The sequence below is a fragment of the Lentibacillus sediminis genome (genome assembly GCF_002763455.1).
In the GTDB taxonomy this organism is placed as follows: Bacteria; Bacillota; Bacilli; order Bacillales; family Amphibacillaceae; genus Lentibacillus_D; species Lentibacillus_D sediminis_A.
Genome location: NZ_NIXK01000006.1, coordinates 230686 through 288356, shown reverse-complemented (window position 1 = coordinate 288356; position 57671 = coordinate 230686). Strand labels below are relative to the sequence as shown.

Annotated in this window: 58 protein-coding genes and 1 other annotated feature (2 of these 59 only partly in view); of the genes, 38 read left to right on the top strand and 20 right to left on the bottom strand. The window is 43.9% G+C overall.

Features of this window, described 5'->3' with window-relative positions; translation table 11 throughout:
* The 4 genes from CEG13_RS12195 to motS all read left to right on the top strand — a co-directional run.
* Positions 1–973, top strand: partial view of a bifunctional 3-deoxy-7-phosphoheptulonate synthase/chorismate mutase gene (locus tag CEG13_RS12195; RefSeq protein WP_100012160.1) — the 3' portion only. It extends 104 nt beyond the left edge of the window; only the last 973 of its 1077 coding nucleotides appear in the window; its start codon lies beyond the left edge, outside the window; it ends in the stop codon at positions 971–973.
* Between the two features lie 560 nt (positions 974–1533).
* Entirely contained in the window at positions 1534–2532 is a 999-nt protein-coding gene (ccpA, locus tag CEG13_RS12190) for a catabolite control protein A (RefSeq protein ID WP_100012159.1), read from the top strand.
* Between the two features lie 105 nt (positions 2533–2637).
* The gene (gene motP, locus CEG13_RS12185; RefSeq protein ID WP_100012158.1) at positions 2638–3471 is read left to right on the top strand and encodes a flagellar motor protein MotP; all 834 of its coding nucleotides are present in this window, start codon (positions 2638–2640) and stop codon (positions 3469–3471) included.
* A complete protein-coding gene (motS, locus tag CEG13_RS12180; protein WP_100012157.1) occupies positions 3461–4255 on the top strand; it encodes a flagellar motor protein MotS in 795 nt (264 codons plus the stop codon). Before motP ends, motS begins: the two co-directional genes overlap by 11 nt.
* Positions 4256–4265: 10 nt before the next feature.
* Here motS and CEG13_RS12175 read toward each other — a convergent pair whose 3' ends face one another.
* The 4 genes from CEG13_RS12175 to CEG13_RS12160 form a co-directional block, all read right to left on the bottom strand.
* A complete protein-coding gene (locus tag CEG13_RS12175; protein ID WP_100012156.1) occupies positions 4266–5438 on the bottom strand; it encodes an acetoin utilization protein AcuC in 1173 nt (390 codons plus the stop codon).
* Positions 5435–6085 carry an acetoin utilization AcuB family protein gene (locus tag CEG13_RS12170; RefSeq protein WP_100012155.1) on the bottom strand — a complete coding sequence of 217 codons (651 nt, stop codon included), beginning with the start codon at positions 6083–6085 and terminating at the stop codon, positions 5435–5437. The genes CEG13_RS12175 and CEG13_RS12170 overlap by 4 nt, the downstream gene beginning before the upstream one ends.
* A complete protein-coding gene (locus CEG13_RS12165; protein WP_100012154.1) occupies positions 6085–6741 on the bottom strand; it encodes a GNAT family N-acetyltransferase in 657 nt (218 codons plus the stop codon). The genes CEG13_RS12170 and CEG13_RS12165 overlap by 1 nt, the downstream gene beginning before the upstream one ends.
* Positions 6742–6902: 161 nt before the next feature.
* Complete coding sequence (locus CEG13_RS12160; RefSeq protein ID WP_100012153.1) at positions 6903–9992, bottom strand: transglycosylase domain-containing protein; 3090 nt, start codon at positions 9990–9992, stop codon at positions 6903–6905.
* Between the two features lie 121 nt (positions 9993–10113).
* Positions 10114–10346 (top strand) — a binding site (T-box leader).
* Positions 10347–10432: 86 nt separating this feature from the next.
* On the opposite strand from CEG13_RS12160, the gene tyrS reads away from it, so the two are divergent.
* Positions 10433–11704: a tyrosine--tRNA ligase gene (tyrS, locus tag CEG13_RS12155; protein ID WP_100012152.1), complete on the top strand. Its 1272-nt coding sequence runs from the start codon at positions 10433–10435 to the stop codon at positions 11702–11704.
* Positions 11705–11761: 57 nt separating this feature from the next.
* Here the strand turns inward: tyrS and CEG13_RS12150 are convergent, their stop codons facing one another.
* From CEG13_RS12150 to CEG13_RS12140, 3 genes are all read right to left on the bottom strand, one after another.
* A complete protein-coding gene (locus tag CEG13_RS12150) occupies positions 11762–12130 on the bottom strand; it encodes a hypothetical protein (protein WP_100012151.1) in 369 nt (122 codons plus the stop codon).
* A 267-nt stretch (positions 12131–12397) separates the two neighbouring features.
* On the bottom strand, positions 12398–12859 hold the full coding sequence (locus CEG13_RS12145) for a tetratricopeptide repeat protein (RefSeq protein ID WP_100012150.1): 462 nt from the start codon (positions 12857–12859) through the stop codon (positions 12398–12400).
* Entirely contained in the window at positions 12850–13263 is a 414-nt protein-coding gene (locus CEG13_RS12140) for a helix-turn-helix domain-containing protein (protein ID WP_100012149.1), read from the bottom strand. The genes CEG13_RS12145 and CEG13_RS12140 overlap by 10 nt, the downstream gene beginning before the upstream one ends.
* Positions 13264–13384: 121 nt before the next feature.
* Between CEG13_RS12140 and CEG13_RS12135 the strand changes: the two genes are divergently transcribed.
* From CEG13_RS12135 to CEG13_RS12085, 10 genes are all read left to right on the top strand, one after another.
* Positions 13385–13612, top strand: a complete 228-nt coding sequence (locus tag CEG13_RS12135; RefSeq protein WP_100012148.1) for a hypothetical protein — start codon at positions 13385–13387, stop codon at positions 13610–13612.
* Positions 13613–13624: 12 nt separating this feature from the next.
* Positions 13625–14878, top strand: coding sequence for an MFS transporter (locus CEG13_RS12130; RefSeq protein WP_158234679.1), 1254 nt, complete (start codon positions 13625–13627; stop codon positions 14876–14878).
* Between the two features lie 70 nt (positions 14879–14948).
* Complete coding sequence (locus tag CEG13_RS12125; protein WP_100012146.1) at positions 14949–16976, top strand: ABC transporter permease; 2028 nt, start codon at positions 14949–14951, stop codon at positions 16974–16976.
* Positions 16973–17839, top strand: a complete 867-nt coding sequence (locus tag CEG13_RS12120) for an ABC transporter ATP-binding protein (protein WP_100012145.1) — start codon at positions 16973–16975, stop codon at positions 17837–17839. The genes CEG13_RS12125 and CEG13_RS12120 overlap by 4 nt, the downstream gene beginning before the upstream one ends.
* Positions 17836–18495 carry a hypothetical protein gene (locus tag CEG13_RS12115; RefSeq protein ID WP_100012144.1) on the top strand — a complete coding sequence of 220 codons (660 nt, stop codon included), beginning with the start codon at positions 17836–17838 and terminating at the stop codon, positions 18493–18495. The genes CEG13_RS12120 and CEG13_RS12115 overlap by 4 nt, the downstream gene beginning before the upstream one ends.
* 545 nt (positions 18496–19040) lie before the next feature.
* Positions 19041–19403: a hypothetical protein gene (locus CEG13_RS12110; RefSeq protein WP_100012143.1), complete on the top strand. Its 363-nt coding sequence runs from the start codon at positions 19041–19043 to the stop codon at positions 19401–19403.
* An 841-nt stretch (positions 19404–20244) separates the two neighbouring features.
* Entirely contained in the window at positions 20245–21144 is a 900-nt protein-coding gene (locus CEG13_RS12105) for an ABC transporter ATP-binding protein (protein ID WP_100012142.1), read from the top strand.
* Entirely contained in the window at positions 21125–23641 is a 2517-nt protein-coding gene (locus CEG13_RS12100) for an ABC transporter permease subunit (protein WP_158234678.1), read from the top strand. The genes CEG13_RS12105 and CEG13_RS12100 overlap by 20 nt, the downstream gene beginning before the upstream one ends.
* A gap of 452 nt (positions 23642–24093) precedes the next feature.
* Positions 24094–24819: a hypothetical protein gene (locus CEG13_RS12095; RefSeq protein WP_100012140.1), complete on the top strand. Its 726-nt coding sequence runs from the start codon at positions 24094–24096 to the stop codon at positions 24817–24819.
* Positions 24820–25394: 575 nt separating this feature from the next.
* The gene (locus tag CEG13_RS12085; RefSeq protein ID WP_100012138.1) at positions 25395–25925 is read left to right on the top strand and encodes a DUF6241 domain-containing protein; all 531 of its coding nucleotides are present in this window, start codon (positions 25395–25397) and stop codon (positions 25923–25925) included.
* A 478-nt stretch (positions 25926–26403) separates the two neighbouring features.
* On the opposite strand, the gene CEG13_RS19260 is transcribed toward CEG13_RS12085, so the two are convergent.
* The 4 genes from CEG13_RS19260 to CEG13_RS12070 all read right to left on the bottom strand — a co-directional run bounded on the left by CEG13_RS19260 (position 26404) and on the right by CEG13_RS12070 (position 28864).
* Entirely contained in the window at positions 26404–26538 is a 135-nt protein-coding gene (locus CEG13_RS19260) for a hypothetical protein (protein WP_275661806.1), read from the bottom strand.
* 21 nt (positions 26539–26559) lie between these two features.
* Positions 26560–26856 (bottom strand): hypothetical protein, encoded by a 297-nt coding sequence (locus tag CEG13_RS12080; protein ID WP_100012137.1) that lies wholly within the window; start codon positions 26854–26856, stop codon positions 26560–26562.
* 451 nt (positions 26857–27307) lie between these two features.
* Positions 27308–27910, bottom strand: a complete 603-nt coding sequence (gene rpsD, locus CEG13_RS12075; protein ID WP_100012136.1) for a 30S ribosomal protein S4 — start codon at positions 27908–27910, stop codon at positions 27308–27310.
* A gap of 471 nt (positions 27911–28381) precedes the next feature.
* The gene (locus CEG13_RS12070) at positions 28382–28864 is read right to left on the bottom strand and encodes a GAF domain-containing protein (protein ID WP_100012135.1); all 483 of its coding nucleotides are present in this window, start codon (positions 28862–28864) and stop codon (positions 28382–28384) included.
* 129 nt (positions 28865–28993) lie between these two features.
* On the opposite strand from CEG13_RS12070, the gene refZ reads away from it, so the two are divergent.
* The 5 genes from refZ to CEG13_RS12045 all read left to right on the top strand — a co-directional run bounded on the left by refZ (position 28994) and on the right by CEG13_RS12045 (position 34633).
* Complete coding sequence (gene refZ, locus CEG13_RS12065) at positions 28994–29644, top strand: forespore capture DNA-binding protein RefZ (protein WP_338033010.1); 651 nt, start codon at positions 28994–28996, stop codon at positions 29642–29644.
* Between the two features lie 453 nt (positions 29645–30097).
* Positions 30098–31792 (top strand): septation ring formation regulator EzrA, encoded by a 1695-nt coding sequence (ezrA, locus tag CEG13_RS12060; protein ID WP_100012133.1) that lies wholly within the window; start codon positions 30098–30100, stop codon positions 31790–31792.
* 143 nt (positions 31793–31935) lie between these two features.
* Positions 31936–33075, top strand: coding sequence for a cysteine desulfurase family protein (locus CEG13_RS12055; protein WP_100012132.1), 1140 nt, complete (start codon positions 31936–31938; stop codon positions 33073–33075).
* 6 nt (positions 33076–33081) lie between these two features.
* Entirely contained in the window at positions 33082–34287 is a 1206-nt protein-coding gene (gene thiI, locus CEG13_RS12050; RefSeq protein WP_100012131.1) for a tRNA uracil 4-sulfurtransferase ThiI, read from the top strand.
* 145 nt (positions 34288–34432) lie between these two features.
* Positions 34433–34633: an alpha/beta-type small acid-soluble spore protein gene (locus CEG13_RS12045; RefSeq protein WP_100012130.1), complete on the top strand. Its 201-nt coding sequence runs from the start codon at positions 34433–34435 to the stop codon at positions 34631–34633.
* A 65-nt stretch (positions 34634–34698) separates the two neighbouring features.
* On the opposite strand, the gene CEG13_RS12040 is transcribed toward CEG13_RS12045, so the two are convergent.
* Positions 34699–35493: an NAD kinase gene (locus CEG13_RS12040; RefSeq protein ID WP_100012129.1), complete on the bottom strand. Its 795-nt coding sequence runs from the start codon at positions 35491–35493 to the stop codon at positions 34699–34701.
* A 477-nt stretch (positions 35494–35970) separates the two neighbouring features.
* Here CEG13_RS12040 and CEG13_RS12035 point away from each other — a divergent pair, with 477 nt between their 5' ends.
* From CEG13_RS12035 to CEG13_RS11980, 12 genes are all read left to right on the top strand, one after another.
* Positions 35971–36549 (top strand): DUF2953 domain-containing protein, encoded by a 579-nt coding sequence (locus tag CEG13_RS12035; protein WP_100012128.1) that lies wholly within the window; start codon positions 35971–35973, stop codon positions 36547–36549.
* Positions 36550–36613: 64 nt separating this feature from the next.
* Positions 36614–37150 (top strand): GerW family sporulation protein, encoded by a 537-nt coding sequence (gene ytfJ / locus CEG13_RS12030; RefSeq protein WP_100012127.1) that lies wholly within the window; start codon positions 36614–36616, stop codon positions 37148–37150.
* Positions 37151–37423: 273 nt separating this feature from the next.
* A complete protein-coding gene (locus tag CEG13_RS12025) occupies positions 37424–38422 on the top strand; it encodes a class I SAM-dependent methyltransferase (RefSeq protein ID WP_100012126.1) in 999 nt (332 codons plus the stop codon).
* A gap of 22 nt (positions 38423–38444) precedes the next feature.
* Entirely contained in the window at positions 38445–39629 is a 1185-nt protein-coding gene (locus CEG13_RS12020) for an acetate kinase (protein WP_100012125.1), read from the top strand.
* A gap of 582 nt (positions 39630–40211) precedes the next feature.
* Complete coding sequence (locus CEG13_RS12015) at positions 40212–41369, top strand: betaine/proline/choline family ABC transporter ATP-binding protein (RefSeq protein ID WP_100012124.1); 1158 nt, start codon at positions 40212–40214, stop codon at positions 41367–41369.
* A gap of 16 nt (positions 41370–41385) precedes the next feature.
* Positions 41386–42027, top strand: coding sequence for an ABC transporter permease (locus CEG13_RS12010; RefSeq protein ID WP_239984636.1), 642 nt, complete (start codon positions 41386–41388; stop codon positions 42025–42027).
* A gap of 16 nt (positions 42028–42043) precedes the next feature.
* Positions 42044–42973, top strand: coding sequence for an osmoprotectant ABC transporter substrate-binding protein (locus CEG13_RS12005; protein WP_100012122.1), 930 nt, complete (start codon positions 42044–42046; stop codon positions 42971–42973).
* A gap of 1 nt (position 42974) precedes the next feature.
* Entirely contained in the window at positions 42975–43622 is a 648-nt protein-coding gene (locus CEG13_RS12000; protein ID WP_100012121.1) for an ABC transporter permease, read from the top strand.
* An 84-nt stretch (positions 43623–43706) separates the two neighbouring features.
* Positions 43707–44237 (top strand): GbsR/MarR family transcriptional regulator, encoded by a 531-nt coding sequence (locus tag CEG13_RS11995; RefSeq protein ID WP_100012120.1) that lies wholly within the window; start codon positions 43707–43709, stop codon positions 44235–44237.
* A gap of 74 nt (positions 44238–44311) precedes the next feature.
* On the top strand, positions 44312–45205 hold the full coding sequence (locus CEG13_RS11990; protein ID WP_100012119.1) for a beta-keto acid cleavage family enzyme: 894 nt from the start codon (positions 44312–44314) through the stop codon (positions 45203–45205).
* A gap of 1 nt (position 45206) precedes the next feature.
* Positions 45207–46178 (top strand): 3-hydroxyacyl-CoA dehydrogenase NAD-binding domain-containing protein, encoded by a 972-nt coding sequence (locus CEG13_RS11985; RefSeq protein ID WP_100012118.1) that lies wholly within the window; start codon positions 45207–45209, stop codon positions 46176–46178.
* Between the two features lie 69 nt (positions 46179–46247).
* Positions 46248–46724 carry a thioesterase family protein gene (locus tag CEG13_RS11980; protein ID WP_100012117.1) on the top strand — a complete coding sequence of 159 codons (477 nt, stop codon included), beginning with the start codon at positions 46248–46250 and terminating at the stop codon, positions 46722–46724.
* A gap of 321 nt (positions 46725–47045) precedes the next feature.
* On the opposite strand, the gene CEG13_RS11975 is transcribed toward CEG13_RS11980, so the two are convergent.
* Positions 47046–47474, bottom strand: coding sequence for a universal stress protein (locus CEG13_RS11975; protein WP_100012116.1), 429 nt, complete (start codon positions 47472–47474; stop codon positions 47046–47048).
* 114 nt (positions 47475–47588) lie between these two features.
* On the opposite strand from CEG13_RS11975, the gene CEG13_RS18920 reads away from it, so the two are divergent.
* Together CEG13_RS18920 and ald are read left to right on the top strand one after the other, a co-directional pair.
* Positions 47589–47750 (top strand): hypothetical protein, encoded by a 162-nt coding sequence (locus CEG13_RS18920; RefSeq protein WP_192869545.1) that lies wholly within the window; start codon positions 47589–47591, stop codon positions 47748–47750.
* A 158-nt stretch (positions 47751–47908) separates the two neighbouring features.
* On the top strand, positions 47909–49027 hold the full coding sequence (gene ald / locus CEG13_RS11970; RefSeq protein ID WP_100012115.1) for an alanine dehydrogenase: 1119 nt from the start codon (positions 47909–47911) through the stop codon (positions 49025–49027).
* A gap of 57 nt (positions 49028–49084) precedes the next feature.
* Here ald and CEG13_RS11965 read toward each other — a convergent pair whose 3' ends face one another.
* From CEG13_RS11965 to CEG13_RS11940, 6 genes are all read right to left on the bottom strand, one after another.
* Entirely contained in the window at positions 49085–49333 is a 249-nt protein-coding gene (locus CEG13_RS11965; RefSeq protein WP_100012114.1) for a hypothetical protein, read from the bottom strand.
* A gap of 216 nt (positions 49334–49549) precedes the next feature.
* Positions 49550–50017, bottom strand: coding sequence for a GNAT family N-acetyltransferase (locus tag CEG13_RS11960; RefSeq protein WP_100012113.1), 468 nt, complete (start codon positions 50015–50017; stop codon positions 49550–49552).
* 244 nt (positions 50018–50261) lie between these two features.
* Positions 50262–50732, bottom strand: a complete 471-nt coding sequence (locus CEG13_RS11955; RefSeq protein WP_100012112.1) for an NUDIX hydrolase — start codon at positions 50730–50732, stop codon at positions 50262–50264.
* A gap of 42 nt (positions 50733–50774) precedes the next feature.
* Positions 50775–51425: a uridine kinase family protein gene (locus tag CEG13_RS11950; protein WP_100012111.1), complete on the bottom strand. Its 651-nt coding sequence runs from the start codon at positions 51423–51425 to the stop codon at positions 50775–50777.
* Between the two features lie 40 nt (positions 51426–51465).
* A complete protein-coding gene (locus CEG13_RS11945; protein ID WP_100012110.1) occupies positions 51466–52026 on the bottom strand; it encodes a hypothetical protein in 561 nt (186 codons plus the stop codon).
* A gap of 171 nt (positions 52027–52197) precedes the next feature.
* Positions 52198–53295, bottom strand: coding sequence for a M24 family metallopeptidase (locus CEG13_RS11940; protein WP_100012109.1), 1098 nt, complete (start codon positions 53293–53295; stop codon positions 52198–52200).
* Positions 53296–53455: 160 nt separating this feature from the next.
* On the opposite strand from CEG13_RS11940, the gene CEG13_RS11935 reads away from it, so the two are divergent.
* Positions 53456–54136 carry a metal-dependent hydrolase gene (locus tag CEG13_RS11935; RefSeq protein ID WP_100012108.1) on the top strand — a complete coding sequence of 227 codons (681 nt, stop codon included), beginning with the start codon at positions 53456–53458 and terminating at the stop codon, positions 54134–54136.
* Positions 54137–54171: 35 nt separating this feature from the next.
* On the opposite strand, the gene CEG13_RS11930 is transcribed toward CEG13_RS11935, so the two are convergent.
* Entirely contained in the window at positions 54172–55383 is a 1212-nt protein-coding gene (locus CEG13_RS11930) for a PulJ/GspJ family protein (protein ID WP_100012107.1), read from the bottom strand.
* Between the two features lie 140 nt (positions 55384–55523).
* Here CEG13_RS11930 and CEG13_RS11925 point away from each other — a divergent pair, with 140 nt between their 5' ends.
* The 3 genes in view from CEG13_RS11925 to CEG13_RS11915 are tightly spaced (each overlapping or abutting the next) and all read left to right on the top strand, a layout consistent with a single transcriptional unit that may run on beyond the window.
* Positions 55524–55976 carry a type II secretion system protein gene (locus CEG13_RS11925; RefSeq protein WP_158234677.1) on the top strand — a complete coding sequence of 151 codons (453 nt, stop codon included), beginning with the start codon at positions 55524–55526 and terminating at the stop codon, positions 55974–55976.
* Positions 55960–56394, top strand: coding sequence for a hypothetical protein (locus CEG13_RS11920; RefSeq protein ID WP_100012105.1), 435 nt, complete (start codon positions 55960–55962; stop codon positions 56392–56394). Before CEG13_RS11925 ends, CEG13_RS11920 begins: the two co-directional genes overlap by 17 nt.
* Positions 56391–57671 carry the 5' portion of a GspE/PulE family protein gene (locus tag CEG13_RS11915; RefSeq protein WP_100012104.1) on the top strand. 345 nt of this gene lie beyond the right edge of the window, so 1281 of the gene's 1626 nt are visible here — the first part of the coding sequence; the start codon lies at positions 56391–56393; the stop codon falls past the right edge of the window. The genes CEG13_RS11920 and CEG13_RS11915 overlap by 4 nt, the downstream gene beginning before the upstream one ends.

The following is a 57671-nucleotide window of genomic DNA, read 5'->3' as shown; positions in this document are numbered from 1 at the left end:
TGACATCAAAACAAGACAAGGTATCGAGCGGTTTGATCCTGTTCGGGAGCGGGATATGTTAAATCAGGTTACCGCCCAAAATGACGGCCCGTTTGAAAACTCAACGGTTGAGCATATTTTTAAAGAAATTTTCAAAGCAAGCCTGGAATTGCAATTCGATGACAATCGGAAAGCGCTGCTTGTGTCCCGCAAGAAGAAGCCTGATGACACCGTGATTGATATTAAGGGAGTCAAAATAGGCAATGGCACACCACAATTTGTAATGGGGCCATGTTCCGTCGAGAGCTATGAGCAGGTTTCTCAAGTTGCTGAAGCGGTGAAAAACAATGGTGTCACGCTATTCCGTGGGGGAGCGTTCAAGCCAAGAACATCTCCATATGATTTCCAGGGGCTTGGTGTGGAAGGTCTGGAAATACTGAAAAAGGCAGCAGACGAACAGAATCTGGCAGTCGTCAGTGAAATCATTAACCCGGCACACATTGAAGAAGCCCTTGATTATGTCGATGTCATTCAGATCGGTGCAAGAAACATGCAGAACTTTGAATTACTGAAAGCGGCCGGCGAGGTGGATAAACCAGTATTGCTCAAACGCGGGCTGTCTGCGACTATCTCAGAATTTATTAATGCTGCAGAATACATTATTTCCCGCGGAAATGGAAATATTATTCTATGTGAGCGCGGCATCCGGACGTACGAGAAAGCGACAAGAAACACACTGGATATTTCGGCAGTGCCGATTTTGAAACAGGAAACCCATCTTCCGGTGATGGTCGATGTGACCCATTCCACCGGCAGACGCGATCTTCTGCTGCCGGCGGCCAAAGCGGCACTGGCAATTGGAGCAGATGGAATCATGGCAGAAGTTCACCCGGATCCTGCTGTGGCCTTGTCCGATTCTGCACAGCAAATGGATATCCCGACCTTTAATACGTTTATGGATGAATTGACTCGGATGGCAGATCGACTGAAATAGATGACTGCTTTAATAGGCCGGCCCCCCTCATGGCGGGCCGGTCTTTCTGATTTTTATTAAAATCTTTTTATAAAATGCCTCCTCTTTGTAGTTATAATCGATTATAGTTATGAAAAGGTGGTATTTGTGGCAGATGATTTTGCTGGAAAATTGGTCTACTGGACTTTTCTTGGCATCTCGTGAGTCCAGCTGTGCATATTTGATGTAAAGAGGCGTTCTATCGATCGTTTTGTGAGTCCAGCCGTGCACTTTTGATGTAGAGAGGCGTTCTATCGATCATTTCAGGAGTCCAGCCGTGCACTTTTGAAGTTGAAAGACGTTCTATCCATCATTTCGGGCCTCCAGTCGCGCTTTTTTTTATATTGAGAAACGCCCTACTGGAATTTCGGCTGCTCCAAAGTGAAATTATATCCAGCAACACCCGCCGGAACCAAAAATAATTCGACAAATTGGTGAAACAATACCTTCAAGCCCACTCTGGCCTTGGTTTTCTTTGTAATTTTATTTCTGGTAGAGTATGATATAGGAAATGAAGATCGATTTTTCAGGAGGTAAGCAAGATGACGATAACAATATATGATGTTGCAAGAGAGGCGAATGTGTCGATGGCGACCGTTTCCAGGGTGGTCAACGGCAATCCGAATGTGAAACCAACTACAAGAAGAAAAGTACTGGATACCATTGAAAATCTGGGATACCGTCCGAACGCCGTGGCAAGAGGGCTGGCCAGCAAGAAAACGACAACCGTGGGTGCAGTGATTCCGGATATTTCCAGTATCTTTTTTGCGGAACTGGCGAGGGGAATTGAAGATATTGCCACCATGTATAAATACAATATGATCTTGAGCAACTCCGATCAAAATAAAGACAAGGAGCTGCAGCTGATCAACACAATGCTGGAGAAACAGGTGGATGGGATTGTATTCATGGGAGGCAATATTACCGAAGAACATGTGCAGCAATTCACCAGCTCGTCTGTACCGGTGGTGCTGGCGGCAACATATGAGGAGAGCGGCCAAATTCCGTCTGTGAATATCGACTATGAAGCAGCAGCCTATGAAGCGACCACTTTTCTGCTTGAGAAAGGGCATGCCCAACCGGCGTTTGTTTCCGGTGATGAGGATTCCAATATTAACAAACAGAAATATGAAGGCTACAAGCGGGCATTAGCGAATGCGGATATCACCCTGAATGAGGACTACATTGTGACCTCCAGTGAGTATTCTTATGATTTCGGCAAACAGGCGGCAGAGCAGCTGCATGAGCTGACAGAGAAACCGACAGCAGTTTTTGCTGCTTCGGATGAAATGGCACTTGGAGTGATTCATGGGACGCAGGACAAGGGATATCAGGTTCCGGAAGATTTGGAAGTCGTCGGTTTTGATAATACTCGGCTTTCGACAATGGTCCGTCCGACATTGACCACTGTGGTTCAGCCAATGTACGATATTGGAGCAGTTGCCATGCGTTTGCTTACAAAATACATGAACAAAGAAGAAGTGGAAGAGAAAAAAGTTGTTTTGCCGCATCGAATTGAAAAAAGAAGCTCAACGAAATAAAAAATATGCCGATATAAAGAGTGAAGCAAATGTGCTTTAACCGGATGTCTCACGTGAGACATCCAGTTGGCACATTTTTCACTTAAGAAATTGGGGAGAGGGCATATGAGAAAACGGGATATATTAACTCCTATCGGCATAACACTTGGATTTATTATGATCATGCTGGCAATTTTATCAAATGGCGGTACAGAAGGGGTCACATCCTTCTTGGATATTGCCTCGATCTTTATTGTAATCGGCGGACTTGTGGCTTCCATGCTGATCAGTTTCAATACCGGGCAGATTAGAATGGCAAACAGAGTGATACGGGAAGCATTCAACCAGAGTGAGCAGCGGCTGCCTGACTTGATTCGGCTGTTTATCCGCTTGTCGGAGCGCGCCCGGAGAGAAGGACTTTTGGCTTTGGAAAATGAGCTGGAGGATGTTAAAGACCCTTTCATTGAAAAAGGCATCCTGCTTGCGGTTGATGGAATTGAACCTGACGTTATTAACGACATTATGAATGCGGAAATTACCGCGATGGAAGAACGCCATTATAAAGGCCGTTCGCTTATTGAAAAGGCGGGAGAGTATGCGCCTGCATGGGGTATGATTGGAACGCTTGTGGGGCTGGTGCTGATGCTCAACAGTCTGGAGGATCCGGCGACACTCGGGCCAAACATGGCTGTTGCTTTACTTACCACCTTGTACGGGACCGTGCTTGCCAATCTGGTTTTTACCCCGATGGCAAGTAAACTGGCTGCAAAAACCGAAGAAGAGATTTTTATCAAACAAATTATCATCGAAGGAATTATTGGCGTGCAGTCCGGACAGAATCCGAGAATTCTGGAAGAAAAGCTGGGTGCCTTCCTGTCCAATGAGACAAAAATGAAGCAGCAGCAGGAAGCGGAAAAAGAAGAAGAAGGTTTCGTGGAGGAGACCGTCCATGAGGCGTAGAGTGATGAAAAAGGCACAGGACAAAGGTGCACCCAAATGGATGGTTACATATTCGGATATGGTGACACTGATCCTCGTTTTTTTCATTCTGCTGTTTTCGATGTCGCAGATTGATGAAGTGAAGTTTGAGGCAGTGTCCGAGTCCTTCCGCAACCGGATGATATTTGATTTTTACCCGTCTCCGGTGCCAATGGAGAATCCGACAGAAAACACGAGCCATGAGGAAAGCGGGGAGACATCCAATCAGTTTGAGACACCGACCGATTTGCCGGAACGAAACGACAGGGATGAGACGGCAGAAGAGGAGGATACACTCGGGGCGCTGATGAGCAATGTGGAACAATATTTGAATGAAAATAATTTAAACAATGTGGTCTCAGCATCCAGAACAGAACAGGGTGTGGTGCTGGTGCTGCAGGATAGTATTCTATTTAATTCCGGTGAAGCGGTAATTTTACCATCCGCGGAGGAATTCTTAAACAGGATCGGCACGCTTTTGGGGGACATTCCAAATGATGTGCGGGTGGAAGGACATACAGACAGCCGGCCGATGTCGAGTTTCCGCTATCCTTCCAATTGGGAGCTGTCCGGCGCCAGGGCAGGCAGTGTGGTACGTTACCTGATTGAAGAAAATGAATTGCCTGAGCAGCGCTTTCGCATTGTCGGCTATGGGGAAACAGAACCGCTGGAGTCCAATACAAGTGCGGAAAATATGAGCAGGAACCGGCGAGTGGAGATTGTGATTATGGAAGATATCTCTAAAAGCCCAGAAGAAAGGAGTTGACAGCTGAATGTCAACTCCTTTTGTCACTGTTCGGCAGTTTTGTATATTTCAGCAGCTGTTCCAGCATCAAGGCATTTTTTTCAGTAATATCCTGTTTCCGCGGAATGTCCGGCACGATATCCGAACCGTCCTGCCACTGAGCAGGCAAGGGACGCGGAGCTTCTTGCTGCCATTTCTCCAGCCAGGATGCCGGCAGCTCACCAGTTAAAGCCTCGCCGGTCTTCATTACATTCCATACTTGCGCCCATGCCCGTGGCACGACACGCCAAATATCATACCCACCGCCGCCAAGGGCAATCCATTTGCCGTCACAATATTGATGGGCAAGCGTATGTGCCAACTTCGGAATTTTTTCATAGATAATGGTCGTGGCGCATAAATGGGTGAGCGGATCATAACAGTGTGCATCTGCGCCATTTTGTGTGACGATCACATCCGGCTGGAAATACGCAGCGATCTCCCGGAAAGCCGATTCATACAATTGGAGAAACGACTCGTCCTCCGTAAAAGCGTCAATTGGAAGATTAAAGGCATAACCATGTCCGTCTTTAATCCCGCGTTCCGAGACATTGCCGGTGCCGGGGAACAGATATCTTCCGGTTTCGTGAATAGAAAAGGTGCAGACATTCGGATCGTCATAGAACGCCCACTGCACGCCATCACCATGGTGCGCATCAGTATCCACATAGAGAACTCTGGCATTATATTTTTCTCTGATGTATTTAATTGCGACTGCGCCATCATTGTAAATGCAAAATCCCGCTGCTTTTCGTTTGAGCCCGTGATGCAGCCCGCCGCCCGAATTGAATGCATGCTTCACTTTTCCCTGGAGAACAGCATCCACAGCTGTCAGACTTGCCCCCGTTAAAGCGGCTGCCGCTTCATGCATCCCCGGAAAAATAGGTGTATCCTCTGTGCCTATTCCAAATTCCAGTCCTTTGTTTTCACTAAGAAGGCCATTGCTCGCTTTTTTCAATGCTTCCATATAGGCTGTGTCATGAAACAATGCCAGCTCCCGGTCTGTGGCCACGCGGGGAGTGATCAGGTCATCTTCATTCAGCTGTCCCGCCGCCTCCAGCAATTCCTTGGTCAAAAGCACCCGTTTTTGATTAAAAGGATGATCCGGGTGAAAGTGATAGTTTAATAGCTCATCAGAATAGACAAATGCAGCTTTTCCAGTCATTGGTTGCCCTCCGGAAGTGTATTTGGCCACATCAGCTCATACCCTGCTTCCCGCAAATCTTCCAGGAGGGGGAGCGGGTTCATTGTCTGAATCCGGAAAACGAGTATTTTAAAATTCGGATCATCCTTAAACGGGTAAATCAATACGGAAACGATATTGACGTTGCGCTTTCCAAACAAAGAGGCAACCTCTGGCAGAATCCCCGGGCGGTGGGGGACTTTTACCTCTATATGCGAGCTTTGTACATTGGTACCGGTTAACTGGATCAGCGTGTGAAGCATGTCCTTTTCGGTGACGATGCCAACTAGCTGGTTGTTTTGCACGACAGGAAGTGCCGCGAATTCCTGTTCATAGAAAATCCGGGCAATTTCTTCGACGAAATCTAGTGGGTGTACGGTGACGACCGGCTGGGACATGATTGAATCAAGCGGATGATTCAGCTCATGCTCGCTATCTTCCAAATTGAAAACAGAAGGGCTGGCATCACGCAGATCTCTGTCGGAAACAATGCCGGTGACTGCCAGTGACTCATCGACAATCGGAATGTGTCTGATATGATGTCTCTCCAGTAGTTGCAATGCTTCTGCAATGGTAGCATCTGCCTGTAAATGGATCACTTCCCGCTTCATTATTTCTTCTACCAGCATTAAAATCCCTCCCTCATGCTGCGGTATTCATGACGCTGCAGGAACCTGAGTTTATCAAATTGCTGAATGGACGCTTCACTTACCTTCGACCCAATCCGCACCATCAAACAATTGGCCGGGTGGGAGATGATTTCCGGGTCATCGGTTGGAGCAGGGGTGAGACCGCCCGCGACCATCATTTTCTCCATGACTTTGCGGTAATCCCAAATACTCAGTCTAGTTTCGTCAAGATCCCAATGCCAGTAATACTCCGTGGAAATTGTAATATAGTTTTCCATATAATCATCCATCATGGAAACCTTCAGCAGACCGGATGCAATCCCGCTGCCGCGATAGTCAGGAATCACTTCAATCGCACCAAGCTCCATAAGTTCCTCCATGTTGAAGGTGGACCATCTTTCCAGCGGGTCGGGATGCAGGTACGTGACATAGCCAATAATCGTATCTGCCGTTCTCGCAACAATAATCCTGCCTTCCGGAAAGTCAGCAGCAATACCAATGATCGCCTCAAACTGCTTCTTCGCCGGGCGGAATGCTGTCAGCTGCTCGTGAAACTCATAATTTTTCAGGGTTTCGGCATCCAGCGGACCCTCAATGGTTATTTCACCATGTGCCGTCTCCCGCGTTTGCGAATAATGCGTTTTCGTGTGCTTCACTCTTTCACCACCTGTCTGAAAGTTGTGCCTTTCTTTTATTATACAGGAAAAGGCATGAGATTTTTAGTAATTCAATGTTCGGCGGGAAAATAAAAAAGGGATCTCTGGCTCCTTTGCAGGAGAGAGGTCCCTTTTTTGGTATTGGTGTTTAAATGGTATGCTTATTGGTCGTCTGATTCGGTGTTCTCATCGCCGTCTTCACCAGCTTCACCATTGCTGTTAGATCCGTCGCCGTCGGATCCGTTGCCATCGCCACTGCTGCCACTGGAGCCACCTTCTCCGTTGCTACCACCGTCGGATCCGTTATTAGCATCACCTTCACTACCACTGGAGTCATCGCCGCCAGTTCCTTCACTGTCTCCACCAGATTCGCTATCACTACCACTATCTTCGCCCTCATCGTTACTGTTGCCGCCGTCACCGTCTCCATCACCGGAATCTCCATCCGATCCCGAATCAGAATTATCTCCGCCGCCTCCAGAAGACGGTGAACCAACAACCGCTTCATTGGAGGCACCAGATTCCATTCCGAAATAATCAACGGCCCGGACGTGGTAAACGCCGTCGCCTCCAATTGAGTAACTGGTCGAGGTTGTGCTGCCAACCTGGCTGAAGCTTCCTCCCGGAGAAGAGGCACGGTAAATCCGGTAGCCAACCACATCATTGCTGCCGGAAGCGCTCCAGTTCAATGTCCCGCCGGAGCTGCTGACACCACCAGGGGCACTCGGCGCGCTGCCGTCATTCTCGACACTTCCGCTGCTGCTGCCGCTCGGTGCACCGATCTGCTCCCAGGCTGCCCGGTTGGTGCTTGGGTACAGTTCAGTAATACTTCCCAATGCACCAAATCCGTTTTCCTCGATAAATTCAGGACTGAAGGTGAGTCCATCCCCCTGGATAAATTCTCCAGGCGTATTCGGTCCCGCCATCACAGACCGTCCGTTCACCGTAACATAGCTGCCGCCGCGGACCAGGCTGTCGTCCTCTTCCGTCGGTACAAATTCCGCGTTAAACAGATCGGATTGAATCAGTCCTGCTTCTGCACAAAGGTCAGATGGCAATTTTCCGGAAATCGCACAATAGCTTCGTTCCACAATACCATCCGGTCGCTCGAAATTCTCCTGTGGGGCCATTAATTCCGGATTCAGGTCTGTTGCCGCGTTTACCAACTCCGCCCACATTCCCTGCACACTTTGGCTGTGCCACTGCGGAGAGGATTCAACGTATAAGGATTCCTGAATCTCATAGCCCATCCATGTCCCAAGTGTCACATTTGGGTTAGTACCCACAAACCAGACATCTTCCCAGTTCTCTGAGGTACCCGATTTGCCGGCCCAATCCACCCCGCTGTGTGCTAATCGGGAAGCGGCATAGGTACCTGTTCCTTCAGTCATCACATCACGCATCATATCAATCGTTAAGTAATTCGTTTGCGGTGAAAATACATCATTCGTTTCCGCTTCATGCTCGTAAATTACTTCACCGTCATTATTGGTTATTTTAGCGACCATGTAGGCATCAGCAAATTTACCATTATTACCCAATGTGCTGAAGGCATTGGTATTTTCCTCAACAGTCACCCCGCGGTGTGTTGCCCCTATGCCCAGGGAAAGATACGCGTGTTCCTCATCTCGGAGTGTCGTGATTCCCATTCTTTCCAAATAGTTCTTCGCTGGGTTGCCGTCAATGATTTTGTTGTAAAGTCGCACTGTAGAGTTATTGTACGAATACTTCAATGCTGTTCGTGCCGGAACAAGTCCGTAAAACCGCCCGCTGTAGTTGTTTAATTCATCATAATTCCCGATTGGCAGGTCCACATCCGCTATAGGCGTTCCTGGCTGAGCAACTCCTTCTTCCATAGCAGGAGCATACACAAGAAGAGGTTTTATCGTACTCCCCGGCGAACGAGGCGAAGTAACGTAATTCACCTGATCTCCTTCATTGAAATTACGTCCGCCGACAAAGCTGATGATCCTGCCACTGGAGTTTTCAATCAGAATACTACCGGTTTGCGCCTGCATTCTCTCGACGATTTCCCCATTGGGTCTTTCTATACTCCCTGTCCAGTCGGGCAAATAATTCTCATAGTTCTGCGTCACATCACGCATACGGTCATAAATCTCTTTATTAATTGTCGAATGGATTTGATAGCCCTTATTGCGCAAATCGCGCTCGGCAAGGGTCCAGTATTCCGCATACAGTTCCTCATCGGCCTCCAGATCTTCCATCGTGTAGCCGTCTTCTTCAGCGATAATTTCCATTAGAATTTCGGTTGCCCGGTCCTGCAGTTCATAGGTCAGATGCGGGTAGGTTTCTATCGGTGATTCAAAATCCTCGGTAAAATCACTGACAATATCATAATTCATTGCCTGATCGTATTCTTCCTGCGTAATATACTCGGAATCGAGCATCCGCTCCAATACCTGCTCCATCCGGTTCAATCCCGGCTGCAGTCCCTCTTCTTCTTTTAACCCGCCGGAGTTGGCAAATGGAGTGTAGGCAGATGGGCTCTGCGGCAGTCCCGCCAGATAAGCGGCCTGCGGGAGATTGACTTCCGAAGCATCAATGCCAAAAATCCCTTGTGCCGCTGTCTGAATACCGGCTATGTTGCGGCCGGAAGCATCCCGTCCATATGGCACAATGTTTAAATATGCTTCCAGAATCTCGTCTTTCTCAAAGAACCGCTCAAGACGAAGGGCAATCAGCATCTCCTTGGCTTTCCGCTCAAACGACACTTCATTGGTCAAAATCTGGTTTTTGACCAGCTGCTGGGTCAGCGTGCTCCCGCCGGTCTGAATCGGTGCATTGGTTACTTCCTGCACCAGCGCACGGAAAATCGCTTTAGGAACAATCCCTTCATGCACTTCAAAATATTCATCTTCTGTAGCGATCACTGCATTGATCAGCGTATCGGAAACATTTTCGAGTGACGTCTCTTCCCTGTAAAGGTCGGAGCGCACATCGCCAAAATATTCTTCTCCCGCAAAATACAAGCTCGATGTCTCGCTGTAATTGTAAATATCCTCCTGCATCTCCGCGTGGCTGCGAATCGGCTGGTCCTGAACAAGGGAGGCAAAATACCCCGCGCCGAGTCCACCGACAAACAACGTGCCGATAAAGCCGACCACCAGGAAAAACAGAATCACATTCCAGGTGACATCATAGGTGATTCGGGAGGAACGCTGAATCTTCCCGGTCGACCAAATCTCTTTGAATTTTTGCATATATTTATGTAGCTTTTCTTTAAAATCCATCTATAAACCTCCTAATATAGCAATCTAAGTATACCATAATCGCTTGTCAATTTGTAGGAAGGATTGGAACAGGCTGTTGCTTTTTTGCTTCAGATATGTTAAGTATAAGTAATAATAAAAAAATGATGCGAAGATGGAAGCAAGTAGCAGTGCAAATCACTTTGACAGAGAGCTGGCGGCAGGTGCGAGGCAGCATATATTTGCAGGCGAATTACAAGTCCGGAGTATGTTCTATTCAGATTGGCTCAAGAATGCCGTCTGAAAAGAAACGGTGGAGACATCGTTAACAATCCCAAGTGGCATCCAGCGGGTGCAACAAGGGTGGTACCGCGTGCTTAAGAACTCGTCCCTTTTTTCAGAGGGGCGGGTTTTTTTGTTGTTTCAGACGGATTGCTGACATTCTTCGAGTTAGAATAATATTAGGATGGAGTGAGGAAAACATGGATATTTTACAGGATTTGGAAAAACGTGGCTTGATTCATCAAACGACGGATCGGGAGGGGCTGGAGAAACATCTGACAGAAAATCAGGTGACACTGTATGCTGGCTTCGACCCGACGGCGGACAGTCTGCATATCGGACATCTGGTTCCGATCACGATGCTAAAAAGATTCCAGAAAGCCGGGCATAAACCGATTGCCTTGGTCGGCGGCGGTACCGGTATGATTGGTGATCCGAGTGGCCGCACGAGCGAGCGGTCGCTGAATGAAGAAAAAGTCGTTCAGGAATACAGCGAGAAAATCAGAAAGCAAATTGGCCGGCTGCTTGATTTTGACAAAGGAGAAAATCCCGTACAGTCGCGCAACAATCATGACTGGCTGGCGAAGATGACGATCATTGACTTTCTCCGTGATGCCGGCAAGCATTTCGGCATCAATTACATGCTTGCTAAAGAGTCGGTGTCGGCACGAATCGAGCAGGGCATCACGTTCACAGAATTCAGCTACATGATTTTGCAGTCACTCGACTACTTGAAATTGTATGAAGAAGAAAACTGTACCCTGCAGATCGGTGGAAGTGACCAATGGGGCAACATCACCGCTGGGATGGAACTGATCCGCCGCTCCAGAGAGCACGAGGACCAGGAAATAAATGTCTTTGGCTTAACCGTACCACTGATCACCAAAGCAGATGGCACCAAATTTGGAAAAACAGCCGGAGGCGCGATCTGGCTCGATCCGGAGAAAACATCGCCATACGAATTTTACCAGTTCTGGATCAATACCGACGACCGCGATGTGATCAAATTCCTCCACTACTTCACCTTCCTGTCTGAGGAGGAAATGGAGCAGCTGGAAGAGGAAGTGCGCACCCAGCCGGAAAAACGTGTAGCGCAAAAACGTCTGGCAGAAGAGATGACCAAGGAAATTCACAGCCAGGAAGCACTTGAGCAGGCGCAGAGAATCACCTCCTCCTTGTTCAGCGGGGACCTGAAGAGTCTGAATGCGGAAGAGGTAAAGCAGGGATTCAAAGACGTACCAACCTTCCATGCGGAAAAAACGGAGTTGGGGCTGATTGATCTGCTTGTCGATGCAGATATTTCGTCCTCCAAGCGACAGGCACGGGAAGACATTAAAAACGGAGCGATTTACATTAATGGCGAACGCACGCAGGAGCTGGATTATGCAGTTGGGGTTGCGGACCGGATTGAGGATCAATTCACGGTGATTCGTCGCGGGAAGAAGAAGTATTTTTTGGTTAGTTATAAGTAGGAGGGAGCGGATGCAGCCTTGTGGGGCACATCCGCTTTTACATTCCTTGAGCTTAGTTTAATTAAGTTCTGGCTCAGGATGCTCTTTCAAATAGTTAATCAATTTTTCATAATCATAGGTTTTGTGAACGAGTCCGTTGATATCAAACAAAAGATACGCTGGAGATTCTTCCAGTTCCAAACGAGGATATTCCTGATTGACTGTCTCAATTGAAGACCTATAGCTAATTTCAGCAATGTCAATATCCTCTTCCTGCAATTGTTCCCGTGTAATTTCATTACCAACGGCATATAATCGATATTCCGTCGCTGCATTTGGCAGCAGGTCAGGGTAGTAACGTGCAAAATCATCTTCCTCACTTTTACTACAGGCAGTTAGAGAGAAAAACATCAATACTAACAGGCTGGAAATAATAATTTTTTGCATAATATCCCCCTATTATGGTCTATATATTTATTATAACTTTCAAATAAGGCAAAACAAAAGCCTCTGGAAAATGGTTTTTCCCAATTACTTAGATCATATTACAAATTTCTAAATTTATAAATATGCATCTTAGCATAGTCGTGGCAAGAAGGAAGGATTGAGGATCAGTTCACTGCCATTCGGCGCGAGAAGAAGGAGTATTTTTGGTTAGTTATGAATAGGGTTAAAAAACGGATGCAGCCCTTGGGGTTCATCCGTTTTGCTTTGTTAATCCATTTCCGAACGAATTCTATTTAGGTCTTTTTCCGCTTTTTCAAGGTACTCTTTGTTCTTTTTAAGTGAAAATATAGAGATTGCTTTTTCCATGTATTGTTTCGCCAGTTTGAGATTGCCAGTTGTTTTATAAGTCATAGCAAGTATATGACAGGAACGACCTCCCATGTAGGATAGATGGTTTGTTTGACTAAAAGCTTCCACTTTTTTCATTACATCTATTACCCGTTGATATTCCTTATTATAAAACAAGCAATAAGCATAGTTATAGCAAGTACGGACAAATAAAGTTTGATCGTTTAGTGTCCTGATTGAATTTACTGCTTCAAATGCCTGATGAAAGGTTTTCAAAGCGCGGTTTTGCTCTTCTAGCGTATCGTAAATTAGACCCAAAGAGTTCGCCATTGCTATTTCTGTTTCGAGCACCAGTGCGGCAGGAAGTGACTTTAAAAGCAAATCCTTGGCTGCTTATTATGTTTAAGAAGGATGGCTTCATGCCAAGTGATAAATAAACGGTGATAATAATAGTCGGATTCGGTTTCCTCTACTAAGGAATTTAGAATGTTGAGGTTGTGTTTAAGTTTGTTATATGCTTTATCATAAACATTCATTCGACACTTTTGTTTTATAGAATCTATGGATTGCTGTTTCTCGTTTTTGGACTCATTAAATAACATAGGCATGGGGATGGCAAGTTTTTGGCATAACTGCTCAATAATAAACATGTTCGGGGTTTTATTTCCTAATCCCTTCTCGATGCGAAACAAGGTGGATTCATTACAAATGCCTTCTACCAGGTCACTTCTCGTAAACCCGCGTTTTTTCCGGTAATAAAGTATTTTCCCCCCAACTGTTTCCAATTTAATACCCCCTTAAATTATGTCAAGATGCATATTTAAAAATTGAGATATGTTTGTTATTATTAAAGCGCATGTAAGAATTATACAACAATTTTATTGTTCGTGAAAGTGGGGCTCCAATTTGAAAAAATTCATCATAGGAATTGCTGCTTCTTTGACGAGTATCATCTTGTTTGGCATGACGTTTATCGGATCTGCAATTTACTCTACAACCTTGACAAGCTGGCGTACAGATGCGGGAAAATTTGGCACGGCACTGATAGATATTGGGATGATTCCAATTATCATAAGTGTCATTCTGATTGGTAGCGGAATTTATTTCATCGTGACAGAGATGAAGGGGGAGTAAGTCTAATAAATTTTGCCATGCTCATCAGGAAGAGGGGATATTATCGCAAATAAACCCAAAACATTAAATGTCTTGCATAACAAACCCTTTGCGCTGTTGTGGTCAGGGCAAAGCATATCTTTCTTTGGGTTGGCAATCTACTACACCTGTCTTCCTTTTTTGATTTTCCACGTTGGAGGAGGGGCCGTAGAACTGGGGTTAGCCCATTCATTCTTTATTATTCCGCAGATTATTTTCTTGCTGATCAGCGGAGTATATGTTGATCGCTGGTCGAAACGGAAAGTTCTAATCATTTGTGATGTTATTCGCGGAGCAGCCGTACTTGGAATCACTTTGCTTTTACTCAGTGATATGCTGGTATTGCCTCATATTTACATATTAACAGGTCTAATGGGGTTGCTTAGTACGTTTTACCGCCCGGCGGTTCGTGGAATTATTCCTCGAATAGTAAGGAAAAATCAGCTTATATCTGCTAATTCGCTGCGATCCATTTCACAGGAAGTGAGCGAAATGGTTGGTCCTGTTATCGGTGGAACCCTGGTAGCCTCTATTGGGTTATACGCTGCCTATAGCATCAATACGGTTACATTTCTGCTGTCTGCATTATTTGTTTCATTCATCACGCTGCAATCAGAAAAAAGGATAAGTGAGCAAAACACTCCGACGTCTTTCTGGAAAGATTTCAAAAACGGCTGGAATGCGATTCGGGAGCGCGCCTGGCTTGGTGCAAGTATATTACTCGGTTCATTATCCAATATCGGGATTGCTTCCTTTGACGTCATCATTTTGCCTGTGTTTGCAGAGATGTCCTTTAGCGGGGTGGAGACTTACGGTTGGTTTCTGGCCGCTTTGGCGATTGGTGCCTTGTCATGTGCCGCACTAATCGGGCGCCTGGAACGAATCTCGCACCGCGGCATCTTGTATTACGCATTTATGGCTTTATCGGGAGTTTGTGTGCTGCTTTTGTCGTTAACTCCATTTTTGACCCTGGCCCTGCTTTTGCTGGCGATTATTGGATTTAGCTTAACGGCATTTGTCATCATTTGGGATAGCGCGGTGCAGGAACTATTGGATGAAAAAGTGCTTGGGCGGATAACGAGTTTCCAGATGTTTGGCGGGTTAGCTTTACTGCCGGTTGGCTACAGTCTGTTTGGATATTTAATTGAAAATCTAGGGACGACATTATCTATGAGCTTAGCAGGACTGATTATAATAATCGTTTCATTGCTTGGTTTGACGAATAAAAAGATTAGACAGCTTGATTAATGCTTTCTTGTAATAATGAAATATAGATCGGAAAAATTCATATATTGTAAAAAAGAGTGGGGGTGTTCTTATGTTTTCTGATATTTTTTTATTTTATTTCAGACAAATGCTTAAAAGCCCATTTTATGTGGGGTCTATGCTATTCATGATTATTATGCTTATAATCAGGTTTTTAATCAATATAAACGAAGAATTCGATTATATGAATTATGGGAGTTTCACAGGAGAAATGATGCTGATTGTCCAGGCAATGATGTTATTATTTATGATTTTCTTTTATAAGCTGTTTTCCGATGAATTCAGATTTGGTGTGGGCAATTTATTTGTCGGCACCTTTCGTGTTACGCTCTTAAAAATAGCAGCTATTTTATGTAATCATCTATTATTTCTCTTTGTTTTTATCAGCGTGCAGCTTGTCTTCATTTATATGTATTTTTTCTTTTCCGGTATACCACTTTCCAGCTTTTATATTCAAACAGCTTCCTATGTTTTTGTGTATTGGTACCTCCCTTTTGTATTTGCACTATTATTAGGGACACTTACTGCATTGGTATTCGGAAAAAATAAAACCAGTTTTGTATTTATTTTAATTTGCTGGTTTGCAATCGGACCCGTGAATACAGAGTTATTCTCCCAATACTTTCGGCAAATTCCTCCATCAGATGCGAGGGTAATCTTTTATATCAGTCCATTAATTAATTACAAGGAACTCGTTGGGTATGATTTATCCATATCTTCTTATCTCAAGATAATTTTTTGGATCTTTTTGTCTCTCGCTTTAATTTTTCTTGTACTCATAAAATCGACACGAACAATAAGAGAAAAAAGTATGATATTCATTGGGGTAGTATGTTTAATTTCCATCAATGCGTTGCTGCTTCCTCAAATTACCAAGTATACGGAGCCGATTTTTAGCTATGCTGCTATGAATAAAGAAGACAGCTATTATGAAGATTATGAGCAGGAAGTTCTTGTGGGTAATTTGCAGTATTCAATAGAACAATATGATATCCAATTAAAAAATACAGACCAGACACATGCGAAAACAACCGTGACGTTAAGCAATGTTCAAAGTAATCAACTCACCTTTACCCTTTATCACCAGTTTGCAGTGGAAAAGATAACGAGTAAAGAAAACGGACCGCTTAAATTTACACAAGAAGGTGATTTTGTCTTGGTAGAATGGGCCTCAGGGGCTGAGCAAGCTGAGTTAACTTTTGAATATATCATGCAGGATTCTGCAAAAATTCCGGTTTCTGAAGACTATTTATTTCTCCCTAACTACCTAAGCTGGGTGCCAGTGAAATCCAGCCACCCGCAATATAAACACTATGACATTTTTGGTGGGGACATCTTTACCTTATCCACGCAAACGAAGAAAGATATCGAATACAATTTGATTTATGAAGGCGGTTTACCTATCTATACGAATGTTGAACAGATAGGTGAAAATTCATACAGTGAACAGGTATCGGGAGGAATATCGGTAATTGGGGGAATGACAGCCAGAAAGAATTTTGATGATCGCGTTGTTGTTTATCCGAATTCCTGGTCTGATATCTCCGATGATTGGCCGGCATATGAGAGCGTACTAATTGATGTTCATAATGTATTAGTAGATATGTTCGATATTACGGATGTGGAACTGCCCAATGAAATTATACTACTTTCACCAAACTTAGGGAGCAATGCTTACATAAGCAGTGACCATCTGCTTATTAATCACGGAACAATGTTAAATATAAGCTCAGCTGTGGGAGATATTCCGGAGATCTATTTACAGGCATTACTTTGGAATTATGATAACCGTGAAATTGATGAATACGAGCAAATTATGGCTTTCAATAGATTACTAGCGGCATATATTAAGGCCTACTTGGATTTCGATGCCCCTGGTTATGCACCATTTGCAGAAACACGGCCAGCTTTTTTGCCAAATGAAGAATCAATCAATACATTCTATGAAGAATATCACCGGTTGGAGAATGAACGGCAAAGAGATTTTTTGATTTTATGGTATAAAGAAATGCACCATGTTTCAGATAGCTGGCAAAAGGCATTGGAATTACTTTATGACTTCAGGGGGGAAGAATCATGATACAGCTTTCTAACATCAATAAACAAATGAAAAAGCACCCCATATTAACAGACGTTTCCTTAAATATGGAAGGCATATATGGTTTAATTGGGCCAAATGGAGCCGGAAAAACTACGCTGATGAAAATTATTTCAAGCCTTATTTCTCTTGACAGCGGTGGTCTTACAATTTATGGAGAGGATTATGTGAAGGGGAAATATGTTAAGCAAAATAAACGAATTGGTTATCTGCCACAGGACTTTATGGTTTATCCCAATATTTCCGCAGAAGAGGCATTAGATCATATTGCTATGCTTAAGGGGGTTATGGATAAAAGGGAGAGAAGAGACACTGTAAATCAAGTAATCAATGAAGTCAATCTTCAAGGACATCAAAATAAGAAAATGATCGAGTTATCAGGCGGGATGCGAAAAAGGGTTGGGATTGCCCAATTATTAATCGGAAAGCCATCTATATTGGTTTTTGATGAACCCACGGCTGGCTTAGACATAGAAGAACGAATCCGGTTTCGCAACTTACTAAAGAATTTAGGCGCTAATCATACGATTATCATTTCGTCCCATATTGTTGAGGATATTGAGTTTCTAAGTACCAAGGTAGGTGTTTTGAAAAAGGGCAAGGTACTCTTTGAAGGTACACCAGCTGAACTGAAAGCTCAAGCTGCAGGATATGTTTGGGAATATGATGCCACGGTTGAAGAACTTGATGAGATTATGAACCATAAAGAAGTCGTCCAAATAACCGAAGAAGAAACAAAAATCAGTGTGCGTGTGTTTTCCAATCATGAAGAAAAAGAGGCTAAATCAGTGCCTCCGAGATTAATTGATGGCTATCTGGCGGTGGTCAAGGGGGAAGATGAATGAAACATTTTATCGAAAACATCTTCCTTTCATTTCGTTTCGATATGAAGACAATGGGTGTCATCTTTTTTGTGCCGGTAGTTATGTTTGCTTTTTCTCTGTCTATCATTGTCCTAGCGCCGGGAATAGTAGATGATAGATACAATAACATCGTTGTCATACAGGGATTGTTCATCCCGTTTTCATGCTGGTGGATACTTTACCGATTAAGTGAAATGTATGAAGAGGGTGCCCAAGAAACGCTGGTACCCTATTATTCCAAAAGATTTCCGGTTGATTTTTTCAGATACTTCTTTTTGCATGTAATAGGGTTAGCTGTGTTATGCAGCATATTAATTATCAAATATGATGCATCCATACTTACAGGGATAAATGTATTGCACTTTATTATTCTGACTTTATTCTATATGCTTCTGGGTACTTCGCTGATCGTTCTCATTAAAAATGTTGAAATTTCTTTAACGATTATTATGATCTATACCGTTTTAGAAGTAATAACACAGGGAGATTATATGCCTTGGCCACATGTCTTTTTATTTGATCCACCGATAAATGGACCTTTTCTGCCAATTAAGTTGTCTGTGTTAGGTGTAGCCGTTATTGTGTTAATGGTTGTTACTTTGATTTTTATTAGGAGAGCTGATAAGAAGCCGAAATGATGAATAAATAAACACATGAGATAGTGCAACTTGTGACATAATTTTGGGCCAACGTTACTATAGAGTGGACAAGTATGTTTTAGCCTTGATTCAGCAGTATTTTCGCATTAAAAGCATAACATGAGCGATTACTTAGTGGTTCCCTCGACTCATTCAAGCTACCACTAAGAAGTGGTCTCATAGAAAATTGACATTGGAGGCTCAGTTTGGTGACAATTAGGAGTTTTCCATACTGAAAAATGATTTTTACAATATAAATGCTTTTCCAGATTTTTTAGGCAAAGATGCATATTTAAAAACTTAGATGAGGTTGTTATAGTTAAGGTGCAATTAAGATATTACAATTGAAAGGGGTTGAAATATATAAGATCATCCAATTCTCTTTTTAAAAGCTGTAGAAGGTAGTTAAAATATATACAATATACAATAAGAGTTAAAAAATAATGATATTATAATTGATAAAGAGTATTATGTACAAAAACAAGAAATGCTTTTAACCGGAATTACTTTTGTGAATGGATTATCGAAATCGGAGGAGCGGTGGTATGACTTTTACATTTATATTTGGAGTAGTTGTAGGGATGATTGCACTTTTAATATTAGTTATTCCAAGCTACTTTATTATTAAAAAAAATGATAAGAGACCAACCCCCCATAAAATATCATATGGCATTCTAGGATTATTGGCATTGAATTGGTTACTTTTCCTCACAGGTGCTTATTCGTTATTACCTGTGAACGTTGCAGATTTAATATTTGTCCCTGTATGGTGGGTTTTGTGCTTGATTGGGGTATTTGCGGCAGTTAATGAATTTAGAAATAACAAAGCTTTTGCAATGCCTATTGCTGGGTTAACAACAATAAGTTTCTTATTCAGTTTACTTGCAAGTGGTATTTCACAAATGTAGAAATGTTAATGTGGTAACGACCTTACAGAAAACGATCGCGATTGTTAAGCAATGTCAATTTAAGCAATTTAATTGTTCATACTTTGTGAAGAAGTCGACCGATTCAATTGTAGAAAAAGGGATAGTGGGTTACCTTGCCGCGAATAAGCTCCGAAAAAGAGCACAGGGACGATATTTGATCTTCTAGCTGATCCCATCAATCCATAAAAGTTCAGTGTTAAAATGGTCCGCAATTTGATTAAATTCCTGCGCTAAATGGAAGGGAACGGATGCAGTCTTGTGCTGCAACTGCTTTTACATTACAAAATAAAAAATTACTTAGACTTCTGCTTCTTTGTATTCCCGAAGTTTAGCTAAGTCATTTTCCGCTTTTTTAAAATACCCCCATTTACCTTTAAGTGAAAAAAATATCGTTATGGCATTCTCCATATATCTTTCTGATAAAGGAAGGTCATCTGTCTTTTATAAGTTGTTGCAAGTATGTTATGGTCCTCCCTTTCATGTAAAACAAATGATATTTTTCAGAATCACTTCGACCTCTTTCATAATTTTGATGACTTGCTGATAATCCAACAGATAAAAAAACGGGAGGAAGGGTTATATCCAAAACGTAGAAGTAACGTCATCTAAAACCTTGATAAATTTTAAGGCATGGAATGCCTCTTTAAAACATTTTAAGGTTCAGCAAACTATTCATTCCCTAAAGCATCCTCTTTATATTATGCCGAGATGCATATTTAAAATTTGAAGTAAGTGTAATATGATCATAATAGAGTGAACTAAGAATTTAGCATTCTTAGTTCCATTGAATTATGCCCTGTCTATGAAAGGTGGTTAAGAAGTGATATTGAAAGTAGAAGACATCCAAAAATCCTACAAAAAAGAACGCGTATTAGAAACTATATCCTTTGAGATACATAAACCACAAATCCTAGCCCTTATAGGTCCAAACGGCTCAGGAAAATCCACGTTATTGAATATCATCACCAACCTGCTTCATGCCGATCACGGGGGGGTTACCATTTTAGGCAAGAACAACACAGATCCAACTATTTTTAAAGAGATATCATTTATGCAGGACACCTCGGTATTATATGATTACTTAACCGGCTATGACCATCTGCAATTTATTGCGGATGCACAAGCACTGCCGAAGACAAGAATTGAAGAGACAGCGCAACGAATTGGAAACGCTCCCTATTTGAATAAACGTGTGAAGAATTATTCTTTGGGTATGAAACAGCACCTGCTGCTGGCTATGGCGGTGATTAATCGCCCAAAATTGCTGATTTTGGATGAGCCACTAAACGGTTTGGATCCAACAAGTGCTATCCGAATTCGTGAGCTTTTATTACAGCTGGAAAAAGAGGGAACTGCCATTCTATTATCTTCCCATAATCTGGGGGAGATTGATCGTGTAACTTCGAATATCTTATTTTTAAAGAATGGCCGTCTTATAAAAGAAGAACTCTCATTATTTGAACTGGTTCACTATTTTATCACGGTTGATCAGCCATCATTGGCAATGAAGACATTAGAAAAACATCAAATGCCTATCACCATCGAGAATCACCAATTAAAATTTCCGGATAAAGACCGTCTATTACATAACGTATTAGAGATTCTGCAGGCGCATGATATTGAAATACTTGGGATTGAACAGAGGAAGACAGGATCCGAACAACGCTATCGAAAGATCTTTGCCGATAAGGATGACCCACATGCAGCTTTTCAAGTTTGAATTTAAAAAGAATTGGAGAAAAAAACAGTTTGTCATCCTCTCCTTACTGGTTTTGCTGTTTGTAAGCGGGATGTTTTTTCGGAATGTCTGGATGCAGAGCGAGATAGGCAATAATGCGGAACAGTTCATGGTCACTCCTCACGCTCAACATGTGTTGTCTCTGGAAAATGAACTTCGTGAGCAAGCAAATGATAATCCGGATGATGAAATCCTTCAAGCGCAATTTGCCAATGTACAGGAAATGAGTGCTTCTTTTCATGATTTGCAGAATGCCTTGCAAAACGATCAGTGGGGTCGGGTTCCCAAATTGGAGTATCAGTTTTTGGATACAGTCCAAACCCATTTGGAATCAGGCGGCGATTTTCCATCGTTTGAGGGCGAGGAACTGTCCCAGCGCTTAGAGAAAAATGCGATTCTGATTATGCAGCAATTACCTTATGAGGACGCAAATTATTCGCTTCAATCTGCTAACTTTATGAAGATCGCTGCCAGTGCGCTGATGAGTTTTAACGGTGTGCTTCTGCTTGTTTTTCTACTAGGCGGCACATTGAGTGAGGAATTTGATCAACGCACAATTAGCACCCTGTATACCCAGCCATTTAAGAAATGGTCTGTAGTACTAGGTAAATATGCAAGTATGATGGCTTCCACATTGTTTTTCCTTAGTATTTTTCTGACAGCTAGTTTTGTTCTTCCGCTGGCTTATGGGGAGGATATTGGAAGTTTTGCCTACCCACAATTGGTTATCTTGGAAGACGGATTTGAATTTATCACCATCCTGGAATATATAGGGAAACTGCTCTTTCTCTTCATCGGGAGTGCCAGTTTTGCGTTCAGTCTTGCACTGCTCATTAGCCTGCTTTTTAGAAACAGATTCAGTACCTTGATCTTGACATTGCTTGTGCTTCTCTGCGGAAATTTACTAACTGGTCAAATAGGAAATCTGCAGGCGGTATGGAATCCTTTTTATTATTTCTCCTTTACGGAGCGGATTGAACAACCGGAGGGACATTTTGTATTTGCGGGGCTGCTTTTTGTCTATACATTCCTTATACTTATTTTATGTTATTGGATTCAGAAAAAGCAGATCTCTCTCCAAATGGAAGCGCACAAAGTGTCTCCATATCATAAAGGAAAGACAATCAAGCAGCCTACTCCTTTAAAGGCGATGCTGTTATTTGAATGGCGGAAATTATGGCGGCAGGGGTTGGTGAAACAGTTGCTTGTGATATTTGTGCTGATGGTTGTTGGCGGGTATGTTCTTATTTTTTTCCAAAGTAATGAGAGAGAACAGGAATTTTTACAACGAATCAATGGAACGATAAATGTTCATGAAGATACCATAATCCCTACGGATGAGGAAAGATTACAAGAAGCAAAAAAAGTGATTCAACAGCTGGAGAAGAAGCAAACGCTTGATCGAATGGAAGAAATGCAGTTAGAGAGGGCTCAAACGACGGCGCCTGCGGTCGAACAGAGCCTTAAGTACAGCCATTCATATCTCATGCGAACGAAAGAAATGTTAGCTGCCTATCACGAGGAGAATTGGAAGACGTATTACGATTATTGGATTTATCAAAATCGGTTGTGGAAGGGAGAAATCCAATTTGAAGATCAGATCTTTCAACCCTCGGTGACCACCTTCACTTTTAATACGAGCATTGCAGAAAAAGAAATCCTGGCAGAGAGGAATCTGGAGCCTGTTCTGCCGTCTGAGTATATGTATACCATTTATGAGTCATTTCCCAACCGGCTTGATGAAATGGAATGGAAGCGGGAGACCCAGAAGATCGATACCACCGGGCTATTCTATCTATATACCTTTTTTGACCTGTTTATTTACCTTGTTCCTTTGGGTCTGCTTGTGTTTCTCTTTGGGTTTGGGTTTGCTGCGGAGACAGGCAAAAAGCGTACCCTTGATTTCCTGAAAACCCAGCCGATTTCCAAAGGCCGCATGTTTACAGGAAAAGCTGCTGTCTCGATCACGGCGGCACTGGGAATCACAATTGGTCTGATGGCATGTATGGTGTTACTCGGAACGGCAGGTGACCGGTTTGGCGATTGGGCATTTCCAGTATTGCATTATGATGCGACGGAAATTGCGGAGGTGGACAATTATGACGGGCTGACCAGTCTGGAAGGCGGATTTCATTTTATAACGATGGGCAGCTATCTGGTCGAGACAGGGCTTTTGGTGTTAGCCTCTCTCCTGTTCTTGTTGGTGCTCTCCCTGGTCTTTTCTCTTTTTACACGGAATACGGTGACCACTTTTATTCTGACTGTTTTTGTTGCAGCAGGAGGGTATTTCCTGGCGACAAGTGTTGGAGAGATTGCCCACTATCTTCCATTTACGTATTTGAATGCTGGCAAAATAGCGAATGGTGAATTAGCGACGGTTTTGAATAATAGCGACATTCAGCCTTGGCTGGGGATGAGTGTGCTTGCTGTAAGCTCGATTCTTTTGCTTGGTGGTGGTTTGGCTTGGTTTAGGAAATAGGGGACGAAGCCGAGACAAGGAGTACATGCAAATGAGCGATCAGCAGCTGATGTGTAAGCTTATAGGTTGAATAAAAACATCGAAAGGAAATTACATGAAACTTTATAAATTATTATTGTATTTTAATATTGCATTGTTTGTGGCTTATCTACTGGTTTTTGGACCAAAAGTAATTAAGGGGGAGATGGAATTTTTATTGATCCTTATTATTTTTATCTTAGGATTAATAAGTACTTCAGTCTATTATTATAAAAAACTAAACAAGTGAGGTTAAAATTATGCTTAATTTGTGAGGGATTTTATATACAATACTAATCAGCAGTATTCCGTTTTAATAGTAGAATATGATGGGATAGTAAAAAAATCTAAAATTTATGGGTGAATAAATATCGGAAAGACGATGATTATAACATCTTATTAATAAAACAAGTCCAACGCAGGGGAGAGGTTAATTGAACAGCGACATTGCACTGCTTACTATCATTCATGATAAAGATGGACTGATCCGGCAGCCATTAAAGAAGTCAGTTTCTATCCTCAGAAATTATTACAAACATAAGTATGTTGCCATCAGTGACCAGACTCCAGCTGATATCGGGGAATTACTGAAGCAGGCAGGATTTTCTGTGTTTACTGTCGGGAAGAACGGGGCAGCGAACGCAAGAAGAAATATCTTACGTCTGGTTCAACCATACAAATACGCTTTTTACCATTATTGTGATTTAGACCGATTAATCACCTGGGCGTTACATCACCCTGAAGAATTTCCACAGATTCAAAAACAAATCATGGCAAACGATTATTTGATTATCGGAAGGACAGAAAAGGCATTTTCCACTCATCCTCTGGAGTGGAGAGAAACAGAACGCATGACAAATAGGATGTTTTCTGAAGAATTCGGGGAGGAAGTGGATATTGCTGCAGGCTCTTGCGGCGTGAGTCGGCGAGCATTGGATCTAATAGTGAAGAAATCTGCGGCAAAAATGACGGATGCCGAATGGCCGCTGATTGTCAGAGAGGCGTGGGGGAAGGAGAGCATCGGGTTTACGAAGGCGGATGGCTTGCTTTATTTGCCTCATAATAAATCAAATGATGCAAGCGAGCTGGACTCCTGGCTGAGCAGGATACGTCTTTCTTATATTATTGGGGATTCGATTAGAGGGTTTCGTAGGCGGTAGACTGACAATAAGGAGCCGCATTACTTAATAAGAGGTATTTAGAATGTTTTACGCCATTGGGGGAGTTCAAAAGTGATTTTAAAACACCAATTTCCCTTTTATTTCTTTTACTTTTAGTCGGCTGCTCTGATAATTACGGCGGAAAGCTGACAAGAGATCAAGTTCTGGATCTTAATCCTGATGCAGACCTGATAGAACTGGCTGATGAAACAGTTATATACATGGAGTTGAGTGGATAGAGGAGAAAACATTTACAAAAAACAGAAACTGGAAACCATTAAAAAAGGGATGGCCACAAAATTGCCAGAGGGAGCAATTATATATAGTACGAATGAGCAGTAACCTGTTTTGATTGGAGAGTTCGATGGCATCACCAAAAAATATCTTTTATCTACGGGAGAATAATAATCGATTCATTGTAAAGGTTTTTGGCAAGTCTGATCAAATAAATGAGATTTTTAGAGACGAGGTATGGCCAGAAGAGAATTTGCACAGCCATCCCATCATTGATATTTTTAAAATCAATTGTTAAAATGTTAGATGATTTAAAAATATAAAAAAAGAGGATGGCCAAAATGAGAAGAATTATATGGATTATAGCTTCAATTACAGTAGTGGCAATTGGCCTTTATATATATACTGCTGGTTCAGATACACAGGGGGACGAGGATGAAACTGTGGAAGCAGCAAGAGAAAATAGCGGTGGAACGGTTACTGAGGAAGATTTAGAAGAATTTGCTGAACAGGGGTTGAATCCATTCGGTCTAAGTAAATCCCAGGAGGAATTAACAGACATTGATTATCGGGAATATATCCATGGCATGAGTCATCAAAAAGTGGATGCAAGTGAAAAATGGGGATTCTATGAGATTACGGATAGCCGTATTCAATGGCTGTTAGACGGGTTGGGACTGGAAGATAATAAGAGAGAACTAACTGATTTAGATGTTTACAAGGATATTTTAGAACGCTGGAAGGCTGGCGATTTTTCAAGAGTAGACGAAGATCATAACGTTATATGGGAGATGCAGGGTGGCACGGTTGGCCGAGCAACAGGAATTTTAAGTCCGGAAGAAGAACAGGAATATTTGCAAAGCCGAGAATAAAAAAGGCTAAGAGGAGGTGTGAGGGATTATTCCAAATTAGGCGTAACAATCACTGGATTAGTCGTAGTTCTTTTCACTGTATTTGGTCCAAGCAGATGGTACAGAAGACACTTAATAATATAAACGTAAGCTAGAAGAATCCGGAAAACTAATTTATTTAAGGTGAAGATCAGATACGGAAGCTATTTGAAGATGATACAGACTTCAATCAACTTATGAGCATCCCTCAGACAACCGGAACAATTACAGTGTCTGAACATGATAATGCTTTTCTTGATTACACATAAAAACCCTCAAACCCTTGATTGCCAAAGATTGGAGGGGTTCTATTTTCAATGTATGAAACTTAAGGTGGGGAGGACTCAATCATTCAGTGATTCTTAAATTATGGCATCCTGATTATGATAATTCCCGTCGCGCATGTATTTTTAATTAGTGTGGTTTCAAATTCTGCCTGGTGAGTTGTTTTTCTTTATTATTACAATGTTTGCTGTGGTTGACTTGGATCCTGAATAACGTTTCCACCAGCAACAGTTCCGAATATAAGCAAAGCAATTAGTACAACAAATACAACTCCATGATTAAAAGTTAATCCATCAAATTCCCCTAACATTTAAAACCTCTCCTTCCTTGCTTATTCATTTAAACGCTGATTAATCGCTCCTATAATGTCATCAACTGTCATATTGCCGTTTTCTTTTAGAAATTTAGCCATTTGATCCATATTTTTGTTTTTAGAATTCGGTTGCAGAAATGCTCCCGTAAGGAGTACATCAATCGCTGGCTCATCCCGATAAATCGAAACATAATCGATTCTAAGTTTCCCGGTAACAAGTAATGCAGCAGCGATGATTTCTAAATTACGATCGCTTAATAAATCAGCTGTCGTGTATGAGTTAACATTAGATTTTCGTTTGTTTTGATTAGGCATATAGGATACCTCCTATCACATCATATGTACTGTCATGACAAATGATAAAGAAACCTCCTTTTGTTTAAAGAGATTATTTTTTTGCTGGAAAAAAGAGTGTCATAAAGGAGGGTGAGAAAGGTTATTTACTGCAAATTTCAAAAGCATCGTGTGGATTTACATTTTAAGGTAATTTAAAAAAACCGTTTTGAAATAAGATTGATCAAAACGGATTCCTTACCTGTAAAGTATTATACAATTTGTACCCTATGGCATCTGCCAATTGTAAAACTATATTTTAGTCATTGAATAAGAAAGAAGAGGGCATATCTTATGAATTACCTCGTTTTTGGTGAAATGATTCGTTTATTTTGCATTACTTTACCAACAAGTGAATAACAAAAAAACCCCCCCCTAATCCCTTATATAACAAGGATTAGGGGGGTAAATACAATTCTACGAAGCAATTGCCTTAACGAGAGTAGAACTCAACGATCAGTGCTTCATTGATTTCCGCTGGAAGCTCGGAACGTTCCGGATAGCGGCTGTAAGTACCTTCTTTTTGATCTTCGTCGAAAGTCAGGTACTCAGGTACGAAGTTGTTCACTTCTACTGCTTCTTTCACGATGTCCAGGTTTTTGGATTTTTCGCGCAATCCGATAACTTGGCCTGGTTTAGCAGTGTAAGATGGGATATCCACACGACCGCCATCAACGGTTACATGACCGTGGTTTACCAGCTGGCGTGCTTGTCTGCGAGTGCGGGCAAGGCCAAAGCGGTAAACAAGGTTGTCAAGGCGAGACTCTAGAAGAGTCATGAAGTTTTCACCATGGATCCCTTTCATTTTGCCAGCTTTATCGAATAATGTGCGGAATTGACGTTCGTTCAATCCGTACATGAAACGAAGCTTTTGTTTTTCTTGCAGCTGCAGTCCGTATTCAGATACTTTTCTGCGCTGGTTTGGGCCGTGCTGACCAGGAGCGTAAGGACGTTTATCCAATTCCTTGCCAGTGCCGGTTAATGAAATGCCAAGACGGCGTGATTTTTTCCATACTGATCCAGTATAGCGTGCCATAGACATTTCCTCCTTTTTATTTTATTTGCATAAAATAAATGAGCGTGTCCGTTCCGTTGTCCATTATGTTTTCATGTACCATCGCTCCAGCAGCAGAGAGTTACACGATACACCTTATCTCTTTTGTGAGAATTAAGGAACAAAATGGGTGCAAGCGGTCGTTCACTTAGGCTACCTTATTATTTTACACAAAGAATAGTATATAGGTTTGGCGGGGAGAAGTCAAGGGTGAATTGAATTGGAGGCTTTAAGTGATTTGTAGTATATGGCTTGCCGGGGAGGTGGAAACGTCAGTCTACTGGACAACTGAGGGGTGATCGGCGTGACTTTTGTCCAGTAGGAGGTCTCTATTAGACATTTGAACGCTGATCGCGACGAGAGTTGTCTAGTAGGAGGTCCCTACTAGACATTTAGGTGCTCATCGGAACAAAATTTGTCCGTGAGAGGCCGAGCACTCACTCGCGCCATCTCCTAACTCAACAACCCTTCCAACTTCCGCACAAACTGCTCCAAATGAACCTGATCCGTCTCATCAAACCGGTCTGTCACTGGACTGTCGATATCAAGTACACCATAGATCGAGCCGTTCACGTTCATCGGTAAAACGATTTCTGATCTGCTTGCTGCATCGCAGGCAATGTGGCCTGGGAACTGATGGACATCGGCGACACGCTGGGTTTTTTGTTCTTTCACAGCCGCGCCGCATACACCTTTTCCGTACGCAATATGCACACAGGCAGGCAGACCCTGAAATGGTCCTAAAAGCAGTTCATCATTTTTCCACAGATAAAATCCTACCCAGTTTACTTCATCTAAAAACTGATTCAGCAAGGCTGAGGCATTGGAAAGAATCACGATCTCATCTGTTTCATCTTCCATCAGTGCATCGAGCTGCTTTAATAATAGTTGATATCCATCGGCTTTCGTTCCGGAATACGCAGTTGCTTGAAACATATACATTTTCCTTTCATAATAAAGTAAGAACCTAACCCGCGCCCCTTCGACAAAGGTGTGTTAATTGTCGAGCGAAACTTGCAGGATAAGCTGCCTCTCTTGTCGTATTGGTGATATAAGGAGTTGATTATGATGAAAAAGAATCCTTCCAGACAAAAAGTGATTGACGCTGCATCGTCCTTGTTTTTTCAAAAAGGGTTCAGCGGCACGTCTGTCCGGGATATTGCCGACAAAGCTTCTGTCAATGTTTCCCTGATCAGCTATTACTTCAAAAGCAAGCAGGGACTTCTCGAATATGCGGTCACCCAATACTATGAGGCCTACCTGCAAACCATCGAAGAAACACTGGAGCAGGACGAGTCTCTGCCTGCCTTGGAAAAGATCAAAGATTTAATTTCGTCTATTATACAGTATAAACAAAGCCGCCATCAATTCTCCTGTTTTGTGCACCGCGAACTGTCGTTGGATTCGGTGTTTGTACGGGAAATGGCCGTCACTTACCTGGCAAAAGAAAATTTCTATATCAGTAACACTTTCTTTGCCGCGCTTGAGGAACAGAAGCGCAAAGACCCGGACCGGCAGTTTCTGCTGATGCAGCTGAAGGGCATGCTGATGACCCCATATATGCTGCAAAACGAATGGAAGGAGCAGGTGATCGGCGACTACTCCCACCAGATTTTTGCCAAAAAATACGCTCGGTCCATTCACCAATGGCTCGATTTTATTATTTTGCAGAACAAAAGCGGAAGCGACCGTTTAGCGACGTATGGGCTGGACTGAGCCGGAGGAGATAAAGGAAACACGCCCCTGCAAAAGGGGTGTGCCGGCGTTGGCCGCAAAGGCCGAACTTAGCCGACTTTCCTTAAACTTCGAGCCGATGTTGACTTATCGTACGGAGGTGAAGGAAGTCCACTAGTCGCTGGTCGCTGGAGCTGGACGTGGCCATACCCGCAGAGAAAGTTATCAGCAGCATTTCCGTTTATATCTATCTAGACGACGAGGGAAAACCAGAAAAAAATCCAGTTTCAGTAAAAAACTTAAGCAAAAAGAATGACGGATTATCAATTTTTTTGTATTTTTTTAGCCAAAAATGCCTGTAACATGGTATCATAGAGACTATATTATTAAATCGGTTTTTAAGTTGTTGACACAACTTCTTATAGAAGCGTATCGTTCCAGACGTGAAGCGGGAACGGCGCTTTTCTCAGGTATCGTGAGGGGGCATAGGTAGACATGGCATATTTCATCGGAATTATTCTTGTAATCATCGTACTTATTATCGTCGGCCTTATTCTACGCAAGCGGGTATATGACAGTGTGGACAAATACGAGGCCTGGAAAATGGATATAATGGATCGGAATATTGCATCCCAGCTTAGTCGGATCAAAAGTCTCAACTTATCCGGTGAAACCCAGCAAAAATTCGAAGCATGGAAGGAACGCTGGGAAACGATCGTGACCAAAGAGCTTCCCGATATTGAAGAGCATTTATTTGATGCGGAAGAGGCGGCTGACCGCTACCGATTTCCTAAAGCGAAGAAGACACTCGCAGAAACGGACAGCATTTTGCGTTCCATCGAAAAACGCATTGAGGAAATGCTCCAGGAAGTGGATGACTTGATGGACTCGGAGAAAACGAGCCGGAAAGAAATCGAGGCGCTGGAGCCAAGCATTAAAATTTTGCGCAAAAAAATTTCGCAAAACCGCTATCAGTTTGGCAAATCGGATGTGCATTTTGAAGCAGAAATCGACCGGCTGGAAGAGTTGCTTGCCCAGTATCATGAGCGGAGTCAAGCTGGAGATTATTCCCAGGCGAGAGAGCTTGTTGAACAGCTTAGGGGTGAGCTTCTTGAGCAGGAGGCGCAGATTGAGAAATTCCCTGACCTGTACAAGAAATGCAAATACGAGCTGCCGCAGGATTTGGACAACCTGCTTACCGGGCTGCAGGAGATGAAAGAGGACGGCTACCATGTCGGCCACCTGAATTTTGAAAAGGAAATCCACAACTACCAGGCACGTTTGGAGACAACGGCCCTGTCCATGGAAAAAGGCGAGACAGCCGAAGTGGAAGAAATGATTGCAGATATCGAAGAACGGATCAAGGAAATGTATGATCTTTTAGAAAAAGAAGCCATCGCAAAGAACTACCTGGAATCCAAGATCCCTAGTTACGAAGCATCGCTGAACGAACTGACCACCACCTTCCTTACTACCAAAGAAGAGGTCGAGCAATTAAGAAAAGCGTATCATGTGGAAGACGGCGATATGGAAAAGTATTTATCCCTGGAAAAAACAATTACCGCTTTGAGAAAGCAGCTGGATGAACTGCAGCAGTATCTGGAGGAACAGAGCGCTTCCCATTCGGAAATGCGCGGAAATGTCGAGCAGGGTTTTGAGCGGATTGCGGAACTGCAGAAAGAGCATGATGAATTCAGGCAGCGAATCCACAATCTGCGTAAGGACGAGCTGGAAGCCAAAGAAAAATTGGTGGAAATGCGCCATCAGCTGTATACGATCAGCAAAAAGCTGAAGAAAAGTAATTTGCCTGGCGTGCCAGGTCATATCTGGAATCTGATGGAGAGTGCCTCTGACCGCAATGAGCGGGTTCTTCGCGCGCTGGAGAAACAGCCATTGGACATGGTGGAGGTGCAGCAGCAGCTGAATGAAGCACAGCAGGCAGTTGACCAAGTCTTTGAACAGACAGACCTGATGCTGGAACAGGCATTTTTGACAGAACAAGTCATTCAATATGCCAACAGATACCGCAGCCAATATCCGCTGCTTGCCGGAAAACTGGCCGAGGCCGAGCGGTTATTCCGCTCTTTCGAATATGAGCTGGCGCTGGAAAATGCGGCAAAAGCGGTAGAGGAAGTCGAACCAGGAGCATTGAAACGAATTGAAGAAAACCAGACATTGGTAAAAAGTTAATTGTCGCGGTTAGATTAAGTAAGCACAATCAACCGAAAAGTTAATAATAGATATACGGATGAAAGGCTGTCATTGGGCGAATGCTATTGGATATCAATTGCCCCAGGTCAGCCTCTCTCTATGTGTAAAAGGAGTTTCGCAATATGATTTATTTGGATAACAGTGCAACAACACAGCCCGATCCCGAGGTGCTTGCCAGTTTTGAACAGGTAGCTCGGGAGTTTTTTGCCAATCCTTCTTCCATCCATCAGTTCGGCGGAAAAGCAGAGCAGCTTTTGCATGCTGCCAGAAAGCAGGTCGCCGATTCACTGAAGGTAGAACCGGCAGAGATCGTTTTTACTTCTGGCGGAACCGAGGGCAACAATATGGCGATAAAAGGAATTGCGCTTGAGCATCAGGACAGGGGCAGACATATCATCACCTCCGAGGTGGAACATCCTGCCGTTTATGAAGCATGCCAAAGTCTCGAAAAGTTAGGGTTTAACATTACCTATTTGCCGGTTGATGAAAATGGGACGGTATCGGCTGCCAATGTCAAGCGTGCCATCCGGCCTGACACAATTTTGATTACCTTAATGCATGTGAATAATGAAATCGGCTCTGTCATGCCGATCAGGGAAGTCGGCAACATTGCCAAACAGCATCCGAAGCTGTTTTTCCATGTCGATGATGTGCAGGGTCTGGGAAAAATGCCCCTAACGCTTAAAAACAGCGGGATTGATTTATGCACGTATTCCGGGCATAAAATCCATGGAATGAAAGGGACTGGGATCTTGTATGTCGATAAACGCACGAGATTATTCCCACTAATGCACGGCGGGGAGCAGGAGCGGGCGCTCAGATCCGGTACGGAAAACCTTGCCGGAGCGGTGGCGATGGCCAAGGCGCTGAGACTTATAAAGCAAAAAGAGACAGATCAGGCCAAAAGGCTCCAAGGCATGCAGGATTATTTGCGCAGCGAATTAGCGAAATTGCCCGGGGTGGAGATCAATTCACCTGCCGATGCCGCACCGCATATTATCAATTTTTCCGTGCCTGGCGTGAAACCGGAAGTAATCATTCATATGCTTGGGGAAAAGGAGATTTTCATTTCCACTAAATCCGCCTGCTCGTCGAAACAGAAGGATGAAAGCAAGGTGCTAGCAGCGTGCGGGTTTGAAAGCAGTCGGAGCACATCAGGACTGCGTGTCAGCCTGTCTTACGAAAACACGCAGGCTGAACTGGAAACATTTATACAAGCCCTCTCAGAGGCAATTCAACAATTCAAGGAAGTCATGAGGTAGATAGATATGGAATTTGATCATTTATTAATTCGTTACGGAGAAATGGCATTAAAAGGAAAGAACCGCAAGAAATTTATCATTCAGCTGCAGGAAAATATCCAGCAAAAATTAAAAGGAAGGTTTCCGGAAGCCAAAGTCACACGCACTCAAGGGAGGATGTTTGTTTTGCTGAATGGCCACGATCCGGAGCCAATTATCGAAACGTGCAAAAATGTTTTCGGTATTCAAAGTCTCAGTCTGGCAGTAAAAGTCGAGAATGAAGTCGAAGCAATTAAAGATGCAGCTCTTTATGCATTACAAAACGGGGAAAATGTCCGCACATTTAAAGTGTCGGTCAAACGGATTGCCAAGGATTTTCCTGTGCGTTCCCAGGAGATGAACCAGGTGCTTGGCGGCCATTTGCTTTCCAATACCGAGAGCTATACGGTGGATGTGCACCGGCCAGATCTGGAAATTAACGTGGAGATCCGACTGGAAGCTACTTATATTACGTCCACGGTGATCCCGGGGCTTGGCGGACTTCCCGTCGGCACATCAGGCAAATCGCTCTTGCTTTTATCCGGCGGGATAGACAGCCCGGTTGCCGGCTATCTTGCCATGAAGCGCGGCGTGCAGCTGGAGGCCGTCCATTTCCATTCCCCGCCGTTTACCAGTGAGCGCGCCAAACAGAAAGTACTGGATCTGGCGCAGCAGCTGACGGCATATGGCCGTTCCATTAAGGTCCATATTGTCCCATTCACCAAGCTGCAGCAGGAAATTTTCCGCGAAATGCCGGACAGCTATGCGATGACGATTATGCGGCGGATAATGCTGCGCGTCAGTGAACAGATTTGCCGGGATAAATCGATCCTCTCTATGACGACAGGAGAAAATCTCGGTCAGGTGGCAAGCCAGACGATGGAGAGCATGAATACGATTAATGAAGTGACGAATTATCCGATTATCCGCCCGCTGGTTACGATGGATAAACAGGAGATTATCGAGATTTCCGAGCAAATCGGGATCTATGAAACATCAATCCTGCCGTATGAAGACTGCTGCACGATCTTTGTGCCGAAGTCTCCTAAAACAAGGCCAAGGCGGGACAAAGTAAATGCCTTTGAGGCAAAAAAGGACTTTTCCGAGCTGATTGCAGAAGCTGTGGAAGGAACAGAGACCGTGAAGATGACAGATGAACAGAAGGCTGCTTCGGCGTTTGATGAGTTATTGTAAGGCGCACACGCTATAAGATTGGCGACAAAACGGGTTTTCTTTACAACGGAAAAATCTTGGCAAACTAACAACAACTTCCAGTAAATTGGTTGCATGGTTTGTCTCCTTTTCACACATTCTAAGTGTACCAAGGAGGTGAACTAACATGGCAAATAACAACTCGAATCAATTAGTAGTGCCTGGTGTTCAACAAGCTTTAGACCAAATGAAAACGGAGATTGCTCAAGAATTTGGTGTGTCACTTGGTGCAGATACCACTTCCCGTGCCAATGGTTCTGTTGGCGGAGAAATTACTAAACGTCTGGTTCAAACTGCTGAACAGCAATTTGGCGGACAACAATTCTAAAACTTAATCATCTAATGGCTAACGGGCAATTCCTGATTCAGGAATTGCCCGTAATTTTTTGCGTTCTATAGAAAGGTTCGTTTCACACGATCCCAGTAGGAATTATTTTTCAGTTTAACCGTTTTAACGACATCATCGCTCAGTGTTACTGTTACCTGTTTAATGTTCTGGACCGGATAAGCTTCGTTGTCAAGACCGATAATCGGGTAGTCGTTGCCATCCTGGACAATATTCAGATTCAGGGTGCGCTCTTTGCCTAACACAAACGAGGAACCAAGCGTCCGGTAGCGATTATTGTTCAGGGAAGCAAGCTCAGAAACCTGAACGCTCGGAATCATCGGGTCAATCACTGCACCATTGGTCGATTTGTTGTAGCCGGTTGAACCTGTCGGTGTTGCGATAATCAGGCCATCCCCGCGAAACGTTTCAAAATGCAGGTCATCGATATGCACATCAATGGCAATCGATTTAATGATAGCCGAGCGCACACTAACTTCATTCAAGCATTTGTATTCATTCTCGCCGTTGATCTGAACATTAATCACCGGAAAGCGCCGCACTTCCTTTTCTTCATGCTGCAGGGAATAAAGCATTTCATTATAGTTGTCCAGATTAAAATCACAGTACAGACCCGCCTGGTCAGAATGCGTAATGCCGGCATACAGGCAATCCTGGCGGAATCCTGTTTTTCTCACGGCCTGCAGAAAAGCGCCGTCTCCGCCGATGCTGACAATAATATTTGCGTCCTTGGGATTGTCCACAATCGTAAAATCGTTTTCCTTTGCTAAATCAATCACCGGCTTCAGCTTTTGCTGGGCGGCTTCCTGATTGTAAAAAAAGATGTTGTTTCGCTCTGTCATTCTGTTACCTCCATTAGTTATGGTATTTACATTTTACCACCTTATTGAAATCATTCCCAAAAATATCCGGTTAAAACGGACGGCTTGCAGCAGAATATGAACAAAGGCGGAAGCGCCCGTTTAGCAACGTACAAACTGCGCCTGGCCATGCCAGGTGGTTCGATGTTGCCGCGCATAGCGGCGGTTTTAATCGAACCTCCTCTCTCCGCAATGAGATAAAGGAAACATGCCCCTGCAAAAGGGATATGCCGACGTTGGCCGCAAAGGCCGAACTTAGTCGGCCTTTCTTTACTTAACGAGCCGATGTTGACTTATCGTAGTGGAGGAGTGTGAAGTTTGGGGCTGCGCTAAATGCTCGCCCCACCGAAAAGATTTGCTAGTTGCTGGGCGCTGGGGCCGGACGTAGCCCTAGCTGAAAAGGATATTAATAGCGCCCAAATTTTATACTTCTTATTATGAGAAAAAGGGGATGAAAAAATGGCTTGGATAATAATCGCCATAATCCTTACCGCGGCAGTGATTTTATTATTATTTGCCCGTCTGTATATTACCTGTGATTATACATACACCGGTGGGGAACAGAAACTTTTTATTGCTGTTTCTTTGCTTGGTATCCATTTAATGAAAAAGGAAATCGATATGCAGGAGGAAGAGGAAGGTTGGCAGCTTGATTTTTCCGAATTACCGAATAAGCTCAAGCAAGGCCTGCAGACAGTAAGGGAGATGAAAAAAATGGCCGATTTTATACTGCGGATCGTATACATACATCGTCTCGAGTGGAAAACGGAGGGCGGCACGGGAGACGCGGCTAGCACGGGGACGGTGACCGGGGCGGTTTGGGCAGGAAAGGGCATGATTCTTGGAATAATTAGGGGAAATCTTGAGTGTACGCCGGTGATTCGGGTCGAGCCGGATTTTCAGAGGCGATATGTTGCTTCTTCATTAAACTGTATGGTGTCTGTCCGATTGGGAAAAGCTATACACGCATTCCTTAAAATGATACGCTCCCAACGCAAACTGCAGCAGCCAGTCAGCGGAGCGCCGGGACACGGGTGACAGGCATCATTTGATTTAGACACTTACAGAAAAAGCAAAAGTATCAAAAGCAAGGAGGATCTGTATGAGTGAACATCCGATTCAAGGGTTAATGACAACAGCGATGGAAAACCTGAAAGACATGGTAGAAGTCAATACGATCATCGGGGACCCGGTTGAGTCTCCAGATGGCTGTGTGATCATCCCGGTTTCCAAGCTCGGATTCGGTTTCGCAGCAGGCGGGAGTGAATTTCAGGCAAAGGATAGCCAGGGGGATTCAAGCGGCGGCGGTTCCCTGCCATTTGGCGGCGGCAGCGGTGGCGGTGTCTCGATTACGCCAGTCGCCTTTTTGATCATCAGCAAACAGGGCATTAAAATGGTGCATCTTGATCAGCATACCCATATTTACGAGAAAATGCTGGAATTTGCTCCCCAAGTCGTTGAAAAAGTGGAACAAATGATAAAAGATTCTGCACAATCCCAGCAGGGTAAGGGCTCTGGGTCTGGTTCGGGCTCTGGCTCAGGGGGCTCAGGCTCGGATTCAGGTTCGGGGGACCCGGGATCAAACTCTGGTTCAAAGGAGTCCAAGAAAATTAAATTTCAGTCTAACTATGATATTTAATTGGTGTGAAATCGAACGCTGTCCCAGCGATAAATTCGTATCAGTGGACAGACCGAAGAACAATGCTTCATAATAGATTAGTTCCATAAAGGCAATGCCGTTCATGAGAAGCAGCAGCATGCCCGGATGATAAGGAATTTCTCTCCCGTCTTTATACGGGGGAGATTTTTGCTGTCGGGAAAGCAATATTTGGAAGGGAAACCCATTATTTTTTCATCCATTAAGCCAATCTGATACAATAGAGACGCTTTAGACGGAGAACGGAGGGGTATTGTGGAAGGTGCAAATCAAGTGGAGCGGCTGTTTGAATGGCTCGATCAGACGACGAATCTCATTCAGCAGCATGAAGATCTGCCATATCTGGACAGTTTGGCATATACGATGGACATGCTATTTCATCGGGAGGTGCCCGCAGAAGCAGATGATATTCTATCGCAAAAACTGGGGAATACTTTAAAGGATATCGATTCTTTTGAGCTCAAAACAGATGATATCCGAAAAGCGGTGCAGTTAGCTATATTAAAAGGAATGCAGGGATCGACACAGCAGCAGCATTTAATGACTCCAGACACGGTGGCATTGCTGGCTGGATATCTGGCGGAAAAGCTCACACAGGGGAAAGAGAGCTTGCGGGTATTTGATCCTGTCAGCGGAACGGGAAATTTGATCACAACCGTATTGGGGCAGCTGAAGCAGCCGACAGAGGCTTATGCCGGCGAAGTGGATGCGACCTTGATTAAGCTGGCTGTGCTTAATGCCAATCTGCAGCAGAAGCCGGTTGAATTTTTCCATCAGGACAGTCTGCGGCCATTTCTGCTTGACCCAGTCGACCTGATCGTCGCTGATTTGCCGGTGGGCTATTACCCGGACGATCTGCGCGCCAGTGATTTTGCGCTAAAAGCAGATGAGGGTCATTCTTATGCCCATCACTTGCTGCTGGAGCAGAGTCTGAATTATACGGCAGCCGGTGGATACTTAGTGCTGGTAATCCCCGAATCCCTGTTTAACAGTGACCAGTCAGACAAGCTGCATCGCTATTTGCAGGAAAATGCCCATATTGTCGGTGTGCTGCAGCTGCCGGAAAGTGCCTTTAAATCGGATAAAAACAGGAAAAGCCTGCTGATCCTGCAGAAGCAGGGCGAGGCGACAAGTGCGCCAAAACAGCCGCTGCTCGTCCAGATGCCATCTTTCAAGAATGCCCATGCGATGCAGGACATCATGGCACAGATGAACAGCTGGTTTGCCGATTATAAGGCAAAACATAATGATTAACAAGTTAGGGAGTTGACACATCATGCGCAACATTTTAGCAATAAATGCTGGGAGTTCCTCACTGAAATTCCAGCTCATTCAGATGCCGGACGAGACGGTAACAGCAAAAGGATTGATCGAACGGATCGGGCTGAATGATTCTGTCTTTACAATGGAAACTGAAGGCGATAAGGATAAAATCGTGGAAGATATCGCCGACCATGAAAAGGCGGTAAAACTCCTGCTGAGCAAACTGGAATCTTCCGGTGTGATCAATTCCTTTGATGAAATTGATGCAGTCGGCCATCGCGTGGTGCATGGCGGGGAGCATTTCAGTGATTCAGTAAAAATCACGGAAGAGGTTGTCGAGACAATTGATCAAGTATCCGAACTTGCCCCATTGCATAACCCGGCGAACCTGACCGGCATCCGCGCGTTCCAGGAAATTTTGCCGAACGTGCCAATGGTTGCCGTGTTTGATACAGCCTTCCATCAGACAATGCCGGAATCTTCTTATCTGTACAGCCTGCCATATGAGTATTATGAGGAATATGGCATCCGCAAATATGGCTTCCATGGCACTTCACATAAATATGTATCGGAGAGAGCGTCTGAGCTAATGGATGTGCCATTGAATAAATTGCGCCTGATTTCCTGTCATTTAGGGAATGGGGCAAGCATTGCTGCGATCAAGGACGGCAAATCCCTGGACACCTCCATGGGCTTCACGCCGCTTGCCGGAGTTACAATGGGCACACGCTCCGGGAATATTGATCCGGCATTGATTCCATATATTATGGAAAAAACCGGAAAAACCGCTGATGAAGTGCTCCAGGTACTGAATAAAGAGAGCGGCATGCTGGCATTGTCCGGTTTTTCCAGCGACTTGCGCGATATTGAAGAGCAGGCGGAAGAAAATGAGCGGGCTGAGCTGGCACTGGATGTCTTTGCCGGCCGGATCCACAAATACATCGGCTCCTATTCAGCGAGAATGTCTGGTGTGGATGCGATTATTTTCACGGCAGGTGTTGGAGAAAACAGTGTGGGTATTAGAGAAAAAGTATTAAATGGACTGGAGTTTATGGGAATTTACTGGGATCCGGCATTGAATAATGTGCGTGGGAAGGAACAGTTTGTTAACTACCCGCATTCGCCGGTGAAGGTGATTGTGATTCCGACGAATGAAGAGGTTATGATTGCCCGGGATACGGTGCGGTTGTCATTTTAATAATGTAGCTCGACCTCCCGCTCCGGAAATACCCTTCGCTTTCCGCGGGAAGCTGGTGAGCCTCCTTGTGCTGACGCACTGCGTAGTCTCACCGAGGCTTTTCTTCCCGCAGGAGTCTCAGGGTATTTCCTCCGCTGATTTGTGTGTTTAATATCAAATGACAACTTACAATAATTATATAAAAACTTGGCCTGTCTGACTGGGCCAAGTTTTTTCGTGTTTCAAGAAATTATAGAATTCTTCGAGGTATATCCGGAATATTCTAAATGTATACATGGACAGGAATGCAGATCATCGGATTTTCTCTGAAGAAGATAGAAAGAACAGGACCGGGCCGTACTTTTGCCCGGTCTTTTTGGCATCTGCCCATGCAGTATTTCAGAATTCAAGAGTCAGACAGGGTTGAAATTTAACGCAATCGGGAGATATTTTACGATAAATTCTTTATGAACTTTATACAATTTAAATTGCACACATTTTTAAAAGTGTATGGACTTAAATGCTTGTTTGCTTCAATCAGTCATTCCCCTATACTTGAAAAGGTGTTTTTAGCACGTGAAGTAATTATGGAGGTGTTATGCATTGTTAGAATTTAATAATGTTACAAAGCGATATGGTGGCGGAAAACCTGCCGTCAGAAATCTTAATCTAAAAATAGAAAAAGGTGAGTTTGTTTGTTTTATCGGACCAAGCGGGTGTGGTAAGACGACAACAATGAAAATGGTCAACCGGCTGATTAGCGTTACGGAAGGATCGATTCTCATTAATGGAAAAAAAATTCAGGAACAGGATCCGGTTGAACTGCGCCGGTCGATTGGCTATGTTATCCAGCAAATTGGCTTAATGCCGCATATGACGATTAAAGAAAATATCGTGCTTGTCGGCACATTGCTGAACTGGTCAAAGGAAAAGAAGAATGAACGGGCGCGTGAACTGCTGAAACTGGTTAACCTGCCTGAAGACTATCTTGATAAATATCCGCATGAACTAAGCGGGGGACAACAGCAGCGTATCGGTGTACTGCGAGCACTTGCCGCAAATCCGCCATTGATTTTGATGGACGAGCCATTTGGTGCACTTGACCCAATTACGAGAGATTCCCTGCAGGAGGAATTTAAAAAACTGCAAAAAGAGCTTGGTAAAACGATTGTCTTTGTGACACACGACATGGATGAGGCACTAAAACTTGCGGATCGCGTGGTGATCATGCGTGATGGGGAAGTTGTTCAGGCGGATACTCCCGAGGAAATCCTCCGAAATCCTGCGAACGAATTTGTGGAAGAGTTCCTTGGAAAAGACCGTCTCATTCAAGGACGTCCGGATGTGACAACCGTTGGGCAGATTATGAACAGTTCACCGGTCACAGTAAAAACCGGTACAACATTAAAATCCGCCATTTCCACAATGCGGGACAAGCGTGTTGATTCGCTGCTTGTTGTTGATTCGGATAATGTTTTAAAAGGGTTTATTGATATTGAGACCATCAATCTGAACTATAAAAAAGCCAATGACGTTGAAGACGTGTTGGAAAGCGAGATTTTTTCCGTTTTCCAGAACAGCTTATTGCGTGACACGGTCCATAAAATCCTTCGCCGCGGGGCAACTTATGTGCCTGTTGTGGATGAGCGGCAAAAACTGACAGGCATTGTGACACGGGCGACGCTTGCCAATTTGGTTTATGACACGATTTGGGGCGACGGTATGGAACTGGATGAAACAGAATCCGTCGCAGTAGAGTAGGAGGTGGATGACATTGATGGAATTTTTTGCAGAACATGGGAGCGACCTCTTGTTTAAGACATGGGAGCACTTTTATATTTCACTAACAGCTATTCTGATGGGCGTGACTGTTGCAGTACCACTTGGTGTCCTGCTGTCAAGGGTTCCGAAATTCGCTGGTCGATTCATCCCATTTATCGGTGTTTTACAAACTATACCAAGCCTGGCGATCCTGGCTTTTTTCATCCCGATCATGGGTGTCGGAAAACTCCCAGCGATTACGGCTTTGTTTTTCTATTCCTTACTTCCGATTTTACGTAACACGTACATTGGGGTCCGCGATGTGGACAAAGGTGTCGTTGAAGCAGGCAAAGGGATGGGCATGAGCAATTGGCAATCAATTATTAAAATGGAACTGCCACTGTCCCTCCCGGTGATTATGGCCGGTATCCGTCTGTCAACCGTGTACCTGATCGGATGGGCAGCGCTTGCGGCGTTCATCGGCGGTGGCGGTCTTGGTGATTTTATTTTTGATGGATTGAATTTGTATCAGCCGTCCTTAATCCTGGCTGGAACGATTCCGGCAACGATTATGGCTGTTATTGCGGACCGTTTGCTTGCAGTACTGGAAAATAAACTCACACCCGATGGATTGAAAGATTCCTATGAGGCGACATAGTGTGTTGGAGGTGAAAATGGTGAAAAAAACGGTATATAAATATAGTATGGTATTGCTCCTTTTTGTGATGCTTACCGGTTGTTCATTGCCGGGACTTGCGGGCACATCAAACGATACGATTAAAATCGGCTCGCTCACACAATCAGAATCGGAAATCATCGCACAGATGCTGTCCATCTTGATTGAACGGGAAACAGATGCAGAAACCGAACTTGTGACAAAACTTGGCTCATCAATTGTCCAGCATCAAGGAATGCTGCGGGGGGATATTGGCATATCAAGCACCCGTTATACCGGAACAGATATTGCCGGTGCCCTTAATATGGAGCCGATTAAGGATCCGGATGAAGCACTGGAAACGGTGAAACACGAATTTCAGGAGCGGTTTAATCAAACATGGGCGGAAACGTACGGATTTGAGAACAGTTATTCTCTTGCTGTAACGCAGGAATTTGCTGAAGAGAATAATATTGAAACAATATCAGATCTGGAGCCTTTCGCTGATGAACTTCACTTCGGCGTTAATAATGCCTGGATCAATCGGGAAGGCGACGGTTATGAGGCATTCCAGGAGACGTATTTCGATTTTGGCGAAGTTTTTCCGATGAACCTTGGTCTCGTCTACCAGGCGGCAGCAACCGGTAATATGGATGTTGTCCTGGCTTATTCGACAGACGGACGGATTAAAGAATTTGATTTGAAAGTGCTGGAAGATGATAAGCAATTCTTCCCGCCATATGACGCATCACCGGTCATTAACAATGAAGTTTTGAAAAAATATCCGGAAATTAAAGAGATCACGAAACGTCTCCATAACCAGATTTCCACAGAGCAAATGCAGGAGTTGAATTACATGGCAGACGTTGAATTAATCAACCCGCGAAAAGTTGCCGAACAATTCCTGAAGGCGAATAATTACTTTGAGAAAACCGAGGGAGGGAATTGATATGGAAACCATACAGGAATTTGTTAATTATGTCAGTGTGAATAGCGGCTATATCTGGACAGAATTTTTCAGACATTTTCTGATGGCAGCCTATGGTGTCTTATTTGCGGCAATTATATCGATCCCACTCGGAATCCTGATCGCCAAATACGGTAAACTTAGCAGCTGGGTTCTTGCTGCGGGAAGTATCATTCAAACCATTCCGGCATTAGGTGCCATGGCTGTCATCATGATTGTCATGGGTCTTGGAGCGAACACGGTTATTGTGACACTTATGCTCTATTCGATTTTGCCGATTACACAAAACACGTATGTAGGCATGAAAAATGTGGATAAGACGGTCATTGAGGCGGGACATGCTTCCGGAATGACTAAATTTCAGCTGCTGCGTATGGTCGAGCTGCCGCTTTCTGTCAGTGTGATTATGGCAGGGCTCCGGACAGCACTTGTTATCGGCATTGGCATTGTAGCCATCGGCGCTTTTATTGGTGCTGGCGGGCTTGGTGCTATTATCGTGACCGGAACCAATGCAACCGATGGGACAGCTATTATTTTGGCAGGTGCCATCCCGACAGCTTTAATGGCGATTATTGCCGATCTGGTCATGGGCTGGATTGAACGCAGACTGCAGCCAGGCAAGGCATCCTGATCACTCATTTTTTGAAGCTGATCATGGTTAGATTGATGACATTGTGGTAAGTTGATCTTAACATGCCAAAAAAGGGTGATAGACATGGCAAATCGAAATGAAAAAATTGAAGATGTCGAAACGCAATTTGTTGAAAAAATCACAGATAATATGAATGCCTTTGGTGCGCCAACAAGCGTAGGGCGTGTACTTGGGATCATTTACATGAACAGGGAGCCCATGACACTGGATGAACTGGCAGCTGAAACAGGAATGAGCAAAACACGAATGAGCCAGATTGTCCGTGAAATGATTGATATGAATATTGCTGAACGTGTCTTTAAAAAAGGTATCAGGAAAGACTTGTACCAGGTTGAAGGAGATTATTACCAGACATTTATCTCGCTGTTTACATCCACATGGAAGCGGGCGATCAATCGCAGCCGAAATTTTGAAGAGCGGGTAAAGAAACAAATCGATGAACTGCAGCAGCAGGATTTGACGAAAGAAAATGAACAGACTATTAATGAACTGCTGGCTGAACTCCACGAGTGGAGCGAATACTATGACTGGATCCGCCGGGTAAACGATTTTTTTGAGAGCGGCGAAATTTTCAAGCATGTGCCTAAGAAATAACATCTATTCAGCCGGTTTCGGTATGAAAAACGTCATTAAAATAGCTGATGAAAATCGAATGAGGAGGAGATAGCATGAATAAAAAAGTGATTATGTCATGTGCCCTAACAGGAGCAGGTGACACAACAGGCAAAAATCCGAACGTCCCGGTAACCCCTAAAGAGATTGCAGATTCAGCGATCAAAGCGGCCAAAGCTGGTGCGACAATCGCCCACATTCATGTGCGTGATCCGGAAACAGGCAGGCTGAGTCATGACGTCAATTTGTTTCAGGAGGTTGTGGAGCGTATCCGCGAGTCTGAAACAGATGTGATTATCAATATCACGTCAGGCGGCGGCGGTGACTGGGTGCCAAGTGATGATGACCCGACACGGGGCGGTGAAGGAACCGACATGCAAACACCTGAACAACGTCATGAGCCGGTCGGGAAGCTGTTGCCGGAAATGTGTACACTTGATTGCGGAAGCACTAACTTTGGCAATATGCTTTATGTCAGTCCAACTGATTGGCTGCGCAGGCAAGCCAAACTTGTGCAGGAAAGCGGTGTGAAGCCTGAGCTGGAATGTTTCGACACAGGGCATATTCGTTTTGCCAATCAATTGGTTGAAGAAGGTCTGATTGATGGTGACCCGCTGTTCCAGTTCTGCCTTGGTATCCCTTGGGGAGCGGCAGCAGATGCTGAAACGTTGTCCTATATGAAAAGCCGCATTCCGGAAAACGGCAGATGGGCAGCTTTCGGAATCGGCCGAATGCAGATGCCGATCGTGGCTGAATCTCTTCTTCAAGGCGGCAACATCCGTGTAGGCTTGGAAGATAACCTTTATTTGAAAAAAGGGCAGCCGGCGACAAATGAACAGCTCGTTGATAAAGCAGCAGGTATCGTGCACAGCCTTGGGTCAGATATCATGACACCGGCGGAGGCACGCCAGGAATTAAACCTGCTTAACCCAAATGGAAAGGAAGGCTAGCATGACAACACCAGATGAATCGATCAAACAGATTACCGTTGTCGGGACAGGTGTCATCGGGAACGGGTGGATTACCCGATTTTTAGCCAACGGATACCGCGTTGTTGCTTCAGACCCGGACCCGGAAGCAGAACCTCGCGCCCGTGAAGCTGTTCAGCGGGCATGGCCGAAGATGGAAGAAATGGGGGTGGCTGAGGGTGCCTCACAAGATAATCTCTTCTTTGAACAAGATTTGCAAAAAGCTCTTGAGCAAGCAGATTTTGTTCAGGAAAACGTTCCGGAGCGGGAAGGATTAAAACGAAGCGTTATTGCTGAAATTGATCAATACGCTCCAAATGAGACGATTATTGCTTCAAGCACATCAGGTATACTGCCGAGTACCCTGCAGGCAGACTGCCAGCATCATCCGGAGCGCGTGATAGTAGCTCACCCGTTCAACCCGGTATATCTTGTACCGCTTGTAGAACTCGTTGGCGGTAAAAAAACGGCGTCTTCTTATATTGAAAAGGCAAAGAATTTTTATGATGGTCTGGGAATGAAGCCGCTTGTTGTTCGTCAGGAGATCGAAGGCCATATCGCCGACCGCCTGATGGAAGCAATCTGGCGGGAATCATTGCACATTGTCAATGATGGTGTAGCAACTACGGAAGAAGTCGATGCCTCGATCATATACGGTCCGGGACTTCGCTGGGCACTGATGGGACCGTTCATGACTTTGCACATGGGCGGCGGCAAACAAGGCATGCGTCATCTCCTTGAACAATTTGGCCCTGCATTGAAATTGCCGTGGACGAAATTGGAAGCTCCAGAATTAACGGATGAACTCGCGGAAAAAGTCGTGAGCGGTACAGAAAAACAGACCGGTGATGTGCCAATGGAAAAACTGGAAGACCGCCGCGACCAGTTTTTAATCGAACTCCAGCAGCTGGTGGAAAAGTATTGGCCTGGCGCGAATCTGTCAGGCAGACTTTAAGAGGATGTTCAAAAAGTCCGGTAACCACGCATTTTAATATAAAATTTTCAGGGCAAGGGAGGATTTGAAGTGGGTGAATCAAAATTTATTCTTCAGCATGAGGTGCCTGAAGAATGGATCGACTATAATGGTCACATGAACGATGCTGAATATGTACGTGCATTCAGCTGGGGCGTTGATCGTCTCATGAAACAGATCGGTATTACTGATGATTTTCGTGAACGGAACAAGTACACAATCTATACAATGGAAAGTCACATTTGCTATCTCGATGAAATGAAACTGGGTGAAAAATTCGATATCCGTATGCAGCTCATTGATTATGATGCCAAACGTGTACATGTGTTTTATGAGCTGTTCGGCGAAAATGGCAAACGGGCGGCGACAAGTGAACAGATGCTAATGGGTGTTGATCAGGCGTCCGGAAAAGCAGCAGCCTTCCCGGAAGAAGTTTTTGAAGAGGTAGAAGGGCTTGCCAAACATCACACTGTGGATGAAAAACCGAAAGAAGCCGGTCGTGTTATTGGGATTAGGCGGAAAAAATAAATATAGTAAAAAGTAGCCTCGGCAAGTGTTTAATAACCCCGCTGTGGAAATACACTTCGCTTTCCGCGGGAAGCTGGCGAGCCCCCTTGCGCTGTCGCGCGGCGGGGTCTCACCCAGGCTTTTTTTCCCGCGCCGAACAGGACGTTCAAGTGTCGGCGTTGGTCACAGGACGTGACCGACCTTAGCCGACCAGGAGTCTACGTGTATTTCCTCCGCTGCTGTGTGGTTTGAAACGTCATCAATCAAATAACAGTATTTCAGTGAAAAAACATACAAAAAACTTGGCCTGTCTTACTGAGCCAAGTTTTTTCATTGCTTAAATTAACGTACAACCAGCACATCACATTCTGCATAGCGGGTGATGCTTTCCGATACACTTCCAATCAGAAACCGCTCAACGGCACTCATTCCGGTGGCGCCGCAGATGATCAGATCTGCTTTGAAATCCTGGGCGATGTCTTTGGCAATTTTTACTTTCGGGGAGCCGTACTCGACGCTTTGCAGCAGGTCAGTTAATCCGGCTGCTTTCGCCCGGTCGGTGTAATCGTTCAGCAGTTTTTTCGCATATGTGTCCGATCGCTCGGCAAGCGTGCGGTCATAGGCTTCGGCTGTCGCAAAAGTGCGCGCATCCACCACATGGGCAAGAATCATTCGTGCATGGTTGCGTTTGGCGATATCGAGTGATTTCTGAAACGCTTTTTCGGCAGCCTCCGAACCATCCACAGCGACAACAATATTATGATATTCCATGGTTTATCTCCCCCTTTTATTCATTATATACCCTTTTTGAAGGCAATATAATCAGCAATTATGGGAAATCATGTTTCGACAGAAATCGGACATACTATGCGTGGAGGTGATTAAATGGCCAAAAAGAAAGGCAGACACACTCCAGAGAAGTTCTTTCAAGATGAAACCGGCGTTGCTGCCGTTCAAAATCAGCTGAATGAAAGCTACCAGAGCGGAGTCATTGATCAGCTTGACAACAACAAAGGAATTCATCATTATAATAACCAGAAAAAATAATCTGGAAGGTAATTGACCCATTCTTCACAAAATGGGTCAATTACCAGCTTACATATACAGGGACTTTTTGCTATGCTTAGAGCAGGGATGTTTTTCCAGCAGGTTTTTGGTACAATGAAAATGCTTACAGAAAAAGTTAATGGGCAGGAGGCAGACAAATGAAAATAGGTGTACCAAGAGAACTAAAAAACAACGAAAACAGAGTCGCAATGGCGCCATCAGGGGTTTCCACATTAAAAGATGCCGGGCATGAAGTGTTTATTGAGACAGAAGCCGGACTTGGATCAGGGTTTACGGATGAACAATATGAACAGGCCGGTGCGGTGATTGTCTCTACAGCTGCCGAAGCCTGGAAACAGGAAATGGTTATGAAGGTAAAAGAGCCTGAACAAGAGGAATTCGATTATTTTTATGAAGGACTTATTTTATTTACTTATTTACACCTCGCAGCCGAGCCGGAAGTTACCAAAGCTTTAATTGATAAAAAAGTGGTCGGCATTGCTTATGAAACCGTTCAGCTGGAAAATCGCTCCCTGCCGCTGTTGACACCAATGAGTGAAGTTGCTGGAAGAATGGCTGCCCAAATCGGTGCGCAATTCCTGGAAAAACCAAAAGGCGGTGCAGGTGTCCTGCTTGCCGGAATTCCTGGTGTGAAACGTGGTAAAGTGACGATAATTGGGGGCGGAACGGTTGGAACCAATGCAGCCAAAATCGCTGTCGGCCTAGGGGCAAATGTTACCATTCTTGATTTGAACCCGGAACGTCTACGTCAGCTGGATGACATCTTTGGCTCCTCGATTAATACGATGATCTCCAATCCAATGAATATTGAGATGGAAATCACCGAATCGGATCTGGTGATTGGCGCTGTGCTGATCCCGGGAGCAAAAGCGCCGAAACTGGTTACTGAGGAAATGGTAAAGAACATGCAGGAAGGATCGGTCATTGTGGATGTGGCGATTGATCAAGGTGGAATCCTGGAAACAAGCGACCGGATCACCACCCATGACAACCCGACATATACCAAACACGGCGTTCTGCACTACTCTGTTGCCAATATGCCTGGGGCTGTTCCGCGGACCTCTACAATAGGACTGACCAATGTGACAGTGCCATACGCATTGCAGCTTGCGAATAAAGGGTATAAGAAGGCGTGTCTTGATAATCAGGCATTGCGGAAAGGTGTGAACACACTGGACGGCTTTGTTACTTATGAGGCAGTTGCGGAGGCACATGGGCTGGAGTTTGATGAGGCTTTTAGATTGCTGGAGCGGTGATTTAAATAGAACGGAGCATCAAAGTGATTTGATGCTCCGTTCCTTATTTCAAGAACACTATGCCATTAGATAATCAAAAATAATGCCAAATAGAATTAGCCCGGCACCAATCGTAAAGTGAACCTTTTTTTCATTCACATTTGTTTTCTCTAAAATAGTAAATATGATACCAATTAAGCCGATAAAGATAGCACTTCTAATGAAATAAGGTGTATTCATAAGAAAAAGATTTGAGTACTTTTGTACGAGGCCTGATATAACTCCTATAACCCCCAGTAGCAGGGGAATCCTTAATTTCCAATACATTTAACTTAATCTCCGTTTTTTGTAAATTTGAGTTGCTAAGTGAAAATAAAGCTATTTAATTTTTAAGATTAGAAGCCAAATTTCTCCGTTGAAAAATGCGGCTGTTTCAAAAAAAATGTTTACTTTTCATGTTCAGGCAGATAATGAAAATCGTTCTTTACTTTTATTCAATCATCGCGCCTTTTAAGGGAAGAATCTATAACATACTATAGCTGTTTACTTTGCGCATTCATACTTCATTTTCAAAAACTCAAAACTACTGCCGTTTGTATCTTGCATAAAAGTCTCAACAGATTCAAATCCTGCTTTTTTATAGACCTGTATAGCCCTATCGTTAAAAGTGGCAACTGATAGCGTTATTTCCTTAGGGTTATAGTTGGATAGCACAAATCTGAGTCCAGCTTTAAAAAAGCCCAATCCAAGACCCCTTCCAGTCAATTCAGGTTTCATTCCCAACCCAATATCAATTGCGTCCCCCTTATCATTAAAACTAAAGAACCCAATTTCTTCTTCGCCTTCTTTAACAATGTAATGAGAGTCCTCCCGTTTTTTTGGATCCAAAAATTCAACTAAATCTTCTTCATCGGCCTCAACATCATAAAAAGAATATTTACCTTCATAGTGCCAATTTGAAGCAATATTTTCTGCCTGCTCTTGCGACATTTCACTGAAATTATAATCCATAAAGACCCCTCCAATCATGTCCCTAAAACCTATCTGATCTTCTGTAAACTTTTTCCTACTTTAAATTGTTTGTCGCTTAATATATCATCCACTCTAGTCATCTCCTGTTTTTGTTTTTAAAGTAGCAGTTATTCAACAATATGGCCCGTTTGCGGCACAGTGGCAATCGTTTTCAGTATAGAACTTTATTTCAAAGTAAACAACTTTATTTCTAAAGAACTTGAGTTGGTTTTACCAAAGCTTTTTACTGATTGTCCAATCTCCCCAAAAGCTGATACGGCCTAACTTCCCAGCTTTCATAAGGAATGCAGTTTTTCGCATTCATTGCATCAATCGTACGTGATTGCATATGTGGGCGAGTTATGTATGCTCCAATATTATCTTCATTTAAAGAGACAAATTTGGCTTCTTTAATTTCTTCTGGCTGTATTTTTAACTCACCGCCTTTATATTCGGCTTTAAAAACAACTGATAAGAGGTTGATTGAGGTGTTATAGTAAACTCCCGTAATTCCAACTGGCTTAATAACAATACCTGTTTCCTCAAAAACCTCTCTGCATACAGCTTTATCTAAAGGTTCACCTTCCTCCACCTGTCCTCCTGGTGATTCCCACGTATCTGAACGTTGATGAGTCTTAACCATTAGTGCTTCGCCATTCTCATTCGTGACATAAGCAGATACAGCAATGATATGTTTCGGGTGATTGTTTTCCATTTTCCCCTCCAATTTGGTTGTTATTGTCTTGCTTTCGCGTTCTTATTCCATTAGAGAATCGCTTTTTTCCAGGGTATATCCTTCATTAGAATTTTTGATCACAACATCAAAATTCCGGTGATAAGGATGCATGAATAAATCATATTGAATTCTTCGCTCTTCATGAGATTTTCTTAAGTAATTTAAATCTGTTCCTCTTTCAGAAATATCTCGGCTACTCCTCCTCATCAATTCGGTTTCACCATCGGTATAAAAGTATACCTTTAGATCAAATAAATCCGGATTTATAAATGCGACACTCATACCTTCTACAATATTCACTTTGTTTGCGGAGGAGAGTAAAATGCTTTCTCTATAATGAGTACCTATCGTATAAAAATCTATACCATCCCTTAGCATATTTATATCTCTTTCTAAAGCGGAGACATTATGCGCAGCAGGGTGGCAAGCTGTCATTTTATATTGATGATTTTCACTTTTATATTCATAATCTATTATTGCGTGCTTCCTTAAGTTCGATCCAATGATGTAAGGGTCAGTATTAAGATAATTTGTATCCCTATTCCCTAAGAGTTCTAAAAGGTTGTTTGCAAATGTTGTCTTTCCAGAAGCGCCATGTCCCGAAATACCAATAATTACTTTTTTGTCTGTACTTTTTATTGAATTAACTATCTTATCTAATACTTTATCCATAAAGTTCCTCACTTTTTTTGTCAAACCAGATTTTGATAACTCAATGGTTATTTATTATCTCTTCCGCAAACGCTTTGGCTTCTTCTTCGATATCTTCCTCTTCAACAAGATATTGAATTTCATATCCAATATCCTCGAAATTTATGAGCATGATGACTGCCTCAGTCCCTCTTTGTATATGCTGGTATTGAACTTCATGCCCAACGATTTCAATAACCTCAGCGTTCTGTAAAGTACCGGCCTCGTCCTTATAAACACTCAATAAAACAGCCGATTGGTCCATATATAATTCGCCATAGATAATTTCACGATCCGGGACTTCATCTTCCCATGCTTCTCTGAATTGATCATCTACTTGTTCATCTTGGGAAACTTTATATTCAATGGTAGCCTTCCACGGTTCCCCTCTAGCGGGTTCCCCGTCCTCAAACGTGGTATTATATTCAATGTGGGCATGGCCGATAGGGTAATCCAATTCAGGTAAATAAGGAGTCACACCTAAGTATTCATCAATTTCTCCACTAATTTCCGCCGTGTTAATGTATGCTTGCCCGCAGCCTGCTAACACAAACAACACAACAAGAAGCAAATATTTCTTCAAAAAACCTCCCCCTTTGAGCGAACCGTGAAAGCAGTTACATTTTTTCGGTATAAATACCCGCCCTCTATTTAATCTATGCAACATTAATTCCAATTTAACCCGCCAATCCAATCAAAGAGCACAAATAATAATTTGTACTCTAAAACTGAACTGTTTTACACGGATACATTTCTATTCAACAACACGCAATTCCTTCGGTGATTCTGTCAGGGTTTCCGGTCCTTTGTCGGTCATGAAAATCATGTCTTCAATGCGCACGCCGCCAGTATTCGGCACATAAATCCCCGGCTCAATCGTAAAGCACATGCCTTCTTTTAATGGAAGGTCGTTTTTTCCGTGCATGGAAGGGTACTCATGTGTTTCAATGCCCAATCCGTGGCCGACACGGTGGGTAAAATACTTTCCGTATCCCGCTTGTTCAATATGCTGGCGCGCTGCCTGATCGACCTGACCGACTGCAGTTCCGGTCTGAGCTGCTTGAATTGCTTTTTGCTCTGCAGTCAGCACAGTTTCATAGATGTTCCGCTGTTGATCGGTGATTGACTGAAAAGCAACCGTACGAGTAATATCCGAGCAATAGCCTTCGAAAATTACCCCAAGATCGAATAGTACCAGATCCCCTGATTCTATCTTTTTCCCAGTTGGGGTGCCGTGTGGCGAGGCAGTTTTCGTACCGGAGATGGCCATCGTTGAAAAGGACATCTGCTGCACGCCTTGCTTTTTCAGTTCAAACTCGATAGCAGCGACAACCTCAAGTTCACTGACGCCTTCTCTGATTGCCTTGATTCCTGTCTCGATCCCGAAATCGGCGAGTGTTGCTGCCTGTTTCAGCAGGGCATACTCTTTTTTGTTTTTGATTACACGGAGATTTGCCAGTATTTCCTGCGCATCCCGGATTTGTGTGTCAGGCAAAATGTTTTTCACCTGCTGGAATCGGTCAAGTGTAAGATGATTATGCTCCACACCCAGCGCTTTGGGGATGCTGTCGTTCTTCTTCAGCATTCCGGCAAACAGTTCCCAAGGGTTCTCATGATCCTGGTAGGGGATCATCTCATAGCGCCATCCGGCTTGCTTGGCGTCTTCTGCTTCCATGGCCGGTATGATTAAATATGGATCGTGTTCGGTGTTGATGTAGACGGCGAGCACCCGCTCATGCGGATCGCTGTAATGATTGCTTGTATAATATACATTTGCAGGGGATGTGATCAGCATCCCATCCAGACCATCTTTTTTCATTTCTTCCAATAATGCGTCCAGTCTGTTTGTCATTTCAAAATCCCACCTTATGTAATAAACTGTTTCCATTATAACAGAAAAAACGGAAAATATTTCTGGATATGAGCGGGAAAAAGATGAATAATTTCAAGTGGCACCGGGTATAGTCCATATGATGCGTTTTAGAAATTACCTATTATAAGGAGAGGTTAATGTGAAAGTATCCTATCATGGACACGCAGTAGTGAAAGTAGCAACAGATGAGCATAATATTCTAATTGATCCCTATATTTCCGAGAATGATGCATGTGATCTGGATGCCGGATCGGTGGAGGCAGATGTGATTCTCTTGACACACGGCCATAACGACCACGTGGGGGACACGGTGGAAATAGCAAAACGTAACGATGCACTGGTCGTGGCACCGAATGAACTGGCTAATTATTTGGCAACAAAAGGGCTGAACACCCATCCGATGCATATTGGCGGCAAGCATGATTTCGACTTCGGCCAGGTTAAATTTACCCAGGCGTTCCATGGCTCCGCTTATACGGAGGAAGATGGCAGCACTGTTTATACAGGTATGCCTGCTGGAATCCTGCTGACAGTAAATGAACGGACGATTTATCATGTTGGGGACACCGGCTTGTTTTCTGATTTACGATTAATTGGGGAAATGAATGAAATTGATGTGGCGTTTGTGCCAATTGGCGATAACTTCACAATGGGACCAGAAGATGCGCTGGTTGCATCCGACTGGATTGACGCAAAATATGTCGTGCCGGTGCATTACGACACCTTCCCGCTCATTGAACAGGACGGCGAAGCATTTGCGGAGAGCGTCCGGACTGGGCAGGGAAGAGCGATGAAAATTGGGGAAGAGATGGAACTGTAAATGACAGCCCGCGGAGAGGATCCGCGGGTTTTGGTTTAGTCGCAGCTGGCTGCGTTTTCTATGATGTCTATGTCGGGTATGACACCATCTCCATAGGTTACTTCTCCTTCAACACATATTTCAGCGTTGCTCCAGTCAAATCCAATATCATCGGCAAAATGTGCATCTCCCTGTATTATCAGGCCAGCATTATTTTGTAAACTTACTGGTCTGTTGAAAATGGCGTCTCCTGTTATAGTGATACTGGCATTGCTTTGAATTTCTACATCTCCATTAAAACTGGCATTTTCACCTATAGTAAGAGTTGCGTTCCCATGTAATGTCAGTTGATCTTCGGCAAAAAAGTAGCCATCTACTGTAATCCTACTGTTACTGTATGCCTCCAACTGAGCATAAAATTGTGCACTTGCACCAACAGAAAAAACTGCGTTGCTATCCAACCTCAACACGTCTTCGGCAACCAGGTGGCTACCGACTGTGACCCTGCTGTTACTGTGAATGTTTGCATGGCCACTTAATCTAACATTATTGCCTGCAATTAAATTCGATTCATTATACAAGATCGTACTCCCATCAATAAATAAATCTTTCTCTGCGTGAAAAATAACATTATTGAGCGTAAGATTGTTCCAGAACCAAGCAGAATGACCATGCACCATTATTTCCTGACACTTTTCCCAATCTCCGAATTCCTTGCTTCTCTCAAAAAAAATATTAGAATAATAATCACATTCATCCCCGGCTGGTTCATAATCTTCAGGGTTAGGATTTACAATATCTTCTCCAGATCCACCGCTGTCAATGATGACACTTACTTCATACGATTGCTTATTCGTCCAAACACTTTCAATAGTCAATGTTTCCCCTGAACTATGCTCTGTTGTCAACTGAATCGGTAAATTTTCCATAACAGGTACACCTTCAATAAGCCCGTTTCCGCTTACAAGAGTTTCGCCTCCGTCAATCACTACCCCTACCAATTCCAAACGATCGGATTCCTGATAGGGAAGATTAACTGTCTCCGTTTCCGCTGTTTCACTCATCCTTTGATAGGTATTTCGCAACTCACTCACCAGCACATTCGTATCCTGGGTCAACTCCACACGCCCGCTTGTCCAATCTTCCGTCTGCACCAGCTGGATAATTACCGAGGAAGCTAAGGCAATCACAACCGCGAAGAGCCCCAGTGCTGCCAGTAATTCGACAAGGGTTACACCTTTTTCATTGTTGAATTTTGCAAATCGCATACTTTTCACATCCAAAAAATGCTATAATAGGATAAAAGTCACTGAAAAATTGAATTTCTGACAATAACTGCGTCAAAAGTCTTAGTTCGTTCCTTTTTAGAATATCGCTAAAGCTCGCGGAAAACAAGGTGTGAATGCTCTTGAATGCTAAAATTAATAGATTAAAAGACAGCAGCGGATTTACCCTTATAGAAATTATAGCATCTATCGCGATTTTGGGGATGGTTATCGCTGTTTTTTCACCAATTTTTCCGCAAATAATCAGTTGGACACAAAACGCGGACACGGAACTTTCGGCAAGTAATCTGTTGGGACAAGCTGTTGAAGATGTGAAAAACAATGAGGAAATCCTGGGAAATTTGGACGAGTTTCCGGATTGTGAAGGAGAGCCTCTTTCAGTCAACGGAGACACGCTTACTTCCTATGAAATAAATGGCGAAGCTTATCATCCTGCAGTCTCACTGTGCCAGACAGATGAGGAGAAAACACTCCAACTGGTACGGGCACACATCCAAATTTTATCCGAAGATGGCGACCCTGTCAGTGAATCCTATACATATATTAAAGGTGATGCCAATGAAACGGCAGAATAACCAAACTGGTAGCGCGCTTGTGCTGACGCTGATGCTCATGACACTATTGATGCTGTTTGTTTTGACGCTGTTTTTCCAGGTCACCAATACGACAAGACAGGTCGCGATAATGGAGGAGCAGTTGGATGCGGAGTTAATTGCCGATATGGGGATTGATTTTTTCCGCAGTAAGGCTGAAGGTGCTGCTGCTTCCTACAATGGAACAGGCGATGACTTAGCAGAATATCTGGAAAAAAAACTAGAGCCACATGAGGTAGACCTTGGTGAGGAAAGGTCATTTGCCATTTCCAATATTCAACTGAACCTGACTAGTGGGGGCCCAATGACAATCACCTTCGAAAGCACAGGTAGCGCGCTTGAACGGGATGTAACCGAAGAGAGTGAAATTATTTTGACAGAAGGCGGTGAAGGACAATGATCACACGCAAACGTCTGGGAGACCTGCTTCAGGATGCGGGTTTGGTGACAGATGAACAGATTCAGGAAGCACTGAAAAGCAAAAAGAACGATCAAAAGCTTGGGGACGCCCTCCTTGAGCATGGGTTTATCACGGAACGGCAGCTGATTGAAGTGCTGGAATTTCAGCTGGGTATCCCTCACGTTTCGCTGTATCGCTATGCCATCGACAAGCGTGCACTGGAATTTGTCCCAAAGGAAATGGCTCAGCAAAATTTGATCATACCTCTGAAAATTCATGACAACTCCTTACATATAGCGATGAAAGATCCGATGGACTATTACATCATCGATGATCTTGAAATGGCGACAGGGTTTAATATTTCGCCGGTGATTGCTGCCAAGGACGATATTTTGTACGCAATTAACCAGCATTACTTTAAAGGTGAAGCGGATATGCCGATAGAAGATGTAACAAATGACACCGGTGCGCCGGCTGTCCGTCTTCTGGATGAACTGCTGCAGACAGGGGTGCAGCTCAAGGCCAGCGACATCCATATTGACCCGCAGGAGAACAATGTGCATGTGCGCTACCGGATCGATGGCCGGCTGCAGACAGGGAAAGTAGTCCCCAAGCAGCTGCAGCATTCTCTGATCGCCCGGATTAAAATTTTGGCAGACCTAAACATCACGCAAAAACGCCTGCCACAGGACGGAAGAATCAAAACAGCTGTTGGCTCCACGCCGGTTGATCTGCGGATATCCTGTCTGCCGACGGTCCATGGTGAAAAAATCGTTGTGCGGATACTTGACTTAAGTAATGCACTTTTGCAGTTGACTGAGATGAATTTTTCCCAAGAAAATTTGCGGAAATATGAGCAGCTGATCAGTCAGGCGTCCGGCCTGATTCTGCTGACAGGCCCGACCGGTTCCGGAAAAACATCGACACTCTATACATCGCTCCAGCAGTTGAATTCGGATGATGTGAATATCGTTACGGTGGAGGATCCGGTGGAATACCAGCTCAACGGAATTAATCAAATGCAAGTGAACAACGCGATCGATCTGGATTTCGCGACAGGTTTGCGCTCAATCTTGCGCCAGGATCCGAATATCATTATGGTTGGGGAAATCCGTGATCAGGAGACGGCCGAGATCGCCATCCGTGCCTCGCTGACCGGCCACCTTGTGTTTAGCACACTGCATACCAACAGTGCGATTGATGCGATTCCACGCTTGTTTGATATGGGAATCGAGCCGTATCTTGCCGTTTCATCGTTATCGGGAATTGTTGCCCAG

Coding starts and splice junctions, on each gene's coding strand:
- CEG13_RS12160 (WP_100012153.1), bottom strand. CDS start 9,992: ATGGATTTTAAAGAAAAGCTACATAAATATATGCAAAAATTCAAAGAG.
- CEG13_RS12110 (WP_100012143.1), top strand. CDS start 19,041: ATGACTTTTACATTTATATTTGGAGTAGTTGTAGGGATGATTGCACTT.
- CEG13_RS11960 (WP_100012113.1), bottom strand. CDS start 50,017: ATGGATTATAATTTCAGTGAAATGTCGCAAGAGCAGGCAGAAAATATT.
- CEG13_RS11930 (WP_100012107.1), bottom strand. CDS start 55,383: ATGCGATTTGCAAAATTCAACAATGAAAAAGGTGTAACCCTTGTCGAA.
- CEG13_RS12100 (WP_158234678.1), top strand. CDS start 21,125: ATGCAGCTTTTCAAGTTTGAATTTAAAAAGAATTGGAGAAAAAAACAG.
- CEG13_RS12085 (WP_100012138.1), top strand. CDS start 25,395: ATGAGAAGAATTATATGGATTATAGCTTCAATTACAGTAGTGGCAATT.
- CEG13_RS12080 (WP_100012137.1), bottom strand. CDS start 26,856: ATGCCTAATCAAAACAAACGAAAATCTAATGTTAACTCATACACGACA.
- refZ (WP_338033010.1), top strand. CDS start 28,994: ATGATGAAAAAGAATCCTTCCAGACAAAAAGTGATTGACGCTGCATCG.
- CEG13_RS12010 (WP_239984636.1), top strand. CDS start 41,386: ATGGAATTTTTTGCAGAACATGGGAGCGACCTCTTGTTTAAGACATGG.
- CEG13_RS12005 (WP_100012122.1), top strand. CDS start 42,044: ATGGTGAAAAAAACGGTATATAAATATAGTATGGTATTGCTCCTTTTT.
- CEG13_RS12115 (WP_100012144.1), top strand. CDS start 17,836: ATGAAACATTTTATCGAAAACATCTTCCTTTCATTTCGTTTCGATATG.
- motS (WP_100012157.1), top strand. CDS start 3,461: ATGAGGCGTAGAGTGATGAAAAAGGCACAGGACAAAGGTGCACCCAAA.
- CEG13_RS12070 (WP_100012135.1), bottom strand. CDS start 28,864: ATGTTTCAAGCAACTGCGTATTCCGGAACGAAAGCCGATGGATATCAA.
- CEG13_RS19260 (WP_275661806.1), bottom strand. CDS start 26,538: ATGTTAGGGGAATTTGATGGATTAACTTTTAATCATGGAGTTGTATTT.
- motP (WP_100012158.1), top strand. CDS start 2,638: ATGAGAAAACGGGATATATTAACTCCTATCGGCATAACACTTGGATTT.
- ccpA (WP_100012159.1), top strand. CDS start 1,534: ATGACGATAACAATATATGATGTTGCAAGAGAGGCGAATGTGTCGATG.
- CEG13_RS12000 (WP_100012121.1), top strand. CDS start 42,975: ATGGAAACCATACAGGAATTTGTTAATTATGTCAGTGTGAATAGCGGC.
- ald (WP_100012115.1), top strand. CDS start 47,909: ATGAAAATAGGTGTACCAAGAGAACTAAAAAACAACGAAAACAGAGTC.
- CEG13_RS11975 (WP_100012116.1), bottom strand. CDS start 47,474: ATGGAATATCATAATATTGTTGTCGCTGTGGATGGTTCGGAGGCTGCC.
- CEG13_RS11940 (WP_100012109.1), bottom strand. CDS start 53,295: ATGACAAACAGACTGGACGCATTATTGGAAGAAATGAAAAAAGATGGT.
- CEG13_RS11955 (WP_100012112.1), bottom strand. CDS start 50,732: ATGGAAAACAATCACCCGAAACATATCATTGCTGTATCTGCTTATGTC.
- CEG13_RS11920 (WP_100012105.1), top strand. CDS start 55,960: ATGAAACGGCAGAATAACCAAACTGGTAGCGCGCTTGTGCTGACGCTG.
- CEG13_RS11965 (WP_100012114.1), bottom strand. CDS start 49,333: ATGTATTGGAAATTAAGGATTCCCCTGCTACTGGGGGTTATAGGAGTT.
- CEG13_RS11990 (WP_100012119.1), top strand. CDS start 44,312: ATGAATAAAAAAGTGATTATGTCATGTGCCCTAACAGGAGCAGGTGAC.
- CEG13_RS12175 (WP_100012156.1), bottom strand. CDS start 5,438: ATGACTGGAAAAGCTGCATTTGTCTATTCTGATGAGCTATTAAACTAT.
- ytfJ (WP_100012127.1), top strand. CDS start 36,614: ATGAGTGAACATCCGATTCAAGGGTTAATGACAACAGCGATGGAAAAC.
- ezrA (WP_100012133.1), top strand. CDS start 30,098: ATGGCATATTTCATCGGAATTATTCTTGTAATCATCGTACTTATTATC.
- tyrS (WP_100012152.1), top strand. CDS start 10,433: ATGGATATTTTACAGGATTTGGAAAAACGTGGCTTGATTCATCAAACG.
- CEG13_RS12055 (WP_100012132.1), top strand. CDS start 31,936: ATGATTTATTTGGATAACAGTGCAACAACACAGCCCGATCCCGAGGTG.
- CEG13_RS12040 (WP_100012129.1), bottom strand. CDS start 35,493: ATGACAGAGCGAAACAACATCTTTTTTTACAATCAGGAAGCCGCCCAG.
- CEG13_RS11950 (WP_100012111.1), bottom strand. CDS start 51,425: ATGGATAAAGTATTAGATAAGATAGTTAATTCAATAAAAAGTACAGAC.
- rpsD (WP_100012136.1), bottom strand. CDS start 27,910: ATGGCACGCTATACTGGATCAGTATGGAAAAAATCACGCCGTCTTGGC.
- CEG13_RS12120 (WP_100012145.1), top strand. CDS start 16,973: ATGATACAGCTTTCTAACATCAATAAACAAATGAAAAAGCACCCCATA.
- CEG13_RS12150 (WP_100012151.1), bottom strand. CDS start 12,130: ATGCAAAAAATTATTATTTCCAGCCTGTTAGTATTGATGTTTTTCTCT.
- CEG13_RS11995 (WP_100012120.1), top strand. CDS start 43,707: ATGGCAAATCGAAATGAAAAAATTGAAGATGTCGAAACGCAATTTGTT.
- CEG13_RS12125 (WP_100012146.1), top strand. CDS start 14,949: ATGTTTTCTGATATTTTTTTATTTTATTTCAGACAAATGCTTAAAAGC.
- CEG13_RS12020 (WP_100012125.1), top strand. CDS start 38,445: ATGCGCAACATTTTAGCAATAAATGCTGGGAGTTCCTCACTGAAATTC.
- CEG13_RS11985 (WP_100012118.1), top strand. CDS start 45,207: ATGACAACACCAGATGAATCGATCAAACAGATTACCGTTGTCGGGACA.
- thiI (WP_100012131.1), top strand. CDS start 33,082: ATGGAATTTGATCATTTATTAATTCGTTACGGAGAAATGGCATTAAAA.
- CEG13_RS12045 (WP_100012130.1), top strand. CDS start 34,433: ATGGCAAATAACAACTCGAATCAATTAGTAGTGCCTGGTGTTCAACAA.
- CEG13_RS12035 (WP_100012128.1), top strand. CDS start 35,971: ATGGCTTGGATAATAATCGCCATAATCCTTACCGCGGCAGTGATTTTA.
- CEG13_RS18920 (WP_192869545.1), top strand. CDS start 47,589: ATGGCCAAAAAGAAAGGCAGACACACTCCAGAGAAGTTCTTTCAAGAT.
- CEG13_RS12170 (WP_100012155.1), bottom strand. CDS start 6,085: ATGCTGGTAGAAGAAATAATGAAGCGGGAAGTGATCCATTTACAGGCA.